This is a genomic window from Bacillus sp. DX3.1 (assembly GCF_030292155.1).
Taxonomy (GTDB): domain Bacteria; phylum Bacillota; class Bacilli; order Bacillales; family Bacillaceae_G; genus Bacillus_A.
Genome location: NZ_CP128153.1, coordinates 3,824,979 through 3,882,148 on the forward strand (window position 1 = coordinate 3,824,979; position 57,170 = coordinate 3,882,148).

64 protein-coding genes, 1 riboswitch and 1 other annotated feature (1 of these 66 only partly in view) are annotated in these 57,170 nt (G+C 37.4%); of the genes, 17 read left to right on the plus strand and 47 right to left on the minus strand.

What is annotated here, in order from left to right:
* Positions 1–9 precede the first annotated feature (9 nt).
* Together QRE67_RS19055 and QRE67_RS19060 are read right to left on the minus strand one after the other, a co-directional pair.
* The gene (locus QRE67_RS19055; protein ID WP_286121783.1) at positions 10–534 is read right to left on the minus strand and encodes a GrpB family protein; all 525 of its coding nucleotides are present in this window, start codon (positions 532–534) and stop codon (positions 10–12) included.
* 84 nt (positions 535–618) lie between these two features.
* The gene (locus QRE67_RS19060; RefSeq protein WP_286121784.1) at positions 619–882 is read right to left on the minus strand and encodes a YqkE family protein; all 264 of its coding nucleotides are present in this window, start codon (positions 880–882) and stop codon (positions 619–621) included.
* Positions 883–1,306: 424 nt separating this feature from the next.
* Here QRE67_RS19060 and QRE67_RS19065 point away from each other — a divergent pair, with 424 nt between their 5' ends.
* Positions 1,307–2,896, plus strand: coding sequence for a bifunctional metallophosphatase/5'-nucleotidase (locus tag QRE67_RS19065; protein WP_286121785.1), 1,590 nt, complete (start codon positions 1,307–1,309; stop codon positions 2,894–2,896).
* Between the two features lie 45 nt (positions 2,897–2,941).
* Here the strand turns inward: QRE67_RS19065 and QRE67_RS19070 are convergent, their stop codons facing one another.
* Positions 2,942–3,415, minus strand: a complete 474-nt coding sequence (locus QRE67_RS19070; RefSeq protein WP_286121786.1) for a ribbon-helix-helix domain-containing protein — start codon at positions 3,413–3,415, stop codon at positions 2,942–2,944.
* 131 nt (positions 3,416–3,546) lie between these two features.
* On the opposite strand from QRE67_RS19070, the gene QRE67_RS19075 reads away from it, so the two are divergent.
* Positions 3,547–4,548 carry an alpha/beta fold hydrolase gene (locus tag QRE67_RS19075; protein ID WP_286121787.1) on the plus strand — a complete coding sequence of 334 codons (1,002 nt, stop codon included), beginning with the start codon at positions 3,547–3,549 and terminating at the stop codon, positions 4,546–4,548.
* Between the two features lie 265 nt (positions 4,549–4,813).
* Here the strand turns inward: QRE67_RS19075 and QRE67_RS19080 are convergent, their stop codons facing one another.
* Together QRE67_RS19080 and QRE67_RS19085 are read right to left on the minus strand one after the other, a co-directional pair.
* Positions 4,814–5,755 carry a LacI family DNA-binding transcriptional regulator gene (locus QRE67_RS19080; protein WP_286121788.1) on the minus strand — a complete coding sequence of 314 codons (942 nt, stop codon included), beginning with the start codon at positions 5,753–5,755 and terminating at the stop codon, positions 4,814–4,816.
* Positions 5,756–5,991: 236 nt separating this feature from the next.
* Entirely contained in the window at positions 5,992–6,483 is a 492-nt protein-coding gene (locus QRE67_RS19085; RefSeq protein WP_286121790.1) for a GNAT family N-acetyltransferase, read from the minus strand.
* Positions 6,484–6,560: 77 nt separating this feature from the next.
* On the opposite strand from QRE67_RS19085, the gene QRE67_RS19090 reads away from it, so the two are divergent.
* Entirely contained in the window at positions 6,561–7,484 is a 924-nt protein-coding gene (locus QRE67_RS19090; RefSeq protein WP_286121791.1) for an alpha/beta hydrolase, read from the plus strand.
* 21 nt (positions 7,485–7,505) lie between these two features.
* Here QRE67_RS19090 and QRE67_RS19095 read toward each other — a convergent pair whose 3' ends face one another.
* Positions 7,506–7,748: a DUF2552 family protein gene (locus tag QRE67_RS19095; protein ID WP_286121792.1), complete on the minus strand. Its 243-nt coding sequence runs from the start codon at positions 7,746–7,748 to the stop codon at positions 7,506–7,508.
* A gap of 104 nt (positions 7,749–7,852) precedes the next feature.
* Between QRE67_RS19095 and QRE67_RS19100 the strand changes: the two genes are divergently transcribed.
* On the plus strand, positions 7,853–8,095 hold the full coding sequence (locus tag QRE67_RS19100) for a CDGSH iron-sulfur domain-containing protein (RefSeq protein WP_286121793.1): 243 nt from the start codon (positions 7,853–7,855) through the stop codon (positions 8,093–8,095).
* A gap of 38 nt (positions 8,096–8,133) precedes the next feature.
* On the opposite strand, the gene crcB (QRE67_RS19105) is transcribed toward QRE67_RS19100, so the two are convergent.
* Both crcB (QRE67_RS19105) and crcB (QRE67_RS19110) read right to left on the minus strand, forming a co-directional pair.
* The gene (gene crcB, locus QRE67_RS19105) at positions 8,134–8,487 is read right to left on the minus strand and encodes a fluoride efflux transporter CrcB (RefSeq protein ID WP_286121794.1); all 354 of its coding nucleotides are present in this window, start codon (positions 8,485–8,487) and stop codon (positions 8,134–8,136) included.
* Positions 8,484–8,888: a fluoride efflux transporter CrcB gene (gene crcB, locus QRE67_RS19110; protein WP_286121795.1), complete on the minus strand. Its 405-nt coding sequence runs from the start codon at positions 8,886–8,888 to the stop codon at positions 8,484–8,486. The genes crcB (QRE67_RS19105) and crcB (QRE67_RS19110) overlap by 4 nt, the downstream gene beginning before the upstream one ends.
* 198 nt (positions 8,889–9,086) lie before the next feature.
* Positions 9,087–9,230: riboswitch (FMN riboswitch) on the plus strand.
* A gap of 308 nt (positions 9,231–9,538) precedes the next feature.
* Here crcB (QRE67_RS19110) and ribD point away from each other — a divergent pair.
* Genes ribD through ribH form a run of 4 tightly spaced genes read left to right on the plus strand, consistent with a single transcriptional unit; the run spans position 9,539 to position 12,968 of the window.
* The gene (gene ribD / locus QRE67_RS19115; RefSeq protein ID WP_286121796.1) at positions 9,539–10,651 is read left to right on the plus strand and encodes a bifunctional diaminohydroxyphosphoribosylaminopyrimidine deaminase/5-amino-6-(5-phosphoribosylamino)uracil reductase RibD; all 1,113 of its coding nucleotides are present in this window, start codon (positions 9,539–9,541) and stop codon (positions 10,649–10,651) included.
* Entirely contained in the window at positions 10,633–11,277 is a 645-nt protein-coding gene (gene ribE / locus QRE67_RS19120) for a riboflavin synthase (protein ID WP_286121797.1), read from the plus strand. Before ribD ends, ribE begins: the two co-directional genes overlap by 19 nt.
* 12 nt (positions 11,278–11,289) lie before the next feature.
* Positions 11,290–12,483: a bifunctional 3,4-dihydroxy-2-butanone-4-phosphate synthase/GTP cyclohydrolase II gene (locus QRE67_RS19125; protein WP_286121798.1), complete on the plus strand. Its 1,194-nt coding sequence runs from the start codon at positions 11,290–11,292 to the stop codon at positions 12,481–12,483.
* 23 nt (positions 12,484–12,506) lie between these two features.
* Positions 12,507–12,968 carry a 6,7-dimethyl-8-ribityllumazine synthase gene (gene ribH, locus QRE67_RS19130; protein WP_286121799.1) on the plus strand — a complete coding sequence of 154 codons (462 nt, stop codon included), beginning with the start codon at positions 12,507–12,509 and terminating at the stop codon, positions 12,966–12,968.
* Positions 12,969–12,993: 25 nt separating this feature from the next.
* Here the strand turns inward: ribH and QRE67_RS19135 are convergent, their stop codons facing one another.
* From QRE67_RS19135 to QRE67_RS19170, 8 genes are all read right to left on the minus strand, one after another.
* Positions 12,994–13,314, minus strand: a complete 321-nt coding sequence (locus tag QRE67_RS19135) for a hypothetical protein (RefSeq protein WP_286121800.1) — start codon at positions 13,312–13,314, stop codon at positions 12,994–12,996.
* A gap of 466 nt (positions 13,315–13,780) precedes the next feature.
* Entirely contained in the window at positions 13,781–14,779 is a 999-nt protein-coding gene (gene bioB, locus QRE67_RS19140) for a biotin synthase BioB (protein WP_286121801.1), read from the minus strand.
* Positions 14,733–15,590, minus strand: a complete 858-nt coding sequence (gene bioC, locus QRE67_RS19145) for a malonyl-ACP O-methyltransferase BioC (protein WP_286121802.1) — start codon at positions 15,588–15,590, stop codon at positions 14,733–14,735. Before bioC ends, bioB begins: the two co-directional genes overlap by 47 nt.
* Complete coding sequence (locus QRE67_RS19150) at positions 15,580–16,296, minus strand: alpha/beta fold hydrolase (RefSeq protein ID WP_286121803.1); 717 nt, start codon at positions 16,294–16,296, stop codon at positions 15,580–15,582. Before QRE67_RS19150 ends, bioC begins: the two co-directional genes overlap by 11 nt.
* A complete protein-coding gene (bioF, locus tag QRE67_RS19155) occupies positions 16,293–17,480 on the minus strand; it encodes an 8-amino-7-oxononanoate synthase (protein ID WP_286121804.1) in 1,188 nt (395 codons plus the stop codon). Before bioF ends, QRE67_RS19150 begins: the two co-directional genes overlap by 4 nt.
* Positions 17,446–18,174, minus strand: coding sequence for a dethiobiotin synthase (bioD, locus tag QRE67_RS19160; RefSeq protein ID WP_286121805.1), 729 nt, complete (start codon positions 18,172–18,174; stop codon positions 17,446–17,448). Before bioD ends, bioF begins: the two co-directional genes overlap by 35 nt.
* Positions 18,174–19,571: an adenosylmethionine--8-amino-7-oxononanoate transaminase gene (gene bioA, locus QRE67_RS19165; protein ID WP_286121806.1), complete on the minus strand. Its 1,398-nt coding sequence runs from the start codon at positions 19,569–19,571 to the stop codon at positions 18,174–18,176. Before bioA ends, bioD begins: the two co-directional genes overlap by 1 nt.
* 113 nt (positions 19,572–19,684) lie before the next feature.
* Complete coding sequence (locus QRE67_RS19170) at positions 19,685–20,041, minus strand: hypothetical protein (protein WP_286121807.1); 357 nt, start codon at positions 20,039–20,041, stop codon at positions 19,685–19,687.
* 142 nt (positions 20,042–20,183) lie between these two features.
* Positions 20,184–20,404 (plus strand) — a binding site (T-box leader).
* A 244-nt stretch (positions 20,405–20,648) separates the two neighbouring features.
* Here QRE67_RS19170 and nhaC point away from each other — a divergent pair.
* On the plus strand, positions 20,649–22,022 hold the full coding sequence (gene nhaC / locus QRE67_RS19175) for a Na+/H+ antiporter NhaC (protein WP_286121808.1): 1,374 nt from the start codon (positions 20,649–20,651) through the stop codon (positions 22,020–22,022).
* Positions 22,023–22,101: 79 nt separating this feature from the next.
* Here nhaC and cpdB read toward each other — a convergent pair whose 3' ends face one another.
* Positions 22,102–24,366 carry a bifunctional 2',3'-cyclic-nucleotide 2'-phosphodiesterase/3'-nucleotidase gene (gene cpdB / locus QRE67_RS19180; RefSeq protein ID WP_286121809.1) on the minus strand — a complete coding sequence of 755 codons (2,265 nt, stop codon included), beginning with the start codon at positions 24,364–24,366 and terminating at the stop codon, positions 22,102–22,104.
* A 273-nt stretch (positions 24,367–24,639) separates the two neighbouring features.
* Here cpdB and QRE67_RS19185 point away from each other — a divergent pair, with 273 nt between their 5' ends.
* Together QRE67_RS19185 and QRE67_RS19190 are read left to right on the plus strand one after the other, a co-directional pair.
* Complete coding sequence (locus QRE67_RS19185) at positions 24,640–25,410, plus strand: GDSL-type esterase/lipase family protein (protein ID WP_286121810.1); 771 nt, start codon at positions 24,640–24,642, stop codon at positions 25,408–25,410.
* Between the two features lie 72 nt (positions 25,411–25,482).
* A complete protein-coding gene (locus QRE67_RS19190; protein ID WP_286121811.1) occupies positions 25,483–25,929 on the plus strand; it encodes a MarR family winged helix-turn-helix transcriptional regulator in 447 nt (148 codons plus the stop codon).
* Between the two features lie 23 nt (positions 25,930–25,952).
* On the opposite strand, the gene QRE67_RS19195 is transcribed toward QRE67_RS19190, so the two are convergent.
* From QRE67_RS19195 to argC, 7 genes are all read right to left on the minus strand, one after another.
* On the minus strand, positions 25,953–26,135 hold the full coding sequence (locus QRE67_RS19195) for a hypothetical protein (RefSeq protein WP_286121812.1): 183 nt from the start codon (positions 26,133–26,135) through the stop codon (positions 25,953–25,955).
* Positions 26,136–26,190: 55 nt separating this feature from the next.
* Positions 26,191–26,742 carry a DUF2062 domain-containing protein gene (locus tag QRE67_RS19200; RefSeq protein ID WP_286121813.1) on the minus strand — a complete coding sequence of 184 codons (552 nt, stop codon included), beginning with the start codon at positions 26,740–26,742 and terminating at the stop codon, positions 26,191–26,193.
* A gap of 100 nt (positions 26,743–26,842) precedes the next feature.
* On the minus strand, positions 26,843–27,793 hold the full coding sequence (argF, locus tag QRE67_RS19205) for an ornithine carbamoyltransferase (RefSeq protein WP_286121814.1): 951 nt from the start codon (positions 27,791–27,793) through the stop codon (positions 26,843–26,845).
* A 12-nt stretch (positions 27,794–27,805) separates the two neighbouring features.
* Complete coding sequence (argD, locus tag QRE67_RS19210; protein WP_286121815.1) at positions 27,806–28,966, minus strand: acetylornithine transaminase; 1,161 nt, start codon at positions 28,964–28,966, stop codon at positions 27,806–27,808.
* On the minus strand, positions 28,963–29,730 hold the full coding sequence (gene argB, locus QRE67_RS19215) for an acetylglutamate kinase (protein ID WP_286121816.1): 768 nt from the start codon (positions 29,728–29,730) through the stop codon (positions 28,963–28,965). Before argB ends, argD begins: the two co-directional genes overlap by 4 nt.
* 11 nt (positions 29,731–29,741) lie before the next feature.
* Positions 29,742–30,965, minus strand: a complete 1,224-nt coding sequence (gene argJ / locus QRE67_RS19220; protein WP_286121817.1) for a bifunctional glutamate N-acetyltransferase/amino-acid acetyltransferase ArgJ — start codon at positions 30,963–30,965, stop codon at positions 29,742–29,744.
* Between the two features lie 12 nt (positions 30,966–30,977).
* A complete protein-coding gene (gene argC / locus QRE67_RS19225; protein ID WP_286121818.1) occupies positions 30,978–32,015 on the minus strand; it encodes an N-acetyl-gamma-glutamyl-phosphate reductase in 1,038 nt (345 codons plus the stop codon).
* Positions 32,016–32,252: 237 nt separating this feature from the next.
* Between argC and QRE67_RS19230 the strand changes: the two genes are divergently transcribed.
* Positions 32,253–32,438 carry a YqzH family protein gene (locus QRE67_RS19230; protein ID WP_286121819.1) on the plus strand — a complete coding sequence of 62 codons (186 nt, stop codon included), beginning with the start codon at positions 32,253–32,255 and terminating at the stop codon, positions 32,436–32,438.
* 271 nt (positions 32,439–32,709) lie between these two features.
* On the opposite strand, the gene QRE67_RS19235 is transcribed toward QRE67_RS19230, so the two are convergent.
* On the minus strand, positions 32,710–33,504 hold the full coding sequence (locus QRE67_RS19235) for an SDR family oxidoreductase (RefSeq protein WP_286121820.1): 795 nt from the start codon (positions 33,502–33,504) through the stop codon (positions 32,710–32,712).
* Positions 33,505–33,513: 9 nt separating this feature from the next.
* Entirely contained in the window at positions 33,514–34,464 is a 951-nt protein-coding gene (locus QRE67_RS19240) for an MBL fold metallo-hydrolase (protein WP_286121821.1), read from the minus strand.
* A 182-nt stretch (positions 34,465–34,646) separates the two neighbouring features.
* Here QRE67_RS19240 and proI point away from each other — a divergent pair, with 182 nt between their 5' ends.
* The gene (proI, locus tag QRE67_RS19245) at positions 34,647–35,486 is read left to right on the plus strand and encodes a pyrroline-5-carboxylate reductase ProI (protein WP_286121822.1); all 840 of its coding nucleotides are present in this window, start codon (positions 34,647–34,649) and stop codon (positions 35,484–35,486) included.
* A 29-nt stretch (positions 35,487–35,515) separates the two neighbouring features.
* Here proI and sdaAA read toward each other — a convergent pair whose 3' ends face one another.
* From sdaAA to rnz, 4 genes are all read right to left on the minus strand, one after another.
* On the minus strand, positions 35,516–36,394 hold the full coding sequence (sdaAA, locus tag QRE67_RS19250; protein WP_286121823.1) for an L-serine ammonia-lyase, iron-sulfur-dependent, subunit alpha: 879 nt from the start codon (positions 36,392–36,394) through the stop codon (positions 35,516–35,518).
* Between the two features lie 18 nt (positions 36,395–36,412).
* Positions 36,413–37,072, minus strand: a complete 660-nt coding sequence (gene sdaAB / locus QRE67_RS19255; protein WP_286125327.1) for an L-serine ammonia-lyase, iron-sulfur-dependent subunit beta — start codon at positions 37,070–37,072, stop codon at positions 36,413–36,415.
* Positions 37,073–37,179: 107 nt separating this feature from the next.
* Entirely contained in the window at positions 37,180–38,223 is a 1,044-nt protein-coding gene (locus QRE67_RS19260; RefSeq protein WP_286121824.1) for a PTS sugar transporter subunit IIC, read from the minus strand.
* Between the two features lie 390 nt (positions 38,224–38,613).
* Positions 38,614–39,537 carry a ribonuclease Z gene (rnz, locus tag QRE67_RS19265; RefSeq protein WP_286121825.1) on the minus strand — a complete coding sequence of 308 codons (924 nt, stop codon included), beginning with the start codon at positions 39,535–39,537 and terminating at the stop codon, positions 38,614–38,616.
* 188 nt (positions 39,538–39,725) lie between these two features.
* Here rnz and QRE67_RS19270 point away from each other — a divergent pair, with 188 nt between their 5' ends.
* Positions 39,726–39,977, plus strand: a complete 252-nt coding sequence (locus QRE67_RS19270; RefSeq protein ID WP_286121826.1) for a DUF3932 family protein — start codon at positions 39,726–39,728, stop codon at positions 39,975–39,977.
* Positions 39,978–40,369: 392 nt separating this feature from the next.
* Positions 40,370–40,894 carry a YhcN/YlaJ family sporulation lipoprotein gene (locus QRE67_RS19275; RefSeq protein ID WP_286121827.1) on the plus strand — a complete coding sequence of 175 codons (525 nt, stop codon included), beginning with the start codon at positions 40,370–40,372 and terminating at the stop codon, positions 40,892–40,894.
* Between the two features lie 45 nt (positions 40,895–40,939).
* Here the strand turns inward: QRE67_RS19275 and QRE67_RS19280 are convergent, their stop codons facing one another.
* Complete coding sequence (locus QRE67_RS19280) at positions 40,940–42,178, minus strand: DNA polymerase IV (protein WP_286121828.1); 1,239 nt, start codon at positions 42,176–42,178, stop codon at positions 40,940–40,942.
* Between the two features lie 172 nt (positions 42,179–42,350).
* Between QRE67_RS19280 and QRE67_RS19285 the strand changes: the two genes are divergently transcribed.
* On the plus strand, positions 42,351–42,551 hold the full coding sequence (locus QRE67_RS19285; protein WP_286121829.1) for a hypothetical protein: 201 nt from the start codon (positions 42,351–42,353) through the stop codon (positions 42,549–42,551).
* A 62-nt stretch (positions 42,552–42,613) separates the two neighbouring features.
* Here QRE67_RS19285 and QRE67_RS19290 read toward each other — a convergent pair whose 3' ends face one another.
* Together QRE67_RS19290 and QRE67_RS19295 are read right to left on the minus strand one after the other, a co-directional pair.
* Positions 42,614–43,732 carry a tripeptidase T gene (locus QRE67_RS19290; RefSeq protein ID WP_286121830.1) on the minus strand — a complete coding sequence of 373 codons (1,119 nt, stop codon included), beginning with the start codon at positions 43,730–43,732 and terminating at the stop codon, positions 42,614–42,616.
* Between the two features lie 126 nt (positions 43,733–43,858).
* Positions 43,859–44,404, minus strand: coding sequence for a GNAT family N-acetyltransferase (locus QRE67_RS19295; protein WP_286121831.1), 546 nt, complete (start codon positions 44,402–44,404; stop codon positions 43,859–43,861).
* Positions 44,405–44,800: 396 nt separating this feature from the next.
* Here QRE67_RS19295 and prli42 point away from each other — a divergent pair, with 396 nt between their 5' ends.
* Positions 44,801–44,893 (plus strand): stressosome-associated protein Prli42, encoded by a 93-nt coding sequence (prli42, locus tag QRE67_RS19300; RefSeq protein WP_018780796.1) that lies wholly within the window; start codon positions 44,801–44,803, stop codon positions 44,891–44,893.
* A gap of 148 nt (positions 44,894–45,041) precedes the next feature.
* On the opposite strand, the gene QRE67_RS19305 is transcribed toward prli42, so the two are convergent.
* The 14 genes from QRE67_RS19305 to bfmBAA all read right to left on the minus strand — a co-directional run.
* Entirely contained in the window at positions 45,042–45,281 is a 240-nt protein-coding gene (locus tag QRE67_RS19305; RefSeq protein ID WP_286121832.1) for a DUF3894 domain-containing protein, read from the minus strand.
* Positions 45,282–45,461: 180 nt separating this feature from the next.
* Entirely contained in the window at positions 45,462–46,037 is a 576-nt protein-coding gene (locus QRE67_RS19310) for a L,D-transpeptidase (RefSeq protein ID WP_286121833.1), read from the minus strand.
* Between the two features lie 16 nt (positions 46,038–46,053).
* Complete coding sequence (locus QRE67_RS19315) at positions 46,054–47,022, minus strand: aromatic acid exporter family protein (protein WP_286121834.1); 969 nt, start codon at positions 47,020–47,022, stop codon at positions 46,054–46,056.
* 103 nt (positions 47,023–47,125) lie between these two features.
* Entirely contained in the window at positions 47,126–47,848 is a 723-nt protein-coding gene (locus QRE67_RS19320) for an amino acid ABC transporter ATP-binding protein (protein WP_286121835.1), read from the minus strand.
* The gene (locus QRE67_RS19325) at positions 47,841–48,500 is read right to left on the minus strand and encodes an amino acid ABC transporter permease (protein ID WP_286121836.1); all 660 of its coding nucleotides are present in this window, start codon (positions 48,498–48,500) and stop codon (positions 47,841–47,843) included. Before QRE67_RS19325 ends, QRE67_RS19320 begins: the two co-directional genes overlap by 8 nt.
* A 37-nt stretch (positions 48,501–48,537) precedes the next feature.
* A complete protein-coding gene (locus tag QRE67_RS19330) occupies positions 48,538–49,317 on the minus strand; it encodes a transporter substrate-binding domain-containing protein (protein WP_286121837.1) in 780 nt (259 codons plus the stop codon).
* Positions 49,318–49,578: 261 nt separating this feature from the next.
* A complete protein-coding gene (locus QRE67_RS19335; RefSeq protein ID WP_286125328.1) occupies positions 49,579–50,010 on the minus strand; it encodes a BrxA/BrxB family bacilliredoxin in 432 nt (143 codons plus the stop codon).
* A 135-nt stretch (positions 50,011–50,145) separates the two neighbouring features.
* Positions 50,146–50,553: a YjdF family protein gene (locus tag QRE67_RS19340; protein WP_286121838.1), complete on the minus strand. Its 408-nt coding sequence runs from the start codon at positions 50,551–50,553 to the stop codon at positions 50,146–50,148.
* A 132-nt stretch (positions 50,554–50,685) separates the two neighbouring features.
* Positions 50,686–51,147, minus strand: coding sequence for an NUDIX hydrolase (locus QRE67_RS19345; protein ID WP_286125329.1), 462 nt, complete (start codon positions 51,145–51,147; stop codon positions 50,686–50,688).
* 378 nt (positions 51,148–51,525) lie between these two features.
* A complete protein-coding gene (locus QRE67_RS19350; RefSeq protein ID WP_286121839.1) occupies positions 51,526–52,245 on the minus strand; it encodes a DUF421 domain-containing protein in 720 nt (239 codons plus the stop codon).
* 115 nt (positions 52,246–52,360) lie between these two features.
* Positions 52,361–53,539, minus strand: coding sequence for an FtsW/RodA/SpoVE family cell cycle protein (locus QRE67_RS19355; protein WP_286121840.1), 1,179 nt, complete (start codon positions 53,537–53,539; stop codon positions 52,361–52,363).
* 639 nt (positions 53,540–54,178) lie between these two features.
* The gene (locus QRE67_RS19360; protein ID WP_286121841.1) at positions 54,179–55,492 is read right to left on the minus strand and encodes a dihydrolipoamide acetyltransferase family protein; all 1,314 of its coding nucleotides are present in this window, start codon (positions 55,490–55,492) and stop codon (positions 54,179–54,181) included.
* Between the two features lie 15 nt (positions 55,493–55,507).
* Positions 55,508–56,491: a 3-methyl-2-oxobutanoate dehydrogenase subunit beta gene (bfmBAB, locus tag QRE67_RS19365; protein WP_286121842.1), complete on the minus strand. Its 984-nt coding sequence runs from the start codon at positions 56,489–56,491 to the stop codon at positions 55,508–55,510.
* A gap of 13 nt (positions 56,492–56,504) precedes the next feature.
* Positions 56,505–57,170: the 3' portion of a 3-methyl-2-oxobutanoate dehydrogenase subunit alpha gene (gene bfmBAA, locus QRE67_RS19370; protein WP_286121843.1), read on the minus strand. The gene runs 336 nt beyond the window's last position; 666 of the gene's 1,002 nt are visible here — the last part of the coding sequence; its start codon lies off the right edge, out of view; its stop codon occupies positions 56,505–56,507.

Here is a 57,170-nt window from a genome sequence, read left to right on the forward strand (position 1 = left end):
AACACGTGCTTACTCGCTCACGTTATTTCCCATCCACTCTTTTGCTTTTTCATCTATATTACGAACAAACTCATCTTTTCCCTCGACATATTGCTCCGCATTATATGCAAATCTCTCTGCCAGCTCTCGCTTTAACGTCGCATACGCTTCTGCTTCTTCACAGTGCGCCATCATGAAATCACGAAATGCTAAGTGACGTATGATTTCTGGATTTCCTGTTTCAAAGATATGTAAATGATACGATCGATTTTCTTCTGTTCCATGAATAAAAAAGCGGCGACCTGAAATACCGTTTTCCCCCTTTGGTGTGTACCCTAGCTCTCTAAAATATTCACTCCACTGATCTATTCGTTCAATCTGCTTTACTTCCATAATCATATCCACAATTGGCTTTGCCGCTAACCCAGGAACAGATGTACTACCGATATGATGTACTTTAACAGGTTCTGGCATTGCTTCTTTTAAGCGCTTTGCTTCTTGGTGAAACTTTTCTGTCCAATGATTTTCATACGGTACCACTTCAATTTTTCTCATCCCAATCCCCTTTTCTCTAACCTATTTATTCTTCAAAGCATTTAAAAAATCATCAAGAGATTTCTCCTGATGATTTTTTAACACTTATTTAAAGTCTTTCCAAGTAAGACTACTTTCACTTAACAGCTCTTCAAACGATTTATTTTTCTCACGTTCACGCTGCTCTTTGCGCTTTCTTTCTATTTCTTCCACTTCTTTTTGTTCTTCTCTCACTTGCAATTCTTTCTTCTTGCTCTTTAATTGATGCATTAACGCCTCATTCAGTTGATCACCAATCGTAATTGCATCTTTTTCTGTTTGATTTGTTTGTGTTTGTCTTTGCATTTGTCTTTGTTTCTTTTTCTTCATACTGCTCACCTTTTACTTTTTTCTCCATTATAGGGGAAATAGTAGACTCTCGACAATAAAAAAGTCAATAATCGATCTCCATTTTCTACTATTGCAAATTTGTACAAATGTAAAGAAAAGAATAATATTTTATTAATTTTTATAATAAATTGAATTTTAATGGAAATAATTCTATTAATCTATTAAAATAATGTCGTATGATATTAGATTCTATATAAATCCATTTTGATTTTTCGACATATAAGCCGCGGCTATGGATAACAAAAGGTCACCTGCACTCGTTTTCTCTCTTTGTTTTCACTATGTCTGGGTAGGAAAAGGATTTGACCGCTTCTATGCATGACCGAATGCTCTCTCCCACCTAAAAAGAAGGGTTTTATGTCGTTTTTTTAATTTGTATTTATATAAAAAGGGAGCGAAAGTTATGTGGAAAAAAGTAATTCCTGCAGTTGCTGTTTTTAGTACAATTACGTTTTCAACCGTATTCGCCGCACCTCCATCTCAGACACCTCATCAACAAGACCGTTATATTAACGTGCAAATGCTCGGTATTAACGATTTTCATGGCCAATTAGACACCGTAAAACAAATTAATAACAAAGAAGCAGGCGGCGCCGACTACTTAGCAGCCTATTTACGAGATCGTGAAAAACAAAATCCCAATACATTGCTTGTTCACGCCGGTGATGCCGTCGGAGCAAGTCCTCCGATTTCTGCACTATTACAAGATGAACCAACGATTGAATTTTTAAATGATTTAGGTTTTGATGTTGGAACTGTTGGAAACCATGAATTTGACGAAGGTATGGATGAATTACGCCGCCTTATCTATGGAGGTTATCATGAAAAAACTGGTGACTTTAAAGGAGCTAATTTCCCTTATGTCGCTGCCAATGTTTATAATAAATCAACTGGACGGTTATTTTTACCACCGTTTACAGTAAAAATGATTGACGGAGTTCCAGTAGGGTTTATCGGTGTTGTAACAACAGATACACCAAATATCGTTATGCCTTCTTTATTGAAAAATGTACAATTCACCGATGAAGTAGAAGCGATTAATAAGTCTGCAAAACAACTGAAAAGACTTGGCGTCAAATCCATTGTTGTACTTGCGCATAATGCGGGTATTACAGATGAAACTGGAGTAACAGAGGGGGATCTCGTTCGCTTAGCAGAAGGAACAGATTCTGAGGTAGATGTTATTTTCGGTGGTCATAGTCATACTTATGTGAACGGGACAATTCATAATAAACTCATCGTACAAGCAAATTCTTATGGAATGGCTTTTGCCGATGTTGATATGAAAATCGATCGTAAGACGAAAGATATCGTAGAGAAAAAAGCGGAAGTTGTTACAACATTCCATGAAGGAATAGAACCGGATCCACAAATTAAGAGTAAAGTAGAACAATATGCTGAAAAAATCGCACCGCTCATCAATGAAGTTGTAGGAACTGCAACGGCCCCATTAACTCGCAACCAAAATTCTGCTGGCGAATCAGCGCTTGGTAATTTAATTGCTGATGCACAGCGCAAAACAATGGATGGAAACATCGCTCTTATGAATCCAGGTGGTATTCGAAATGATTTAGATGCAGGAGATATTACATGGGGAGAATTATTTGCTATTCAACCATTTGGAAACCAATTAATGAAACTTACGCTAACTGGAAAAGATATTCGCGACATTTTAAACCAACAATGGCAAAAGGATAAAACAAGAATGCTTCAAATTTCTGGTATTCAATATACATGGGATAATAGTAAACCTACTGGTGAAAAAGTGAGCCATATCACACTAGGAAACGGTGAAGCTCTAGTAGATACTCATACTTATAGTGTTGTGGCAAATGCATTCCTTGCTTCTGGCGGTGATGGATTCACTTCCTTTACGAATGCTAAAAATACAGAAGTTGGCCCAACTGACCTTGATGCTTTCGTAGATTATGTAAAGCAATCAAAAGGCCCAATCGAAGCTACGATTGAGGGAAGGATTCAAAGGCTGAATTGATTATTCACACACCAAAAAAGAGAGAAGCTTCTTCACTTCTCTCTTTTATTTATCTTTTACATCATGTATCTCTGCATATTTTTGTATAAACTCTATTAAAGCTTCTTCCACAATTTTTGATTTATAAACACCTCTTGCCTGCGACAAAATGTCCAATTGCTCTAAAATTTCCGTACATATAGAGAAAGTACGCTTCTTTTTTTCACCACTTTTTTCCGTTTTCGCTATAAAGGGGGCCTCTCTTTTTCGGAGCAACTCATAAATGTTCTGCAGTTGTTCATAAATGAGTGCTTGATAATCCGTTTTTACATATTGAAGCGCGGTAGCTTCTTGAAGATATAAATGGCGCGGCTCTTCTCCTTCCCCAATAAATATTCGTTTCTTTTTCTCACCGTTATATTCGTATCCAATCATCCTTAGCTTTTTCGACAATGTATATGGGCTCATTTCGAGACGTTTAGCAATCATTGCAAGTGGTTCACGTTTATTTAAACGATCTATAATTTCTCCAATTGTCACTTCCTCCCCCCTTTCTGAGCTTACATACTTGAAATTAGATCGGCATGTTATGATACAATAATTTTTTAACAGTATATGCTGAAATTACAGCACTGTGCAGTGCACACCATTTAAGAAAAGGAGGTTTTTTTATGCTTTTCCGTAGTCGCACTCCTTCCTTTTACAACAAAGAGAAGAATCCAATTCCTAATAGCGTCACCACGATAGAAAACGTTACGATTAACAATCGTAAACAAGCTCTACTCATACGTGGTCAAGACGTGAATCAACCTATTTTATTATGCTGTCACGGCGGTCCTGGCATGGCACAAATTGGATTTATTCGTCATTTTCAGGAAACCTTAGAAAAACATTTTATCGTTGTAAATTGGGATCAGCGCGGAGCTGGCAAATCCTTTTCATGGCGTGATATAAACACACCATTCACAATTGAACAATTTGTTTCAGACGCTCATGAAATCATTCAATATCTACTTTCTCGGTTTAAAAAACAAAAATTATTTCTCGCTGGTCATTCTTGGGGAAGTATTATTGGTCTACAAATAGCAAATAAATATCCAAAGTACATAGAAGCATATATTGGAATCGGACAGATTGTACATATGAAACAAAACGAAGAATTGTTGTATCAACATTTAATTCATTCTGCAAAAAAACATGGACACGCACGAGCATTGACTTCTCTAACAAAACTAGGCAAGCCTCCGTTTTTAGATATGCGGCGTCTTATCATTCAAAGAAGATGGCTTGGTACATTTGGTGGTGCGGTTCAAAGTGGAACTTCGTTTTCTTTTATTCGAAAAGGGCTACTTTCTTCTGAATATACATGGCTAGATTGGTTAAAGTTTCTCGCAGGAAATATAAAATCAGGGACATTGTGGGAGGAAATGCTCACAGTGGATTTCTTTTCTACAATCTCAAATCTTTCCGTACCCGTTTATTTTTGTTCTGGCCGTTACGACTATCAAACACCTTATGCACTTGTACAGCAATATTGCGATATGATTCAAGCACCGATAAAAAAAATGATTTGGTTCCCAAACTCAGCTCATTCTCCAAATTTAGAAGAACATAAACTTTTTGCAAGCACTTTATGCTCTATAAAAAAAGAGTTAACCTTTTCACACGTGTAACAACCATTACTATATAAATCCATTTTGATTTTTCGACATATAGCCACGGCTATGGATAACAAAAGGTAACCTGCACTCGTTTTCTCTCTTTGTTTTCATTTAGCATGGGGTAGGAAAAGGATCTGACCGCTTCTATGCATGGCCGGATGCTCTCTCCCACCTAAAAAGAAGGGTTTTATTTCGGTTTTTTAATTTGTATTTATATACCTTTTACATTTCACGAAAAGCACTCTATAAAAAAAGGTGCGTTTCACAGACGCACCTTTTACTTTGTAGATTCACGCTCAATTAAGATAAAATCATTTTCCAGTTCCTCACGTCTTACTTGTTTCTTCTTTATTTTCTCCATCAGCTTCTGCACTGCAATTGTTCCTTGATTACCAATAGAACTTCCGATTGTTGTCAAAGAGGGAGTAATCCACTCACCTTGCAAGCTCCCTTTAAAACCAATCACTTGTAATTGCTTTGGTATATGAATGCCAAGAGATTTTGCCGCACGAATTGCCGCAATCGCAACAGCATCACTAGAAGCTACAATGCCTTCTATATAAGGATGCTTCCGTAATATTTCGATGATTTCTCTTTCTCTCTGTTCCTCATGAACTGTTATTTGTTCTTCCCGATAAGCAATTTGTTCATCCCAAACGGCATCTAAAAAACCCGATACGTGCTCTTCCATTCCATCATCTTCTGCCTCTTCTTGTATATAAGCTACAAAATGGCAACCTTTTTCTTTTAATAAAACAACAGCCTTTCTAGCACTTTCATAATACGTAGAGGCAACTTGCTGTTCTTCCATCTCCAGTACAATAAATGGAATAGAAAGCTCGTCTAGGTGTGCAGATACCTCTCTCGTCATAATGACTCCTGCAATATTATTTTGCAAAAGTATATCTATGTATCCACTTTTATTTTCTACGTTGCAAACAACAATTTGATAGCCCTCTTTATAGGCAGCTTCTTCTACCGAACGAAGCAAGGTTATATACGATGGATCTTGTAAATTTGATACAAGTATAGCAATCATTGTCGAAGATTTTTTAAACAATGCCTTCGCTACTGCGTTTGGCTTATACTGTAATTCTTCAATTGCTTGTTTTACTTGTTTTACTGTATCTTCATGTACGTATCCTTTTTCATTAATGACTCGTGAAACGGTTGCGACTGAAACACCTGCCAATTTTGCAACATCACGTATTGTTGCCACATCGTCACCCCTTAATATGGTAATAGCTTACAGTTTAAACCTAAAACAAAATCTGACATTCGTCAAGGTTATTATTTCATATTTCTGAAAATTGTTACATAAAAAAAGAAGCGCTTATTAAGCACTTCTCTCTCGTTTTACTTGTCTATCTTTCACTATAAATGTCTTTTTCAACATAGGCGGTGTAATCATTGTCGTTAAAATAATACTTCCTATTTATTTTTATTTCACCATATTTAACGATTAACTTTACATATCTTTAAATCTAATTGAATTTCATGTAAGATTTCGATATCATCATAGCCAACAAATGGAATTTCCGGTTTGATCAGCCGCGCTGCCCTCACCGCATCTACATATAAGTTTGTCATCACAAAACCACGCTTCTGATAAAAACGGAGTGCATTTGTATTGTCGTTTGTTGTAATAAGCCATATTTTTTTACACAACCGTTCCCTTGCTACTTCAATCACATTCTCTACAAGCTTCGTGCCAATTCCTTTCTTCTCATCTAAACTATCGAGTGAAACAATTTCACAATAATTATTTTTTATTTTATATGTGATAATTCCTATTATTCTGTTATTTACAATTGCAACAAAACCTGGTAATTGTTCTAAATGGTGTGCTTGTCCCCGTGAAACCATCAGCGTACTCCCCCAGTTTTCACACATAAAATGTGAAATCACTTCCCGCATTTCCACTGTTATTTTTTGCACTTGAATCATGCTTCATCTTCTCCCTTTTTATGCCATTATGATACAATAAAAGTGTATCATATGTAGAGTAACTTGGAGGCTGAAGTATGAAACGATTTTTCACAGCATTACTAACCATATTAGGAGCGTTAATTGGTATCGGCATTTTCTTTACCAATAAAGTGATGTACTTAAAGAAGAAATCAGAAGAAGAAATTTTAGAACGTGAAACAAAAAAACATTTTCGCGTAGAAGATTTTGAATCTATTCCAAAAGAAGAAGTCTTTATCCCTTCTCAATTCGGATACGACATTCACGGATACTACATTTCTGCAGGTAATTCTAATAAATTTATGATTTTTTGCCACGGTGTAACCGTGAATAAAATAAACTCTGTCAAATATGCCAATTTATTTTTGAACAGAGGATATAACGTGTTTATTTATGATCATCGTCGCCACGGTAAAACCGGTGGGAAAACGACAAGTTATGGCTACTATGAAAAGTATGATCTAAAAACTGTAGTCGATTGGTTAAAAGAACGTTTTGGAAAGAATATTACACTCGGTATTCACGGGGAATCTATGGGAGCTGCGACATTGTTACAATACGCAGGTATGGTAGAAGACGGCGCTGATTTTTACATTGCTGATTGTCCATTTTCCAACTTTTACGATCAGCTACATCATCGTTTAAAAGTCGAGTTCCACCTGCCAAAATGGCCGCTATTACCATTGGCAAACGCCCTGTTAAAAGTTCGTGATGGCTATACACTACGCGAGGTTTCTCCGATTGATTGTGTAAAAAATATAAAAAATCCAGTGCTCTTTATTCATAGTAAAGAAGATGACTACATTTTATGTGATATGACGAGAGCATTGTATGAAGCAAAAGAAAATAACAAAGAACTCTTTATTGCAGAGCATGGTGCACACGCTTGCTCTTATAACGAAAATAAACAAGAATATGAAGCTGCAGTTGATCAATTTTTAGGAACATATGTAAATAAAACAAAAAACAGGCTTGCGTAAGCCTGTTTTTTTCGTATCTTCCTATGCTAGAACGTCTGTAACTTGTTCCATATTTTCAGAAATCCATGTCACCGCTTCATCAAGCGTTTGAAATTCTGTCGTCTGAAATGTCACTTCATCTTGCAGGAGCCAAACGTCTTTTGCCTCTTGCTGCACTCCAGCAATCGACCAATGAAGTAAGCTATATGGATGATTATCATTTAAAAATGATACCCAAGTGCGTTCGTCCGCGATCGTTTGTAATGAACGTATTTGTTTATTCATGTTTCTTCACCTTACTATATCTCAATTATAAACGTTATTATAACACTCTCTTCTACCGTATACAAAGTTCCGTTTTCTTATTGTAAAGCGGTTCCTGTAATTATATGATAAACATAAGCGTTTGGGAAGGAGGGATAACGTTGGCAAAAGTACAAATTAAAGTAAATGATAACGGTTCGTTTCGCATTACAGGGGATGTGGAACTAATCGATTCACAAGGTAATGCTTTCCCGGCAAAACCAGCATTTTCTTTATGCCGCTGCGGCTTATCGCAAAACATGCCATATTGTGATGCTTCGCATAAAGGAAAATTTGAATCTGTTGTTCGAGCACCAAAAGGAGAATAATAGCGAAAGAAGCACGTACAAATCAATGTACGTGCTTCTTACATACTCCCTATATAAAATCCTAGGAATGCCGAGCCAATTCCCATGATATAGCTTATTACCAAATACAATACGGCCCTTTGTCCTTCACGTTTATGTATAAATTGTACGATTTCAAGTTTATATGTTGAAAAGGTTGTAAACGCCCCCATAAACCCGGTTCCACATAATAACAACCACATGCTACTAACCTCAGCCCCGTACAATAGACCGAGTAAAAATGAACCACATACGTTCACAAATAATGTTCCATATGGAAACAAACTTCCGTACTTTTTTTTCATTGCATTGCCAATGAAGAATCTAGCAATCGCTCCGAAAAAACCGCCCATTCCTACAAGTAAAATGTTCATAGCGTTCCTTCCTTATTCACGCTTCTTTCATACAACATATTTCCAAGATAAAATCCGAGTAAAGATAATAATAATCCGCCAACTACACTTGTACTTACATAGTAAAAAGCCATCATAAAAGCTTCATGCTGTAATAGTTTCATCGTCTCTACACTAAATGTCGAAAAGGTTGTAAAAGAACCGATAACTCCTGTTCCAATCGCACTTGTCATAACGAGTGAAACATGTTTCATACGAAACAAATACAGCGTTAAAAATGCTAATAAAAAACTACCAATCATATTCGCTGACCACGTCGCTAACGGAAAAGTATCTACAGATGTAGATCCCATCCATTGTCCTAATCCATAGCGAGCTAAAGCACCTATAATGCCTCCCATTCCTACTGCAATATATTTCATATTTCCACCTCAATTTACGTACATACTGAAATCTTTCCCATACTAGTATAGCAAAATTTATCCCGCTATTTGCGGGCAGTAATACCCCCACCACTGATTAAAGTTTCACTTTATTCCCCCTTCATTTTCACACAATTCTTCACATTCGAATATTTTTTACTAACATTTTTTCTTTTTTGTGCTATAATGTGAGCAAACAGCATCCTTCGGGGTCGGGTGAAATTCCCAACCGGCGGTGATGAAGTGCACACTTCTAAGTCCGTGACCCGTTTTCAACTCGAAAACGGTGGATCTAGTGAGATTCTAGAGCCGACAGTATAGTCTGGATGGGAGAAGGATATGTTTTCTAGTGCTTATATATCGAATACACTTTTATTTTAGCATACACATTTTTACTGATTCTTTTTGAATCTCTGTATATGTTTTTTTTCATATACCTATGTTTCTATGCTGAAATAAAAAGATACGACTAGCTTGTAAAAAATTTATATTTTGCTAGGTTTATTTCTGATGCGAAAATATAAATTACTGCTAGGTTTCTTAACTATACTCTCGTATTCGGACTATATTTCTAGAAATCACGTCTCCCAAACCCCAAGGATTTTATTATCCTTGGGGTTTTTTGATTTTTCTTAGGAGAGGTGAAACGTATGACTGATCAAGAATATATGACAATTGCTCTGCAATTAGCAAAAAGTACAGCTGGGCAAACAAGTCCAAATCCAATGGTCGGTGCTGTTGTTGTAAAAGATGGAAACATCGTTGGGATGGGCGCACACCTACGAGCAGGTGAAGAACACGCTGAAGTTCATGCTCTTCATATGGCAGGAGCCAAAGCAAAAGGCGCCACTGTATATGTAACGTTAGAGCCATGTAGTCATTTTGGAAAAACTCCACCTTGCTGCGATTTACTGATCGAAAAGCAAGTGAAACGAGTTGTAATTGCAGCACTAGATAGCAATCCACTCGTTTCAGGTAACGGTGCAAGCCGTTTACAAGACGCGGGCATCGCTGTAACAATTGGCGTCCTTGAGGAAGAAGCAATCGCATTAAACCGCTACTTTTTCCACTATATGAATACAAAGCAGCCATTTGTGACGTTAAAAACAGCGATGAGTCTAGATGGAAAAATAGCAACTGCTACTGGAGATAGCAAATGGATTACAGGTGAAGCTGCTCGCGCGGACGTTCATCAATATCGGCATGAACACGACGCGATTCTTGTTGGTGTAAACACTGTCATTACTGATAATCCGCAGTTAACAACACGCCTTCCAAACGGCGGAAAGCATCCAATTCGAATCATTTTAGATACACACTTACGAACTCCACGTTCCTCACATATCATCACAGATGGAGAGGCACCAACATGGATTATTGTTGGAAAAGACGTAGAAAAAGAAAAAATAGCAGCATACGAATCAACAATGGTATCTGTATTGCAAATGAAAACGAGCCATATTGAAATACGTGACCTCCTTTCCCTTCTTGGAGAGAAACACATCCTTTCACTCTTTGTTGAAGGTGGACAATCGGTTCATGCTAGCTTTTTAGAAGCAAAGTGCTTCAATGAACTCGTGACATATATAAGCCCGAAACTAATCGGTGGAAAAACAGCACCGACATGGTTTGGAGGCAATGGTTTTTTAAAACTGCAAGACGCACTTTCCTTGCAAATTCAAACGATGAAACAAATTGGTGACGATATAAAAATCGTTGCTACCGTACGAAATGAGGTGTCTGAATGTTTACAGGAATTGTAGAAGAGCTTGGAACCATTTCAAATATGCAGAAAAGCGGAGAATCGATGAAGCTGACAATTACCGCATCTTCGATTTTATCAGATGCCAACTTAGGCGACAGCATTGCTGTTAATGGAATATGTTTAACCATCACTTCCTTTACAGCACATTCTTTTACTGTTGATGTCATGCCAGAAACGATGAAATCTACGTCACTCCGAATGCTAAACCGCAGCTCTAAAGTGAATTTAGAACGTGCTATGGCAGCAAACGGTCGTTTTGGCGGGCATTTCGTCACTGGACATATCGATGGTATTGGAACCATTTTGAATAAAAAGCAACAGTACAATGCTGTTTATTACAAAATCGAAATACCAGACACATTGCTCCGCTATTGTTTACAAAAAGGATCGATTGCTGTTGACGGTACAAGCTTAACGATTTTTGATATTGATGATTCTTCTATTACAATTTCGCTCATTCCACACACACTAAGTGAATCTGTATTAGGCGGAAAAGTAGCTGGTGATATCGTGAACATAGAATGCGACATGATTGGAAAATATATCGAGCGTTTTGTGTCACAGCCTACAAGGCAAAACAACTCAGTGACAGAAGGCTTTTTACAAGAAAATGGATTTCTATAAGGAGGAAGCACAATGTTTCATCGTATTGAAGAAGCACTAGAAGATTTAAAACAAGGAAAAGTTGTTATTGTATGTGATGATGAACACCGAGAAAACGAAGGTGATTTCATCGCTTTAGCAGAGTATATTACGCCCGAAGCAATTAATTTTATGATTACACATGGCCGTGGTCTTGTCTGTGTACCCATTACAGAAGAATGTGCAAATCGATTACAGTTAGAGCCAATGGTTTCTCATAATACTGATTCTCATCATACTGCGTTTACAGTGAGCGTTGATCATATTTCTACAACAACCGGTATTAGTGCTTACGAACGTGCAACAACTGTACGTGAGCTATTAAATCCAAACTCGAAAGGAACAGATTTTAATCGCCCTGGCCATATCTTTCCGTTAATCGCAAAAGAAGGCGGCGTTCTTCGCCGTGCTGGACATACGGAAGCAGCTGTTGATTTAGCAAAACTGTGCGGAGCAGCACCAGCTGGGGTCATTTGTGAAATTATAAAAGAAGATGGCACGATGGCACGAGTTCCTGACTTATTACAAGTTGCAAAACAATTTGATATAAAAATGATTACAATTGAAGAGTTAATCGCTTACCGCCGTCATCACGAAACACTCGTAACACGCGAAGTTGAAATTACATTACCAACCGATTTTGGTACATTTCGCGCAATCGGTTACTCAAATTCACTGGATCAGAAAGAGCACATCGCTCTTATCAAGGGCGATGTTTCAACAGGTGAACCCATTCTCGTCCGCGTCCATTCTGAGTGCTTAACCGGCGATGTTTTCGGCTCTTGCCGCTGTGACTGTGGACCACAACTTCATGCCGCTCTCACCCAAATTGAGCGAGAAGGAAAAGGTGTTCTTCTTTATATGCGCCAAGAGGGCCGTGGTATTGGGCTGCTCAATAAACTACGCGCATACAAACTGCAAGAAGAAGGATTCGATACTGTTGAAGCAAATGAAAAATTAGGCTTTCCAGCAGATCTTCGTGATTACGGTATTGGCGCTCAAATATTACAAGATTTAGGTTTACAACAATTGCGATTATTAACAAATAACCCAAGAAAAATTGCAGGCTTGCAAGGTTACGCTTTAGAAGTCATCGAACGCGTCCCTTTGCAAATGCCAACAAAGGAAGAAAATAAAGCATATTTACAAACAAAATCAGAAAAGTTAGGTCACTTATTAAATTTATAATACATTAAGGGAGAGATAAAATTATGGTATTCGAAGGTCATTTAGTTGGTACAGGATTAAAAGTAGGGATTGTCGTTGGACGTTTTAATGAATTTATTACGAGTAAACTATTAGGCGGTGCATTAGACGGTTTAAAACGCCACGGTGTAGAAGAAGATAGCATTGATGTTGCATGGGTTCCAGGCGCATTTGAAATCCCATTAATCGCCAAAAAAATGGCAAACAGCGGAAAATATGATGCTGTCATTACACTTGGCACAGTGATCCGCGGTGCTACAACTCATTATGACTACGTTTGTAATGAAGTTGCAAAAGGTGTTGCTTCTCTATCACTACAAACGGACATCCCAGTTATTTTCGGCGTATTAACGACAGAAACAATTGAGCAAGCAATTGAACGTGCTGGTACAAAAGCTGGTAACAAAGGCTATGAATCCGCAGTTGCTGCCATTGAAATGGCACACTTATCAAAACAATGGGCATAAAAACAAAAGAGGCTTCGGCCTCTTTTTATTTTTTAACTTTTTTTCGTACGTCTTTTATTAATTCATTCATTGTTTTCCCTTCAGTTGCTATGCGAAGGTTTTGTGCCGTTCTCCAAACATTTTCCCGTTTCTTTTCTTCTTGCACAATATAAAGTTCTTGACGTACTTCTTTTAAGTCTTTTCCTTCCGTCTCAATGCCAAGGTGCTCAGCTTTGGTTCGAAAATGCTGTTCAATTCTTTGTTGCATTTCTTTCTGCTCTGGATTTTCAGCTGCCTTAACTGGATCAGCACTAATTGCCTTTAATAAAATAAGAAAAGTCATAATAGCTAATATATATTTGTGCATGTGAGATCCTCCAACCCGAAATAAATTACACCTTTACTATGTACAATTACAGGATGGAAAATTCGGCCACATAATTTATTTTTTTACTAAAAAGTCACTTATCTAAAGGCTCGAAGGTATTTTATTACATTTTATTTACAAAAAATAAAATGTAACAAAAGACATAAAAATAGCTACTCTTTCATGGAGTATCCATGAAAGAGTAGCTATTTTATATAAATCCATTTTGATTTTCCGATATATAAGCCGCGGCTATGGATAACAAAAGGTGACCTGATTCGTTTTCTCTCTTTGTTTTCACTTAGCATGGGGCAGGAAAAAGATCTGACCGCTTCTATGCATGGCCGGATCCTCTCTCCCACCTAAAAAGAAAGGTTTTATGTCGTTTTTTTAAATTTGTATTTACATAGTCTACATCTTACCTTGATTGCTCCAGTCTCACAAAGAAACTATTTTCTCTTATTTTTTACAGCGCACATTCTTCAATTTCAAATCCTAAATCTTCAATCATACCCCAGTCAGCTGTTGGTTCTTGTCCTTCGGTTGTTAAATAATCACCAACAAAGATAGAGTTTGCTGCAAACAGACCAAGTGGCTGCACGGAGCGTAAATTGATTTCGCGACCACCAGAAATACGAATTTCTTTTGATGGATTAACAAAGCGCATCATTGCTAGCACCTTCAAACATTCTACTGGCGTTAATTCTTTTTGCCCTTCTAACGGCGTACCTTTCACAGAAACAAGGAAGTTACATGGAATAGAATCCGCATCTAAACGTTGTAATTCAAGTGCAATTTCCACTCGCTGTTCAATTGTTTCTCCCATTCCAAAGATTGCACCCGAACATGGAGAAATACCAGCTTGCTTTGCTTTTTCTACTGTGTCAACGCGGTCATCATACGTATGTGTTGAACAAATACTATCATAATTATTCACATGTGTATTTAAGTTATGATTATAGCGATGAACACCCGCTTCTGCTAACCTTCCTGCTTGATCTTCATTTAAAAATCCGAGGCAGCAGCAAATTTTCAAATCTGTTGTATCGCGAATTTCTTTTACCGCACCAATGACATGATTTACCTCTTTATCAGTTGGGCGACGTCCAGAAGCAACAATACAATATGTACCTGCTTTTCGACGAACCGCTTCGTGTGCACCTTCAACAATTTTTTCTTGTGTTAACCATGCATACTTATCAATTGGTGCTTCTGATATGATAGACTGTGAGCAATATCCACAATCCTCTGGACATAATCCAGATTTCGTATTAATAATCATATTTAACTTTACTTTTTTACCAAAGTGATGGTGACGAATCATATATGCAGCATTCATAATTTCTAACACTTCTGTATCATCTGCCTGTAAAATCGCTACAGCTTCCTCTTTCGTAATGCTTCTTCCTTCTACAACTTCAGATGCAATTTGTTTCCAATCTGTTTTCGTTTGTACTTGTTTCATTTTTTCTCTTCCCCTCTTTTTCAATATACGCAAATAAAGCATGATACGTTGCTACAATTTCTCCTTCTTCCGTGAAATCTCTTTCGTATATACGAAGCATTGTCCGAAAGATAGAAGGGCTTTGACAATAGGACTCTGCATTACTATTCGTCGCTCCTACCTTCCGAATGGACTGTAGAAATCCGCGAACTGTAGCAAACCTTTCTATGTAACATGTTTCATCAACATGAACATCCCCTGTTACACTTTCACATACGCCTTGCAATTGTTTTCTCGTCAAAAAACGTTGTCCAACAGCCACGCTATTTTGCATACTTCGTTCTGCTTTGGCACGCTGAAATGATGTATGCAGCTCTTGAAACGTTTGATCCCCAAACGTCGAAAATAACAACAAGCCATTTTCGTATACATGACGATATAAATTTTTTACCGTTGTTTGCAAATCGTTTAACCATTGAAATGTCGCACTAGAGATAATGACATCAAATGTTTCACTTAATGTAAGTTTTTCAATGTCTTCACAGCGAAATGTAACTGATTTTACATGATTTCTCGTTTTGGCAACTGCAACCATACTTTCAGCAAAGTCAACCGCTGTAATTGTTGCGTTTGGAAAAGAAATTGCAAGCTGCTCAGTCACATAACCTGTGCCACACCCAAGTTCTAAAATACGGATAGACGACACACTGTCATACCGTTCTTTCATTGCAGAAAGTAATTGGTGTGCCAGCTTTTTTTGCACATTTGCATATTGATCATAGGATACAGCTGCTCCGTTAAATCGTTTTTGTAATAACGTTTTATTGATCATGTTGTATCCCCTTTACAAACTGATTGATTTCGTTTGCACAATATTCCGAATTTGTTACGCAAAGTGCGTGCCCGGCTTCTTGTATCACCTTAAGCGTTGCGTTCGTATTCTCTTGTATATAGTAAGCAGCAGAAAGTGGACATATCGTGTCGTTTTCTCCGTGAAGAAGTAATATAGGTGCCTTTATATGCTCCAGCTTCCTTCTCACGTCCACTTCTATTAAATAGTCGAGTCCAATTTGCAAAGAATCAATAGAATCTCCTTGAAACCCTTCCGCAATGCTCATAAACCATTCGCTTTCTTGTATCTCCTGTTCCGTAAACATACTCCTATAAAAACGTTTTAACGTGTTGTCCTTTTGCTTTGCCAAACTTCTTTTCATTCGCTCTACAAAAGGTCCTTTCCATCCGTTCTCATAATCCTCACTCACGGTAAACTTTGCTGTACCACCTATTAAAATCATTCCTTCTATCTGTACCTTATCACATACTTGGAGAGCAGCTAATGCACCGAGTGACCAGCCAATCAAGATCGCTTCCTGTCCCTTCGTGGCTGCTATCACTCGTTCTGCAAAATCACTAAGTTCTTTTACATCACGCCACTCAACAATCTGAACTGCATACTCTTGAAAATACGGGAGTAACGAATCCCAAACTTGCTCTTCCATTCCCCATCCAGAAATCAGAACAATTTGAGGCTGTTTCATATCATTACCTCCTCTTCTTTACCGATTCGAATAATCTGGTCAATAGCCCATTGTAAATCGGCTTTTGTATGCTGAGCTGTAACTGCAAATCGAATGCGTGAACTATCATATGGAACGGTTGGTGGCCGGATCGCAATCGCAGCAATTCCTGCTTCCTGCAATTTCTCACTAAAATGAATCACAGCTTCATTTGATGCAACAATAACTGGTACAATATGTGTCGTACTATCACCAATATTGAAACCAGCTTTTTGCAAAGCATTGCGAAAATACGTGCCATTTTCCAGAAGTCGTTGACGACGTTGTTCATCTTCTCTTACAATTTCAATTGCGCATTTAATTGCTCCAAGCGTACTTGGAGGCAAAGCCGTTGTAAAAATAAAGCTTCTCATCACATTCTTCATATAATCAATACAAATTTCATTACCTGCTAGATAAGCACCATAGCATCCTAACGCTTTACTAAACGTTCCCATATGAATGTCAATTTGTTCGGAAAGTCCTTGTTCAATATGAGCCAAACCTGCACCATACTTTCCGTATATACCTCCTGCATGCGCTTCATCAACCATTAGAAAAGCCCCGTATTTTTCTTTAAGCATAACTAAATCTTTTAGATGCGCGGTATCACCATCCATGCTAAAAACAGTGTCGGTTACAATTAATTTCCGCTTCGCTACAGGCGCTATCTGTAACAACTTTTCCAAATGTTCTAGATCATTATGACGATAACGTTTATGTTCCGCACCACTCAGGACGATTCCATCAACGATGCTTGCATGATTCAATTTATCGCTAAAAACGATGTCATGGCGGTTTACTAACGAAGAAATCGCACCAAGATTTGCTGTATATCCGCTACTTACAATCATCGCTTTTTCAGTTTCTTTCCACTCACATAAACACTGCTCAGCTTCTTCATATAATGGATAATTCCCAACAACGAGCCTTGAAGCCGTTGCTCCCACTCCATACTGTTGTGTCGCTTCGATTGCCGCCTCTTTTAATCGTTCATCCCCAGCTAAGCCTAAATAATTGTTAGAAGCTAAATTTAGCATACTTCGTCCGTTACGAACGAGCCAAGCTTCGTCTGACTGTTCTGTTACAAACAATCGTCGATGTTGTGATTTTTCCGTCAAACGATTCAATTTAGATTGAAAATGTGTTTTCCACGCTTGATTCATTGCGTAATAACTCCTCTAATTTTGAAATCACAATACTCTCCTCTGCTGCATATAGCAGCTCATCTCGAGTAAAACCTTCACGAAGAGCTGGCAATAAACCTAGAACGGGGATACCACTTAATTCCTCTATCATTTCTTTATTCTCTAGCACTCTCTCCTTTTCATGCTCTTTACAGCCAGATAAAATGACACCAGCAACAGATAAGCCATGCGCTTTTGCATAGGAGATTGTTAAAACGGTATGATTAACAGTCCCAAGTGTCGGACGGGCAACAATGATTAACGGCAACTGAAGTTGCTTAGCAAAATCAACTACAAGTGCATCTTCTGTATACGGAACAGCAAGGCCCCCTGCCCCTTCTACAAATAAACCATCAAATTCTTTTAACAGTTCATGGTAATGCGTTATAATTTGCTTTAATTGCACAACTCTTCCCGCTCGTTTCATCGCGAGTCTCGGCGCAAGAGGTTCTTCAATAGAATAGGGACAAATTCTCTCCTCCGCAGTCGTTACGCCCGATGCCGCTTTCAATCTAAACGCATCTCCTTCTGGATTAGAAGCAACATGTCCACTTTGCAACGGTTTATATACCCCGATGTTATAACCACGGTTTCTTAGCATTCCTACTAACGCTCCTGTAACAACTGTTTTTCCGACTTCAGTATCTGTTGCTGTTATAAAAAAGCCGCTCATTATTCTCCCTCCGTAACATCTGCAATTGCTTGATATAAAATGCGAATCATTTCATCAATCTCTTCTATCGTAGATGCTAGCGGCGGCATAAACACAATCGTGTTACCAAGCGGGCGTAAAATCATTCCCAATTCTCTAGATCGCTTACATACTTCCACTCCTACTCGCTCTGTCCAATCAAACGACTCTTTCGTTTCTTTATTTTTCACGAGTTCAATTCCAATCATCAGCCCACACTGACGAATATCCCCGACATGCTTGTATGCATAAAGTGCTTCCAATTGTTTTTCCACATATACCGCTTTATGCGAAACACCTTCTACAAGATTCGTTTTTTCATAAAGTTCTAAGTTTGCTATGGCCACTGCGCAGCCTAGTGGATTTCCTGTATAACTATGTCCATGGAAAAATGTTTTCTGTTCTTCACAATCACCTAAAAAAGCATCGTAAATTTCATCTGTCGTTACAGTAATTGCCACTGGTAAATATCCGCCTGTTAAGCCTTTTCCTGCTGTTAAAATATCAGGAGTAACACCTTCATGTTCACAAGCAAACATTTTTCCAGTACGGCCAAATCCTGTCGCCACTTCATCTGTAATAAATAGAACATTATATGTTGTACAAAGATCACGAAGTCCTTTTAAATAACCTTTTGGCATTGTAATCATGCCGCCTGCACCTTGCATTAACGGCTCAACAATAATTGCCGCAACCTCGTTATGTTTTTCTTTTAATAGCTCTTCCATTTCTTCCAAATGTTTTCGAACAATTTGTTCTTTATCATCTCCGTAAGGAGAACGGTATGTATATGGATATGGCATTTTTATCGCATCGAATAAGAGCGAACTGTACACTTGGTGAAACAAGTCAATTGCACCTACCGATACAGCACCAATTGTGTCACCATGATACGCTTCTTTTAATGTAATAAATTTTTGTTTCTCAGGTTTCCCCTTATGCTGCCAATATTGAAAAGCCATTTTTATCGCAATTTCGACAGCTGTAGAACCAGAATCCGAATAGAATACTTTTTTCAATCCCTCTGGAACAACTTCAATGACTTTTTCTGCAAGTAAAATCGATGGTACATTGGCAAGTCCCAGCATGGTAGAATGTGCAATTTTATTTAATTGTTCACGAATTGCATCATCTAATTCTGGTACATGATGTCCATGAACATTCAGCCAAATGGACGAGACACCATCCCAATAACCATTTCCATTTACGTCATATAATTTACGACCTTCTCCCCGCTCAATAATAACGGGATCTTCCGCTAAATAATCTTTCATTTGCGTAAACGGATGCCATACATACGCTTTGTTTTTCTCAGCCAACTCTTCATATGTATAAGTTGTTTCTTTACTTGTATTACTACTAACAGTCACGATTGTCACCCCTAATGTTAACTTTTATATAAATTAAGTTAACATTAAAATTAAAATACTGTCAATTCTTTTTGAACAATAATATTCTTAAAAAAGAACGACTTATCATAAGATAAGTCGTTCTACTCTCCATGTTGTATCTTTCCAATTTCCAAAATAATCTCTTCATCTTTTTTTCCTTCTGTATCAATTCCAAGCTTCTTTGCATAGTCTCTCAGTAATTCATGACGCTTCTCAAATCGAGCTGTATTTAACTCTTTCTGAAGTTCTTCCTCTGTTTTCCCTTCTATTGAAACACCAAGTTTATCAGCAGTTTCCTTCGTTCTCTTTTCTTCTCTTACTTTTTCTAATTCCTTTGTTTGTGTTTTCTGCTCTATCTTTTGTTTTGGCTGATCGGGAGATGATGCAAAAGCTGTATAAATTCCAGCACTACCAATGACTGCGAGTAACGTAGTAAAAAGAAACACTTTCTTCTTCATTGCCCCCTCCTTTCTCATTTCATTATAACGCACAAAATAAATATTAAAAGAATATTCCGTTATTATTTTTGCGATGGAAAATGATAAAATATATGTTGACATGTTAGATAAATATGTGATAAAAATTTAACTAACATCATATGAATCGGCGATGATAGGATTTAGTAGTATCTCGTTTTTTGATTTCAGAGAGCTGGTGGTCGGTGCGAACCAGTACAGAGCGAAGTATGAATTACCCCCTGGAGCTTCTTTTACGAAACAATCGGAGTAGTAAAAGACGGTTATGGACCGTTATTTCTGCAAAGTGGTGAAATGAAACTGTTTCACAATTTAGGGTGGTACCGCGATTTTCTCGTCCCTGCATTTATTGCAGGGGCGTTTTTATTTTATCGGGTTACATGTGCGTCCCTCTATTTTGTGCTACTTTCATTTTACAAGCTAGGGTGGTACCGCGAGCTATTCGTCCCTGCATTTATTGCAGGGGCGTTTTTTTATGGTGTTAAACAATTACCGTTAATTTGTCATAAAATTCTAAATTTTTAAAGGAAATATATAATATTGGCGAATTTTATATAAAAAAGAAACTTTTACACAGGGGGATTTAACAATGATTACAAAAATCGAATCTATTCTTTTAACACTTTTGATCTTTTTCTGTATTGGCTTTAGTGTAATTGCATTACAAGCATCACCGCACATTCCTATTTTATTTAGTATTATCGTATTACTTGCATTTGGATTCATAAAAAAAATATCTTGGTCTGATATGGAAACTGGAATGAAAAACAGTATTTCAGCTGGTATTCCATCCATTTTCATTTTTTTACTCGTTGGTGTATTAATTAGTGTTTGGATTGCAGCTGGGACAATTCCAACTTTAATGGTATACGGTTTCCAGCTTGTATCTCCAAAATTTTTCGTACCTACAGTCTTTGTTGTTTGTGCAATTGTTGGAACAAGTATTGGTAGTGCCTTTACAACAGCAGCAACAGTAGGACTTGCCTTTATGGGAATGGGTAGCGTTCTTGGCTACGACCCAGCTCTTGTTGCTGGTGCAATTGTTTCCGGTGCTTTCTTCGGAGATAAAATGTCTCCTTTATCTGATACAACAAACTTAGCACCTGCTGTAACAGGAGTGGATTTGTTTGAACATATTCGCAATATGCTTTGGACAACAATTCCCGCTTTCATTATCGCTTTTATCGCTTTTTTCATTCTAGGAAGCGGTGCTTCTGGGAATGTTGAATTCTCTGCCTTTACGAAAGTATTAGAAGAGAATACGATTATTTCGATTTTCACACTCATTCCTATTCTATTACTGTTCGTACTTGCTTTTAAAAGAGTACCAGCTGTTCCAACTTTACTTGCTGGAATTGTAGCTGGAATTATCATCTTATTTATTTTCAAACCAAGTACATCTCTTGCTGAATTAATGAAAGTGATGCAAGATGGATATGTATCTCAGACAGGTATAAAAGATATTGATAGTTTATTAACACGCGGTGGTTTACAAAGTATGATGATGTCAATTGCACTTATTTTTCTAGCTCTTTGTATGGGTGGATTATTACAAGGAATGGGCATTATCGCACAGCTTATGAACATCATTGCTAATTTTGTTAAAACGAGTGCACGTTTAATTATTTCTACTGCAGCAACAGCAATTGGTGTTAACTTCTTACTTGGTGAGCAATACTTATCCATTGTATTAACAGGGCAAGCATTTGCGAACAAATACGATGAAGTCGGACTAAAACGTCGCAATTTATCACGCGTGTTAGAAGATGCTGGTACAGTAATTAATCCGCTTGTACCATGGGGTGTAAGTGGTGTCTTTTTAGCAAGTGTACTAAACGTTCCAACAATTGAGTACGTCCCATACGCAATCTTCTGCCTGGCTTGTCCAGTTGTGACAATCATTGTTGGATTTACAGGCTTTGGCCTTTCATGGAAAAAAGAAAAATCAGTATCAATGTCTTAATATATATATAGAAAAAGGATGATTGCCTAATCTTGCTGGCAATCATCCTTTTTTGTTTTAAATTTATGTAAGTTTCACTTTATTGATTTGATTTTTTTCTTCTAAAGAGTACGAAAATACCTGCACCAATAAATGCAAGACCCGCTCCTATTGTAGAGAAAATATTTGCTCCTGTTTTCGGAAGGTCTCGTTCTACTGTATTTGTTTCCGTTTCCTGAACAACTTGTGCTGGTTTTGTTGTATCTTTATTTTCATCTTGTTTTTGTTCATTTCCATTGTCAGAAGTTGTTGGTTTTTCTTCATTGCTTCCGTTATCAGTCGGTGGTGTTGGCTTATCCCCGTCGTTTCCTTCACCAATCGGTGGTGTTGGTTTATTTTCACCATTCGGTTCATTCTTTTTCGTTAAGTCAATTGCATATTTAGCAAATTCATTTTCTGATGGACCAACATAAGAAATGTTTCCTTCTTTTGTAATATATTTTTGTGCATTCGGTGAAGAGTCGAATGTAACATTTAATTTTTCAGCAGTAATTGGTTTAAATGCCCAGTTTTGATCTGCTGTCGGATTCATAACTGGTGTTTGTTCCATATATTTCACAATGATTTGGCGCGTTTCATCTTGAGATTGATAAACAACTTCTCCCTTACTCACACCAGGGAATGATTGACTGCTACCTCGGTAATTATTTGTCGCGACAATAAATTCTTGATCGTCCGTTAACGGCTTCCCGTCATATGTTGCATTTACAATACGCTTCGCATTTTGGTTCACTACTTTTCCGTCTCTATCATACTTTGCTGGTTGCGTCACATCAATTTCGTATTTCACACCATCTAAAACATCAAAATTATATGTAGGATAGCCTAAATTCACTAACGGTTGTTCTTCTGCTGTCTTTGGATCAATTTGATTGAACTGACCTGCAGACATTTCTAGCCACTCTTTTACTTGTGCGCCATTTACTTTTACCGCATATAATGTGTTCGGATATACATATAAATCGGCAACGTTTTTAATCGCCAGTGTTCCTGCTGGAATGTCTGTGTAATATGTTGCTCCGTTTCTACCACCAGCTTTAAATGGTGCGCCAGCGGATAATACTGGTATCCCTTTATATTTCGCATATTGTGGATTTGCAAACACCTTTTCTACATACCACTTTTGAGCATTCGTAACGAGTTGAATCGATGGGTCATCTTGTACAAGTGAAAAATAACTATTAATCGGCGCTGTTGTCTTACCAACTGGTGTATTCACATATTTAATCGTTGCTTCGTGATCATCTTTCACTGCATCGACTAATTTTTGGTCAGACTGTACAAGCGCATTTCCTTTACCATCTGCAATCGGACGGACAGTTGGAACAGATTTCTCTTTTTGGACTTCCCATTTTCCATTTACTTGTTTCAGTTGCATATCAATTACACCTAGATTACTTCCGAATGCACCTGGCATAACAACTGGAACGCCATTAAATGTATCGGTTACAACCGTATGTGAATGCCCTGTTAATACTGCATCAATACCAGGAATTTCAGTTAAATAAAACGACGCATTTTCCATTCCAACATTATAGCCGCTTGTATCAACACCTGAATGAGCCAATGCAATAATAATATCCGCACCTTCAGCTTTCATTTTCGGTATCATTTTCTTCGCACTTTGCACAATATCTTTTGCTTTTACTTTTCCTTCTAAGTTCGCTTTATCCCAACTCATAATTTGCGGTGGTACAAAGCCCATTACACCGACTTTCACTTTATGTTTCTGACCAGCTTCATCTTCTACTTCTTTTTCAAATACATGGTATGGTTTAAAATAGTTTTGATCGTTTTCTTCATTGTTATCGTGATCATCTTTATATACGTTTGAGTTAATGACAGGAAATTCCGTTTTAGAAATCGCTTTATTTAAGTAATCTAGGCCATAGTTAAATTCATGATTCCCAAGAGAAATGACGTCATAATTCATTATATTCATTAAACGATATAGTGGATGCACATAATTGCCATTCAGCCCTTTTTGTGCCACGTAATCCCCAAGCGGCGTTCCTTGCAATGCATCCCCATCATCAAATAGCACCGAGTTTTTCGCTTCTTTACGCGCTTCATTTACAAGAGTCGCAGTTTGGACTAAACCGACTTTATTATCCATTTTCGTTTGATAATAGTCATAATTCATTAAGTTCACATGAATATCAGACGTTTCTAATATACGTAGTTTTACAGTACTTGCCTCTGCTTGTCCCTCTCCTTCTGCATGGGCAATCGTCGGCAATACTTGCGGCGCCATAACACCTAACGCAAGTGTTGCTCCTGCTAACACTTTCTTTGATTTCTTCACAAAAAATCCCCCTTATGAAGTGAAACCTTTATTCCCCTCTAATGAGCAGCTCTCGCAAGCAATATTCTCTTTTTTCGTCCCATTAAATTGGTATATCTTCACTTATCTGACATTATCATACCGAATAGGGTTTCATATCGTCAATAAATTTTGACACACTTCTACAAATTTTCCGTAAATTTTTCATGGAATTTTCATAAAGATATGATATAACCTTCCATTGCTTATATGGCTGAATATGATAAAATAACCAATTACAAGGAGGATAAATTTATGAAAAAAGTCACCTTAACTATACTTTGTCTCCTCCTTCTAATCATTTCTTATTCGTATTTCGAAAAGAACGATGAGACAAATAAGCAAAAAGAAAAACCCGTAGCATCAGCTCCTCGCTGGATTGATAAGCAAACAAACAATTCCTTTCATCATCTTGTATTAGGTGATTCTCTTGCAAAAGGATATGGCTCTACGCAAGGTGGATATGTACAAATCGCTTCTAATCAAATAGGAGAACAGCTTCATAAACCAATTACAGTGGAAAACCTTGGTGTGAATGGTTTAACAACGGATCGTCTTGTTCAAATGATTCATTCAGAGGAAGTGCAGCAAAAAATTAAAAATTCGAATTTGATTACAATTAGTATTGGCGGAAATAATGTGTTACGTTTAAATCGAAATGTCGGTGTCATTGACGGCATTAAAGTGCTAAACACAGAAAAAGGACGCTTTGAAAAAGATTTAAAAGAAATTGTAAATACAATTCGCTCTATTAATCCAAACGCTTTACTTGTTTTATCAGAGCTTTATAATCCTTTAAAACTCGATGATTCAATTGCTTCTTATGCAGATATGTTTTTAGATGGTTGGAATGATTCCGTTTATTCTATTTCCAAAGCCAATTCTCCATCTATCGTCTTACCCGTTCGGAAATTATTACCTAATGATAAAAAAGAATTACTGTACGATCAGGTACATCCAAATGACAAAGGTTATGAAATTATTGCTAATACGTTTACTAAACAAGTATTATCCTATAAATATTAATAAAAAAACGAACAATTCTATTTTTACACATTCTCATTTTTTGATACAATGAGAATGGAAGGGGGCCTTTATATGGCATCACGTGAGTGGGAACGTATTGTTGATCATCTTCTTTCGTTAGTGCCTCTTTTTTATCGCAAGTTTATGCTTCCTGGAGAATTTTCTTCTCAAAGGCACATGCCACCGTCACATACACAGGTGCTACTGTTATTACATGACCGTGGCACATTAGCAGTGTCAGAAATCGGAAAGCGACTAGCGATTTCACGGCCCAATATGACACCTCTCTTAAATAAACTTATTCAAGAGAAACTTATAGAGCGTCATTATAGCGAAAAAGATCGACGAGTCATTTTAATTTCTCTCACAACTGAAGGGAAATTGTTAGTAAGTCAATATCAGCAATTCATTTTAGACAAACTGAAAGAAAATTTCCAAACATTATCTGAAAGTGATCGAGAACAATTGATTCATTCGCTTCAAACGATTCAAAATTTAATATTAAAAACAAACGTGTAAAGCTGCTTCTTTTAGAAGCAGCTTTATGATTCATAATAGTTTCCATAATATACATTTGAATACGGCCATGTTGTTAAGTAAGGCTTTCGTTCCTGAGAAGATGGAACTGGTTGGACTGGCTGAACTGGTTCAAACTGTTGTCTTGTGTACGGAACAGGGTAATAGGTCATATACGGATATACCTGAGGTACATAATAAAAAAACATTCATTCCCCCCCTTTTTTTAAGCATATTCAAGGTCAAAAATGAATGTGACATTCTTTATATTTGTACAAGCGGTTCTCTAACACGCTTTTTTCTCTTTGTTAACCGCAACTTACGATTTTTTTCATATAAATAATACACGACAAAATAGGAAATAACCCCAAATACCACACCAAAAATCGTCATTCCAATTAATACATATACTTCACTCTGCAATAAGCTCTTTAACATCATGAATATATTACTGGAGAAAAGATCAGCTATCGTATATGGTTTATGATGAATTACCTTTACTTCAAAGGGATACAGGATTTTTCCAAGTGCATATGCAAATGGAAAAAGAAATACTGGAAGAAATGTCACTTTCCCGATAATATTTCCAATAACCGCAGCCGGAAACGATCCTTTTGCTATACGTACGATTGGGTAAAAAATAAGATAGACAAGCGACGCTGTATAAATCACAAGCATTTCCAAACCAAACCCAATAGCAAAACCCCTAGACACTGATTTAGCCCCGTCTGATGAACGCAGCAATTTATAATAGTTCAGCTTTACTGCTCGCCATATACGTTGAAAAAAAGAATATGTTTTTTTACTTGTTTGCACGATTATCATCTCTTTAATAAGAATTTTCCTACATTATAAAGGATATAAATAACAATCGCCAAATATACATCAGACATTTCGTCATAAAAACCTCCCCATATTAGGAAGGTTTTTTCACATTTTGCAATAAACTTACTAATAATGCTTTTTGTGCATGCAATCGATTACCAGCTTGCTCAAAGACAACAGACCCCGGACCATCTATAATAGTCCCCGTCACTTCTTCTTCACGATGAGCCGGTAAGCAATGTAAGAAACGATATGTTTTCTTTGCATGCTGAACGAGCTGCTCATTCACTTGAAACGGCTGAAATAACATATATTTCTCCTCATTATTTTCTTGCCCCATGCTCATCCAAACATCCGTATAGATAAAGTCAGCATCTTTTACTGCCTGCTCTGGATTATTCATGATTTCAATCGTTGCCCCTGTCTCACTTGCAATTTCTAATGCACGTTTCACAATACATTCACTCGGCTCATACCCTAGTGGAGTCGCTACTGTCATATGCATACCGACTTTTGCACTCGCTAACAATAACGAATGACAAACATTATTTCCATCACCAACGTAAGCAAGCTTGATTCCTTTAAACGTATGAACTTCTTCATAAATTGTCATCAAATCGGCCAATGCTTGGCATGGATGATGATCATCTGTTAGCCCATTAATAACTGGAATACTTGCCTCTTTTGCTAGCTCTTCTACATCGGCGTGTGAGAATGTACGGATCATAATTCCGTCAATATAGTGAGACAGTACTTTTGCCGTATCTGAAACACTTTCTCCTCTTCCAAGCTGCATTTCTTTTCCACTTAAAAACATTCCATGGCCACCGAGTTGCACCATCCCTGCTTCAAAAGAAACACGCGTACGAGTTGAATGTTTATCAAAAATCATCCCTAATATTTTCCCTTCTAATAAAGGTGAATGTTTATCCTTTTTTAAATGAATTGCAAATTCAATTAACGCTACTATTTCTTCTTGCGTCAGTTCTTCTAATGTTAAAAGATCCTTCGTTTGTAATTTCGGTACTTGTACAGTTGACATAGTATTTCCCCCTTACGATATCGGTAATTTTTGTGTACGAGCTACTCGCTTCATTATATGTACTGCTTCATCCATTTCTTCATTCGTTACAATCAGTGGCGGTAAAATTCGGAGAACATTTGCTCCTGCTTGTAAGACAAGAAGTCCTTCCTTCTCTAATTGTTCTATAATCGGTGTAACGTCACACGTACAAACAATTCCAATCATAAGTCCTTTTCCTCGAACTTCTGTGATCCACTCTACATCCTGTAATTCCATTTTTATTTTTTGTAATAAATATTCTCCCTTCTCTTTTACCTCTTGTAAAAAAGAAGGTTTTTTTATAATTTGTAATACTTCTTTTGCAGCTGCCATCGCAATAAAATTCCCACCAAACGTAGAACCGTGCGTACCTGTTGTAAAAGCAGTCACCAGTTCTTTTCCTCCAAGCATCGCTCCAACTGGGATACCATTTCCAAGTGCTTTTGCCACCGTAACAATATCCGGAGATGTTCCCGTCTGTTCATAAGCAAACATCGTTCCTGTTCTCGCCATTCCTGTTTGCACCTCATCGACAATATAAAGGGCGCCATATTGCTTACATAACTGCTCAATTTCTTGCAAAAAGGCAAGCTCTGCCGGTAAAACCCCGCCCTCTCCTTGCACAATTTCAACCATAAGTGCCGCCACTTCTTCATTCATTGCCTCTCGTAGCGCTTCTATATCATTAAATGGTACGTGTGAAAAAGATGGAAGAAGTGGCCCAAATCCTTCTTGAATTTTCGTTTGTCCAGTCGCACTCATCGTTCCAAATGTTCTCCCATGAAACGATTGTTGGAATGTTAAAACAAGAGACTTCCCTGTATACTTACGTGCTAACTTAAGTGCCGCTTCATTTGCCTCTGCACCGCTATTACAAAAGAACACATAACCTAATTCGCGCTCTTCTGTTAATAATCTAGCCACTTCCTCTTGGACTGTATGTGGAAACAGGTTTGATATATGCCATATCTCCTGCAATTGTTTTGTTGTCGCTTCTACGACCTTAGGATGACAATGCCCTAAATTACATACAGCAATGCCAGAAGTAAAATCCAAATATTGTTTTCCATTTCCATCCATAACTTTTGTTCCATTTCCTTTCACAATCTCGATGCCACGTCTGCCATATGTCGGAAATATATGACTCGTCATACTATATTCACCCCTTTTATTACTGTCGTTCCTCGCCACTCTCCCATTTCCTCTATAAAATGCTTTGTTCCATTTACAATACTGACATGATGGACTCCCATCTGTAATGATGTAAGAGCTGCCTGCACTTTCGGAATCATTCCGCCTGTAATTACACCTTGTTCAATAAGGTGAAGAAGCTCTGATTCACCAGCTTGCTTTACCAGCTTTCCTTCACATAGCACACCATCTACATCTGTAATAAAAAGTAGTTCTTTTGCTCCCATCGCAACAGCAATTCCCGCTGCAGCAGTATCTGCATTTACGTTATATAATTTACCATCACTCAGTCCAATCGGTGCGATAAGAGGAATATAATTGCGCTCTAGTAATGTTTTTAATAGTGAAGTCCCAACACATCTAACTTCCCCAACATACCCAAGTTTTGGTCCAAATGGTGTAACTTGAAGTAACTGCCCATCACATCCAGAGATGCCGACTGCATCCAAATGATGTTTTTGAAAGTTCAGCACCAATTTTTTATTTATACTGCCGCATAATACCATTTGAACGACTTCCATTACTTCTTTCGTCGTCACACGTAATCCATTCTTCTTTTCAATTGGAATATTGAATCGCTTTAGCGTCGCATCAATCTCAGGTCCGCCACCATGAACAACAATGACACGATACTTTTTCACCAATTGCTCTATACACCCGAAAAACACACTATCTAAACGATCTAACATACTACCGCCGCATTTTACTACGATACACTCTTTCATCTCTTCTCTCCTTACGTGCGATAACAAGCATTAATTTTCACATATTCATAGCTTAGATCGCAGCCCCAAGCTCTTCCCTTTTCTTCACCAAGGTGCAAATGTACATCAATGACGATTTCAGATTGCTTTAACTTTTGTTCCATCTCTTCTTCAGAAAACAATTGTGGCTCACTGCTTCGTAATACCCGGATGGATTGAATCATAATATCGACAGCATTTGGTTCAATCACTACACCACTTTGACCAATTGCACTAATAATCCGACCCCAATTTGCATCTTCACCATATATGGCTGCTTTTACAAGGCTTGAGCCAACAATTTGTTTCGCAATCATATTTCCCTCTTCTACCGTTCTTGCTCCGTAAACATTCACTTCGACTAATTTTGTAGCCCCTTCGCCATCCTTCGCAATTTGCTTTGCCAGATCCTCACAAACCTTTTGCAGCGCTGTCGTAAACTTTTCCCATTCCGGGTGATTTATATTTATAGAATTTGTTCCCGACAATCCACTCGCCATCACAATGACCATATCGTTTGTAGACGTATCTCCGTCCACTGTAATTTGGTTAAATGTATGATTTGTAATTTGCGATAATGCTTGCTGCAGTGCATCATGTTCTATATTTACGTCTGTTGTAATAAAACTAAGCATCGTAGCCATATTAGGATGAATCATGCCCGATCCTTTTGCCGCTCCAGCAATCGTAACTTCTTTCCCTTCAATCGTAAGCTGATAACAAGATTGTTTTGTAACAAGATCCGTTGTTAAAATCGCTTCATAAAATGTAGCTGCTTTCTCTTTTTCTTTCGTTGGTACGAGAGATGGAATACCAGTGCGAATTTCTTCCATCGGCAAAGGCACTCCAATTACACCTGTTGAAGCAATCGCTACATACTTCTCTGGGACATGGAACTGTTTTGCCGCTAACGTTCGCATTTCATATGCATCATGCAATCCTTGTACACCTGTGCAAGCATTGGCGTTGGCACTATTTACAACGATCGCCTGTAGCTTCCCTTCTATCCCAATACTCTCTTTTGTAACTTGCAAAGGAGCCGCTTGAAATTGATTTGTTGTATAAACAGCTCCGCAGCTAGCAGGGACTTCACAAACAATGGCTCCGATATCCTTTTTCTCTTTTCTTAATCCAGCGTGAATGCCAATCGCAGAAAAGCCTTTTGGCGTTACAATTGACCCGCTCTGCACTTTTATAATGAAATCTGTCCCAATCATTCTTCTTCCTCCTTATGGATAGAGCGGCATATACTGTAATCCTGCTGTTTCTTCCAGCCCCACTAATAGGTTTGCATTTTGCACAGCCTGCCCAGCAGCACCCTTCATCATATTGTCAATGACAGAAACAATTGTGATGCGCCCTGTTCGTTCATCATAAGCCACTCCAATATCACAATGATTTGATCCTCTTACCTCTTTTGGACTTGGAAATTCTCCCGCTTTACGAATACGAACAAATGGAGCATGACAATAACTCTCTTCATATAACTGATGCAACATTTGAGTATGAACACCTCGCTTTGCTTTTGCATAGAGAGTAACCATAATTCCTCTCGATATTGGAATTAAGTGTGTACTAAATGTAATCGGCATTGTATGTTCATTCCACTGCGCCAACATTTGTTCAATTTCTGGAATATGTTGATGTTCATTTACTTTATAAATGTGAAGATTGTCATATAACTCTGGAAAATGAGTCATCGTTGCCGGTGTTTTTCCCGCACCTGATACACCTGATTTTGCATCGATAATAAGCGAATCTTCCTCTACCATCCCGTTAAGCATCAATGGCGCAGCTGCTAGTAATGTTGCTGTTGCGTAACATCCTGGATTTGCAACCAGCTCAGCTCCTTTCACTGCATCCTTTTTCCATTCGCTTAATCCATATACAGCTCGCTGAAGTATCTCTTCACCAGCAGCTGGCTTTTTATACCACTTTTCATATGTAGAAGCGTTTAACATTCGAAAATCTCCTGATAAATCAACAACTTTTAGACCAGCCTTTAGTAGACTCGGGGTAATCGCTGTAGAAACCCCTGCAGGCGCCGCTAAAAATACAAGATCTGCTTCCTTTGCTATCACATCCACATTGATTTCTTGTAATGTATGAGCGAGAAAATTTCGCAAATGCGGATATGCATTTGCCATTTGCTCTCCTACTTGTGAAAAAGAGTGAAGGGATGCGATCGAAAAATGTGGATGATGTGTTAATAATCGGATTAATTCAATACCTCCATATCCTGTTGCTCCAATAATCGCAGCTTTCATAAGTTCCTCCTTATATCGATTCCTTAAATATAAGTATGATTATAATATTGTATATTTATAGAGTCAATTAAATATTTATAAATTTTAAAACTTTTAAAACGGGATAAAATATATAGTTTTTTTAACAAAACAATAATTACCAATGGATTTTTATGCAAAAACGATGTATAGTGGTATTTTCTCTATACTTCAAGTACAATAAAAACAATACATATATACATGTGAGTGAGGAAAAACATGAATGAAAAATTAATTGGGAAAATGATGATAAAAAGTTTTGGGCAATATCAATGTAAGCCTATTTCAGAAAAAGATTACGAAGTATTAATCCAAAGTATCCAAACAATGATTTCTACACATACTGACATCGATGTATACGAGGCAATTGAGGATATTGTTTATGAATATATTACTGGAACATAAAGTGGAACTTTAATCAGTGGGGGTTTCTCCATCCCCTACCTAACTTCTTTGCTTTCTGCAAAAATTTGAGGTGGGGGTATTACTGCCCACGAATAGCGGGATAAAGTGGAACTTTCAAAAATGGGGATTCTCTTCATCCCCATTTTTGATTAGGTGAACCAATCAGATTTTTTACGGACAGTTCACTCCCTATCTTCTATCTTTCTTTAAATCCGTTTTACTGCCTGTTAATACGGGATAAAAAAATAAGAGCTTTCCATGTGGAAAGCTCTTATTTTTTGCTTAATGATTTACCTGCTATACGTTCAAAAAGGCCTGGGAATAGTGCAAAAATTTTTGGTCCTACCCCCATCCATTTTGGCAAGTTCACTTCTCGCTTTTTCGTTTGCATTGCTTTGACAATTTGCTCCGCTACATACGTCGGCTTTAACATGTAACGGCCCATATTTTTTACATATGTACCTGATTGATCTGCAATTTCAAAAAAGTTTGTATCAATCGGACCTGGATTGATTGCTGTTACATAAATATTTGTATTCGTAAGCTCCATACGTAAACTATTCGTAAATCCTAACACAGCATGCTTTGTTGCTGCATATGCACTTGATTTTGGCGTTGCAATTTTCCCTGCTAGCGAAGCAATATTAATAATTTGTCCGCTATTTTTTTCAACCATATGAGGTAACACCACTTTTGTACAAGCGACTAAGCCAAAAACATTGACATGAAACATATCTTTCACTTCAGCCATAGATGCTTCCTCAAACGTTTTGAAAATACCAAATCCTGCATTATTTACCAATATATCAATCTGTCCAACATCCTGTAACACTTGTGCAAAAACAGTTTCTACTTCTGTTTCTTGACTTACATCTATCACATAATAATAACAAGACGTATTATATGTCGTTTTAATCTTTTGCGCTAGCGCTCGTAATTTTTCTTCGGTACGAGCCATTAATACGGGAATCGCTCCTTGCGCTGCAACTTGCATTGCAACTTGTTCTCCAATTCCACTAGAAGCCCCTGTAATAACGATTACTTTTTCTTGTAAACTTGCTGTCATTGCCGTCACCTACTTTGCATAATAAATCAACTGGGGCGATGATTCATCAATCATCACTTGTTGATTATATGCTAAATAGTCCAATTGTCCAACTGTTTCAGAAATCGTCAGTGGCAACTGTTTTTTATATAATACCGGAAATAATTTTACACATACCTCAAATGCGGTCATTGGCTTTTCTTTTAATAAATCCAACACTTTAAATGCTCGCGTTTCCTGCTTCTGTAATCTTTCATTTACAAGTGCTTTAACATCCACAATGTCATCACCATGACCTGATAAAATGCGTGAAATATTCATCATACCTAAACGCTTTAATGTTTCATTGTACTGTAGCAATGGGTGTGCACGCTCCGTTTGTCCTTCATACGGTGGCTCTAATATTGGATTAGAAGAAATATGACTGATTAATGCATCACCACCAATTAACAAACCATCACGCTCCCGATATAACGAAATATGAGTGGAAGCATGCCCAGGTGTTTCAATAACCGCGAATTCTGGTAATGAGTCGATGATGCCACCTTCTCGTACAGTATGTGTAAGTGAACGATTGCAGCTATACTTAAGTGTTCCCGTCAGTGATGCTCCATCTTGTAAGAAAGCCTCTGGAACACCAAACTGCAATGCTGTTTCTTTAAAAAATTGATGATAGCGTTTTAAAAATTGAGGATTTTGCGTAATCCAAGGCTCATTCCATGAGTGTCCAACAATGTTGGTTTTCTCAGGAAATATATTCAACAGTCCACAATGATCAGCATGGTGATGTGTAATCACAACTGTTTCAATATCTTCAATCGTGTATCCTAAAGTTTTTAATTGGGTTTCTAAAGCAATTCGTGACTCTTCTGTCTTTGTCCCTGTATCAATTAATGTTAATGAATCTTCCTCCACTAAAAACACATTGACTGTCTCAACTGCAAATGGAACAGGAATCTCCATTCGATGAATTGCCGCCATGTTCATGTCCCCCTCTATCTCTCCGTTTCAAAAAATGAATCTTTCTTCAGTTTACAACTTCCATAAAAATTTGTCATTATTTTCAGATAAAAAGAAGGTGTTTTCTATAAAAAAACGAATGTATGTAACTTTATAAGTTTCTCTCATATACATAATCTGATCAAAGATAGAGGAGGATCATCATGTCCATTCAAAACATTTCCTTTCTAGGTGCTGGTTCCATTGCCGAAGCGATTATCGCTGGCTTATTAGACGCTAACGTCATACAAAGCGAACAAATTACGGTAAGCAATCGATCTAATGAAACAAGGTTACAAGAGTTACATACTCAGTATGGTGTAAAAGGCACACATAATAAACAAGAACTGCTTGCACATGCAGATATCATCTTTCTTGCAATGAAACCGAAAGATGTAGCAGAAGCCATCGTACCTCTTCGTGACTATATATCAAGTAAACAACTTATCATTTCCTTATTAGCAGGGGTTTCTACTACATCTATTACGAACCTCCTACAAAAAGATGTTCCAATTATTCGTGCGATGCCAAATACATCTGCAGCTATTTTGAAATCAGCTACAGCAATTTCTCCATCTATGCACGCAACAGAGCAGCATATTCAAACTGCTAAATCTCTGTTTCAGACAATCGGTCTTGTTTCGGTTGTAGAAGAAGAACATATGCATGCTGTTACTGCACTATCAGGAAGTGGCCCTGCTTATGTATACTACGTCGTTGAAGCGATGGAAGAAGCAGCAAAACAAATTGGTTTAGAAGAATCTGTGGCCAAAGCACTTATTTTACAAACAATGATTGGTGCTGCAGAAATGTTAAAAGCTAATTCGAAACATCCTTCTATTTTACGAAAAGAAATCACGTCGCCAGGTGGAACAACTGAGGCTGGCATTGAAGTCTTGCAAAGTTTAGAATTCCAAAAAGCACTTGTATCATGTATAAAGCAAGCAACCAAACGATCTCATGAACTCGGTGAAACGTTAGAACAATTCGTAAATAGACATTAAAAAACCTTGCTCAAATGAGCAAGGTTCACTTAGTTATTTTGCTTACCAAAAATTTCTTCCTGTAGACGGCGCCCTGTCGGTGTTGCAGCAAGTCCACCCTCAGCTGTCTCGCGCAGTGCAACCGGCATTGTTTGCCCGATGCGGTACATCGCTTCAATTACTTCATCACAAGGAATCATACTTGTTACACCAGCTAGTGATAAATCCGCCGCAATCATAGCATTCGATGCTCCTGCCGCATTCCGTTTTACGCAAGGAACTTCTACAAGACCTGCAACAGGATCACATACTAAACCGAGCATATTTTTCAAGGCTATACTCATAGCAGTTGCTGCTTGCTCTGGCGTTCCCCCTGCCATTTCCACAGCTGCTGCAGCTGCCATACCACTTGCTGAGCCAACCTCAGCTTGGCAACCTCCAGCCGCACCGGAAATACAAGCATTATTGGCAACAACCATACCAAATGCGCCTGCAGTAAATAAAAACTCAATCATTTCTGCACGCGTTGGCTGTAATTTTCCCTTCAAAGCAAAGAGTACACCTGGCACAGTTCCGGCCGATCCAGCTGTTGGTGTTGCACAAATAATTCCCATTGCTGCATTTACTTCATTTGTCGCAACAGCCTTACTCACTGCATCCAAAATCGTGTGTCCAGATAACCCTTTTCCACTCTTCATATACGCTTGAACTTTTACCGCATCACCGCCAGTTAAGCCCGTCGGAGATTTCACGCCTTGAATACCACGTTCAACCGCTTGTTCCATTACAACTAAGTTTCTCTCCATGCCCGCAAGCACTTCTTCACGAGAAAGACTTCTTGTATCCATTTCACATTGAATCATAATTTCTGCAATTTTTACATTCTTTTCGTTAGCTTGTGCCACTAGTTCCGCTGCGTTCCGAAACATGATGTGTCCCCCCTGCAATTAATCCATAATGGTAACTTGACAAATATTTGATTGCCCTTTAATTTCCTCAATAACTTCATCTGCCAATAATTCATCCGTTTCAATAACCATAAGCGCTCTTCTTCCTTTTTCCTTACGCGATACACTCATTGTACTAATATTAATTTCGCGTTTCGCAAGTATGGAAGCTACAGATGCAATTGCTCCAAAGCGATCATTATTGACGATAAGAAGTGCCGGACTTGTTCCAGATAGTTGTAAATCAAAACCATTTAATTCCACAACTTCAATCTTGCCACCACCGATTGAACAAGCGACAACCTCGATTTCCTCTTCTCCTTTATACAAACGAATTCTCGCTGTATTTGGATGAGGTGCATTTGCTTCTTCCTCGATAAAATCCACTTCAATCCCGCGTTCTTTTGCAATTTCCAATGCACTTGGAATACGTGTATCATCTGTTTCAAATCCTAATATTCCCCCAACAAGCGCCACATCTGTACCATGACCACGATATGTTTTCGCAAATGAACCGTATAACGAGATTGTAATTCTTTCCGGTTCATGACGGAAAAGTTGGCGAGTAACCTGCCCCATTCTCGCTGCTCCTGCTGTATGTGAACTAGACGGACCAATCATAACTGGACCGATAATATCGAATACTGAACGATATTTCATCATGATTCCCCCCTACATCTTCATGCTATAAAATGAAATTTCTCCTACTGAGGGCAGCTATTTCCTCTCCCCTGTGTGCAGGATAAAATTAATTTACTACTATTCTATTAAGCTGCCGATCCTGTTGCTTTCCCACTCACACCACGAATTTGTGCCGCTGTTCGAATTGGATAATTTTTAAATAGAAGCGAACCGATATATCCTGAAACAATACCAGACACCATAATACACAAGAAACACAATGTCACTTTCATCGGGTCATTAAAACCATACATAACCATAAGTCCCGCGATTGGTGTCGCTGTTCCTGTTGCATTATTAATAAGATCAAACATTGAAATAATAACACCTGCTGTTGCACCGCCAATAAAGTTTGTAACATACACAGGAATTGGATTTGCTGAAATTAAATCTGCCTGCGTTAATGGCTCAATTGCAACGGCAATTGTCGTACGTTTATCACCAAACTTCATTCGTTTAAAGAATACATAGTTCATAAAGGATGAACTCGTCACCGACAACGCTCCAATTGCCATCGGTAAGCCTGTTAAACCAAGAAGTGCTGTTAACGCCATAGAGCTTAACGGTGCTGTCGCAACAACCGTGATGATACCACCTAAAATAATCCCCATTACAATTGGGTTTGTATCAGCTGCAGAGGTAATGACACCACCAATTTGCTTCAATGTCGCTGTTACGACTGGATCCATACCTTGTGCAATCAACCTTGTTAATGGTGCTGCAATTACGATACATGCGATTAAATCTAATCCTTCTGGTACACGCTTTTCAATTTGCTTTACTAAAAACGAAATAAGATAACCAGCAATAAATCCTGGTAGCAATCCAAATTTTAACACAGAAGCCCCTACAAGCATAGCATAAACTGGTGATACACCCATTGCTAATGCTACAAGAGTTGCCCCAGCAACTCCGCCTAAGCTACCCGCGGATTCCCCGACTTCTTTTAAAAACGGTATACCGATTAAATCCCCACCAACATATAGTTGAAACGCTTCAACTAAGAAACTCGCTACGGCTGCGTTTGCTAATGCTCCCATTGCTTTCATACCATTTGGTGCTTTGAAACTAAAGAGTGAAAAAAGACTGAGTACGAATAATAATAATAAGGTTCCTTTAATAATTTCCATGATGCCCTCTCTTCTTTTAGTCAATTTCGTTTCGTTACGAAAAATGGATAAAATGCATGCCTGTAACTCACAATGAATTGTAATACGCCCTCATTATAGCTCGTTTTTTATAAAACGCTTACTTTTATTAAATTTTTAAAATTGAAAATTCAAATCCCTTACTCTTCCCTTATAGTAACAATACAAGTGTTACTTATATAACAGTTTTTTGAAATAAAAAATATCCTTTATTGTTATCCTATCCAGTCCACTCTTTTCCCACATCTGTATCAGACTCATATAACCATACGATGATAACAGTTTCCTCTGTTCATAAAAATAAAAATTTTTTATCCTAAATAAAACAATGGCAATTGTACATTGTACTTTGCCATTGTTTTGTAAAAAAGTTTAACGATCTACATGAAAATGTCTCAAGTCCAGAGCCATTTCTGTATTCAAAAATAATGCTTGTGCTTCTTGTAAAAGCTCTTTATATGTTTCTCCCTGATAACGCGAACTAATATGTGTTAAAATTAACCTCTTCACATTTGCTTGCAATGCAATACGAGCCGCTTGCTCTGTTGTAGAGTGGAAGTAATCATGTGCTTGCTCTACATCTTCCGCCGCAAACGTGGCTTCATGAACAAGAACATCAGCATCTTGTGCAAGCTGTCTACTTGCTTCACAATAACGTGTATCACCTAAGATGGTAATGATTCTTCCTTTTTGTGGCGGACCGATAAAATCTTTGCCATGCAATACTCTTCCATCTTCTAACTCAACTGTTTCTCCATCTTTTAAGCGTTTAAAAATTGGTCCCGGCTTCACTCCTACTTCTAACAACTTATCAATAAGAAGGTGCCCTTGTATATCTTTCTCTACAACACGGTATCCAAAACATTCAATCCCATGTGATAATCGCTTCGTTTCCACATAAAATTGCTTGTCCTCAAATACGAGACCTTCTTCTGTAATTTCAACAATTTCAAGTGGATATTTAACATGCGTTGTACTAACTGACAACGCCACTTCAATAAATTGTTTAATTCCCTTCGGTCCGTACACTGTTAATGATGTTGTTCCACCTTGAAAGGAACGGCTTCCTAGTAAACCAGGTAATCCAAAAATATGATCGCCATGCAAGTGCGTAATAAATATTTTTTCAATGCGGCGCGGACGCACCGATGTATGTAAAATTTGATGTTGCGTTGCTTCACCGCAATCAAATAGCCACGTTTCACCTCGTTCTTCTAACAATTGTAAAGCAATAGATGAAACATTTCTTCCTTTTGAAGGAACGCCAGCACCTGTTCCTAAAAACACAAATTCCACTTTCTTTCCTCCAGCTCTTTATATTATCTATCCTTCATCTTACGGAATGTTATTTCAAATGGCAAATGAATTTTCACAAGCTACTCATCTAGATGACTATATAACACGAACATTAGAGTAAAAAACTTAACAATCATTCGTGTTTTGTAGTAAAATAATTTTATCATATATAAAGGGAGCTTAAAACTATGAAAGAAGTATTTCGCTTACAAACTGATTTATCCTCTTCATTTGATCGCTGGGTAAGTTCTTTCGTTTCTGACCATCCAGCACAATTACAATGGACTATTTTAAAAGAACTAATCCAGGAGTATACATCTTTGCATACAAACCAAACATTACCGGAATATATTTCTTCGTCCATCACATATTATGCACAGCGTATTTCTACACCAAACAATTCAGAAATTGTCATTTATGAAAATCCTCATCTATCCTAATGAAGTGAGCATGTAAAAAGATATCGAAAAAACGATACTTTTTTACATGTTCATCTTAATGTTAATTTAAATGAAATTCCTTAACCATTTCATTTTATTTCTTTGCAGCTTTTGTAGGAGCTTGATGCTTTACTTTTTTAATAAAGTGAAACTTTAATCAGTGGGGGTTTTCTTCATCCCCCACTGATTATTAGCCCTCACCAATCGGGCTTTTACGGGCAGTTTATCCCACACCTAACTTCTTTGCTTCTTACAGAACTTTGAGGTGGGGGATTACTGCCCGTTAATGCGGGATAAAATTCAATTCATTATAATTCCCTTCTTATTCACATGCATAATAAATTACCCAACTGGTCATTTTAAGAACGTAACATGATAAAGGAGGGATATCATTGAAAACGTTAAAGATTTTTACGATCGTTTCTTTGGCAATTATTTCACTATTTGGATGTGCAGGAAATCGAAATGATAAAGCGCTGGATAATCGTGGAAACAACGGAGTACGAAATGTTAGATATGAAGGCAACAACAATGATCTTCAAAGGGTTAGAAATAATACAGATGGTGTCAATAATAATGAAACACGTCTACACGTAGCAAATAAAGCAGCTGACCGAATTGTCGAATTAGACGAAGTGGACAAGGCCAATGTAATTGTCACAAACAGAAATGCCTATGTTGCAGTCGTTTTGCGCGATGGAGTAAAGGGCGACATCACAAAGCAATTAGAGAACAAAATTGCTGATCAAGTAAGAGCTACAGACCCAGATATTCGCAATGTATTTGTATCATCAAACCCTGATTTTGTAGATCGAATGAGAGACTATACAAGAAAAATTGAAAACGGTAAACCAGTAGAAGGTTTATTTGAAGAATTTACAGAAGGCGTTCGAAGAGTATTTCCTAACGCTCGCTAAAACTTTCCCCACTTCACCGCAAAGCGGTTTGGAGTGGGGATTTTGCTACATAAACTTATTTTCCAATTGCTGTTGAAAAGACTTTTCTTGTTTACGAAATAATTGACTTCCTCGCTGGACCATAGGTGTTCCATATTTATGATTAATTTGATCAATGACAGCTAACAACGGTTCTTCTTTCGCGTCTTCTTCAAATGAAAATAAATCTAGTTGCTTGATCGATTCTGTTTTCCACTCTAATTCAGCAGCAGTAACACCTAGTAACCGAATCGGATCACCATCCCAATGTTTCTTCCACAATCGCGAAGCAGCCTGAAAAATATCACACTCTTCCCAAATTGCATTTTTTAATTGTTTACTTCGCGTAACTGTGCGCCGATCATAATATTTGATCATAATTTGTATATTATATGTTACGAGCGCACGTTTTTGTAGCCGTTTACTAACAGATTGAGCTAATCGCTCTAGCATATCAAGCAATACTTTCTCTTCATCCATATCTTTTGAAAATGTCGTTGAATTTCCAATTGTTTTATATTGGCCCATTTGATTCGGGTCCACTTCTCGATTATCAATACCTTTTGCACGCTTTTGTAAATCAACGCCATGATTTCCGATTTTAGAACGAATCACATGCTCTTTACCATTGGCTAAATGGCCAATGGTATCTATATGAATTTCTTTTAATTTTTCAGCCGTTTTCTTACCAATTCCATGCATTGCCTCAACTGGGAGTGGCCAAAGTAATTCAGAAACATCACGCTTACGAAGTACTGTAATACCAAGTGGTTTTTTCATATCTGAGGCAGTCTTTGCGAGAAAAAGATTAGGAGCAATTCCAATGCTGCACGGGAGCTGTAATTCGGTTAATAACGTTTGTTGAATCATCTGAGCAATCTCAAGAGGTGAACCTAGTCCATAACAGTCTGTTATATCTAAATAACCCTCATCTATTGAAACAGGCTGTATCTTTTCAGTAAACCGGGAAAGAATTTGAAACATCGCAAATGATGCTACGCGGTACAATTCAAAGTTAGGGTGCTTTACAACCAATTCAGGACATAATCGCTTCGCTTCCCAAAGCGGCATCGTTGCACGCACACCCTTTTCCCTCGCCTCATAACTGCACGTCACAATAATCCCTTTCCGCTCTTTTTCATTCCCTGCAATGGCTAACGGTTTCCCTTTTAGCGACTCATCATGTGCGATTTCTACTGACGCATAAAAACAGTTCATATCCACATGTAAAATTACCCGACCGTTTTTTGGATACATTTCTCGCATTTAACTCACCCCCTGAAAGAACACTTGTTCTTAGTTGTATTATACCAAAAATTCGTTCTCAAAAACAACGGTGTTGGCCACTCTTTATCAAATACCGCCTTTTCAATCCTCTCTTTTCCCTGTATACTCAAAATGCATATGGATAATTATAGAAAAAAAGAAAGGAGAAAAAATGAAAAGCCAGACAAAACTAAATTATGCTGTTCTAATAGTCGTATTCATAATCGCTATAAACCATTTGCTACTCCCAATCTTCGGTATTAATTCCTCTGCACTTCTCCCTTACTTATTAAAGATTTCAACACTGTATATACTTCCGTGGATTTTTTTATACTGGTTCATTCGTTTAGTGAAAGCTATTGAATCTAAATGATCAATAAAAAAGAGCGCGTAAACCTTTTATGGCCTACACACTCTTTTTCCTATATAATGCAATTACTTCGCTACTTCTTCAATAATTGCAACAACCAATTCAGCTGTTTTTGCTAATTCTTCAACAGGAATTTTTTCATTTGTTGTATGAATTTCTTCATAACCAACTGCTAAGTTTACTGTTGGAATACCATGGCCCGCAATTACGTTCGCATCACTTCCGCCACCGCTTTGGTGAAGAGAAGGTGTACGACCAATTTTTTCAGCAGCACGTTTTGCCACTTCTACAACATGATCACCATCAGCAAATTTGAACCCAGGATACATTACTTTTACTTCTACATCTGCTTGTCCGCCCATTTCTTTTGCAGTCGTTTCAAATGCTTCTTTCATTTTGCGAACTTGCTCTTGCATTTTTTCATCTACTAAAGAACGAGCTTCTGCAAAGATTGTTACATGGTCACAAACGATATTTGTTTGTGTACCACCTTCAAAGCGACCAATATTTGCAGTTGTTTCAGAATCAATACGACCAAGTGGCATTTTTGCAATTGCTTTTGCTGCAATTGTAATTGCGGATACACCTTTTTCTGGCGCTACACCAGCGTGAGCTGTTTTACCGCGAATAATTGCATTCACTTTTGCTTGTGTTGGTGCTGCAACTACGATTTCGCCAACTTTTCCATTGCTATCTAAAGCATAGCCATATTTCGCTGTAATACGTTCACGGTCTAATGCTTTTGCACCAACAAGACCAGATTCTTCACCAACTGTAATAATAAATTCAATTTTTCCATGAGGAATATTTTTTTCTTTTAAAACGCGGATTGCTTCAAACATAGATGCTAATCCAGCTTTATCATCTGATCCTAAAATTGTAGTACCATCCGATACAATATAACCATCTTTAATAGAAGGCTTAATTCCTTTACCAGGAACTACTGTATCCATATGAGAAGTAAAATAGATTGTATCTACTCCTTCTTTCGTTGCTGGTAGAGTACAAATTAAGTTACCAGCACCATGTCCAGTCACACCCATTGTGTCATCTTCAAATACTTCAACACCTAAAGCAGTAAATTTCTCTGTTAACACTTTACAAATTTCCGCTTCATATTTCGTTTCAGAATCTACTTGCACCAGCTCCATAAATTCATTTACTAAACGTTCTTGATTAATCATAAGAATGCGCCTCCTGCACTGCGTTATGTATGTAACAACGTTAATTATAACAGAATTTCGCAAAAGTTTCGAAAGACAAGACAAAAAACAGATGGTTCACACATCTAGATAACCTTCTGTTTTCTTCTACTCATTTAAAAGCACCCAGCGCATATGGTCTTCCCAAATTCCATTCACCATTAGCATTTTCCGTGATACACCTTCATATTGAAAACCAATCTTCGTTACGACTTGTATCGACGCTAAATTACGAGGCATAATCGGCGCTTCTATCCGATGTAACTGAAATTCTTGAAAAGCAACATCAATTGCTTTTCTAAGCGCTTCTGTCGTATACCCTTTATTCAATTCCTCTTTGTCTAATTTATAACTAAGAACGCAAGACTGATAAATCCCACGTACAATTAAATTGAAAGAAATACAACCAATGATATTCGTATCATCGTCTTTTTTAAAAATCCATAATCGAATAATTTTCCCTTCTATAAACTCTTTTCTATCTTTTTGCAATCGTTTCTTTTGATAATCCATTGTAAAAAAATCATCTGGTCGGTATTCTTCCCACGCTTTTAAAAACTCGCGATTTTTGTCGTAATATTGAAGAACTTGTTCTGTATACGACTCATCGATTTCTCTCAATTGTAAACGTTCTGTTTCGTATATTTTCATCATCGTATCTCCATTCTTCATCTAGTAAAACTTTCATAAGAGGGGACTGCTCACGAGATTACATGTAGCATAAAGTGAAACTTTAATCAGTGGGGGTTTTCTTCATCCCCCACTGATTATTAGCCCTCACCTAACTTCTTTGCTTCCTGCCAAACTTTGAGGTGGGGTATTACTGCCCGCGAATAGCGGGATAAAAGGAAAAGATCATATGATTTAAACCGTTTTCTCAATCAAATTATATCCCCTTTACTTCACTCATACCTTTTTATATTCTCTCTTTATTCCGAATTTTCCTGTTGAATATTAGAGACCCTTCTCGAATTTTGTCTCATCTATGCCCTTGTCCACATTTCCATTTCTCGATACAATAGATAAGAAAGATTCGTAAGGAGGCCCATGATGAACAAAAAAGCTCAAAAAGTTATGATTTACGTTATGTTAATTTCCATGCTTGTAACAACATTACTTACTGGCGCAAGTATGTTTTGGTAAAAGGACGATGCCACTCGTCCTTTTTTTATTTTTCATACATGTTTAAACACGAACAGGCCATTTATTCCCCTAGATAGAGAATAAACAGCCTGTTAAAACACGATTATCTTCCTACATGATTAGTAGAGCTTTTCCATTGATAGATGTTTTATTTAATTAGGAGTACAAGAGCTACAATACTAAAAGAAAATCCCATTGCAAGTGCCATGACAAAACTAGTGTAATGCTTTTGCTGAAAAGCTCCTATTACAAAAGTAAAATTAAGAAGTGCAATAAATGCGATAGACAAGAGAAAAGAACATATATGAAAGGTTGCCAATATGAACGTTACAATGAATAGAAAGCCGATGAAAAATTGCATATAAGAAAGCCTTGGATTCAAATACATACAAGCAGCTCCTTTTTACATCATCTATGTATAACTTCATTAACGCATGTATATGTACACATGTCAAGACAAGTTAATGAAGCTGTTCAAAAAGTCCGGTAACGATAGCTATCGCATTTCTTCGTTACGTCGCCACTCCGTATCCTCCTGGCTTCCACGCCTCGAACTACTCGGCTCTCTTTATCCTCCTTTTTGAATAGGCACTAAAAGAGAAAGAAAAAGCCAACTTATATTGTTGACCTTTTCATAAGCAATTGCTCCTTTTTCTTTTGCAAGTTGTTGAAATGACTTTTTCGATTTTACAACCGATACTTTTGTTCCAATTGGAATGCGATCAAATAAATATTCCACATCTTGTTTTTTCATCCGAATACAGCCTTGTGAAATATATTTTCCAATTGAACTTGGCTGATTTGTACCATGAATACCATACTTACTACCATCTGTACCTCGCGCATTAAATCCCATCCACCTTGAACCAAGAGGATTTTTTGGTGAACCACCAGGAATATTTTTAGCAATATAATAGGGATTTTTCGCTTTCAAGATGATATCGAACGTACCCTCAGGTGTTAAATCATTCGTCTTCCCTGTTGCCACAGGAAATACCTTTTGAATTTTCCCATCATCAATATAAGCAAGCTTATTTGTCTGCTTATTCACAATAATAAACGGGTCTCCAGCACGCGGGTTATCGCCAAGAGGCCAAATCGGTGAAAGAGAAATACATAAGAGTAAGGACAGAAGATACGACATAGTCCATTCCTACCTTCTATATAAGTTCTTTTACGTTATCCTTCCCTTTAAACCGACTTTTAATGAGTAAATATTGTTCCATTTCATAAACAAGTTGAACAAGCTTCGCCCGCATTTCAAATTCTTCACGTGTCTCTGGAAGTGGCATTTCCCGAAAAATCTCTCTCATCTCCTGTAATTGTCTAAGCGAGATTAAACCTGTACTTTCGGGACGAATAGAGTTCCCAACATTTTCAATCACTTCTGCAATCATACCAGCTTGCTCATATGACCATGATAAGGACGCCGCAAGTGGCATGATTCGTTCTAAAATTTCAAATTGCTGCATACGCATATCAAAATATCGATAATAGTAGTCATCTTCACGCATAAATTGATTCTCAAGTTTTTTAAAAGATAATTCTTTTGCCTCTTTCAACATTTCCTCTGTTTCAATTAATTCTTTCCCACTCCAAGTACTATCACGATTTCGTAAATATACTGCCATCTCAAATAAAATGGTTTTAAAATTAGATTCTATTTTTTTCTGATACCCTCTTAATTTCTTTTCAGCACTTGGCATGTAGACGTTCACTAACAATGCCACACTAATTCCGATTGTTAAAATCGCTATTTCATTCCCAATCGCTGACCATGTAATATGCTTTAACGAATACAAATGCATCACAATAACTGAACTTGTAACGATACCTTCTTGAATTTTAAACATGACAGCTGTCGGGATAAATGTAAGAAGTAACAAACTAATGGCGAGCGGCGTATAACCGATTGTTTCAAAAATACAAAATGAGAAAGCCATCGATAAGACACAAGCCAAAAAGCGATGCAATGACGCTTGGAGCGATTTTCGCTTCGTATTTTGTACACACAAAATGACAAGAATTCCAGCAGAGCTATAAAATTCTAATCCTAAAAGCTGAGCGATAAAAACTGCTAAACCTGTTCCAACTGCTGTTTTAACTGTACGATATCCGATTTTAAACATGTAATAGCTCCTATATGTACAAACTTATTCTTACAATAAGTATAAAGAAAAGGATGACAGACTGTCATCCTTTTCCTCCTATTATTCACGTAACTTTTACATGTTACAATATTTTTTGTAAAAATTCTTGTGCCCGCTTGCTTTCTGGTGCCGTAAAAAATTGCTCTGGGTTTGCATCTTCAACGAGCTTTCCACCATCTAAGAAGAGTACACGATCTGCTACTTCTTTTGCAAAGCCCATCTCATGTGTGACAATTGCCATCGTCATACCCGTTGTTACTAACGATTTCATTACCTCTAGTACTTCTTTTACCATTTCTGGGTCAAGTGCAGACGTTGGTTCATCAAATAACATCACTTCTGGTTCCATCGCAAGTGCTCTAGCAATCGCTACACGCTGTTTTTGTCCGCCAGAAAGACGATTCGGATAAGCATCTTTTTTATCAAGTAACCCTACTTTTTCAAGAAGTTCTTTTGCTTTTTTCTCGCCTTCTTGTTTTTCTATCCCTTTAACATTTACTGGTGCATACGTAATATTTTCTAATACAGTCATATGAGGAAATAAGTGAAAGTGTTGAAACACCATCCCAACATGTTGACGCACATTCATAATATTTGTTTTTGGATTTGTCACTTCTTCATCATGAATCCAAATTTGACCACTTGTCGGTGTTTCTAATACATTCATACAACGTAAAAATGTTGATTTCCCTGATCCAGATGGTCCAACAATCGCTACAACCTCACCTTTTTTGATCGTTGTTGTAATTCCTTTTAATACTTCGTTTTGTCCAAATGATTTATGAAGGTTTTCTATTTTAATCACTTTTCTTCATTCTCCCTTCAATCGCTTTCCCGACAACTGTAAGAATAATCACTAGAATATAGTAAACAAGTCCGACAAATAGTAACGGTTCAAGATACTTAAATGTTTCACCGCCTACAATATATGCACGGCGCATTAAGTCTGTCGCACCAATTACTGTCACTACAGCCGATTCTTTCGTAAGTGTTGCAAATTCATTCACAAGCGCTGGTAATATATTTTTTAATGCCTGTGGTAAAATAATATTTCTCATCATTTTTCCATATGGAACACCTAACGCCATCGCAGCTTCTGTCTGTCCTTTATCAACAGCTTGAATACCTGCACGAATTACCTCTGACATATATGCACCCGAATTTAAACTAAATGCAAGTACTGCTGCTAAAAATGCTGGTATATCATATCCAATCATTTGCGGAACACCGAAATAAATAATCATTAATTGCAAGACAAGTGGCGTGCCACGAAATATCGACGTATATAAATCAGCAGCGATATTTAAAACTCTTACTCTAGCAATTTTGCAAAGTGCTAATAACGTTCCTAATACAAAACCAACTAAAGCAGATACTGCTACAATTTTCAGTGTAACTTCTAGGCCCTTTAATATATATGGTATCGACGGAGTAATTGCCGAAAAATCTAGGTTCATCTTTTGTCATTCCTCTCACAGAAAATAGAAAGGCAGCTTACTTTCCGCTGCCAAACCATTTCTTCACTAATTTATCCATTTCACCATTCTCTTGCATTTTCTTAATTACTTTATTAAATTCTGCTGTTTTATCACTATTTTTCGGAAGGGCAATTGCTGCTCCTACTTCTTCTGGAGCTTCCTTGATTTCAATCCCTTGTAAATCTTTCATTTTTTCTAAATAATTTTTAGCAACTGTATCTTCTAAAATAGCAGCGTCAAAACGCCCTGCTTGAATTTCTTGTACAACTTCTGGTATACGGTCACGACCTTCTGCTTGGAAGTTTACTTGTTTTTTAAATTCCTCTGCCTTCTCTTCTTGAATAGATCCCGTTTGTACCCCTACTTTTTTATCTTTCAAATCTTGTAATGACTTAATACCAGAATCCTTTTTTGAAACAATCATGTTTTTAGCAACAAAATAAATATCTGTAAAATCAGCATTTTCCTTACGATCTGGAGTTGGAGTCATACCCGCCATTACAAAATCAACTTTTCCTGAACTAAGAGATGCTAGTAATCCTCCAAAATCCATATCTTTCACTTTTATTTCATAGCCAAGCTCTTTTCCAATATACTTTGCAATATCTACATCAAAACCGATAATCGCATCACTTTTTGAAGCTTCCACATATTCATAAGGTTTATAGTCTGCTGAAGTCCCCATAACAAGTACTTTTTTATTTGTATTCGCTTCTTTTGTTTCTTCCTTACTACAAGCACTAAACATGCTTACGATTAAAATTAGTGCAAATGAAATCGATAATAACTTCTTCATGTTTCTTCCCCCTAATAATGTATATTTAAAAGTTTTATAGAATTTTTATTTGATATTCGTATTGTAGCAGTTTTTTTATTTTTATGCAATATTTAAAATAAAAATAAATTAAAAAATCCTAATTAACACCATCCATTATATATTTCTTGTATAAAAACATGCATAAAAATATATTTTTATGCATGTTAAAATTCATAATCTATGACTAAAAAAAGCGGTACATACACTTATACGTGTACGTACCGCTTTTTTATAATTATATTACAGTTCTTCACAATTCTCTTCAAAGTAAGATTGTAATTTTGAGATCACTTGCATCGGCTCATGACCTTCAATTTCATGGCGTTCTACCATCGTTACGATCTTTCCATCTTTTAATAACGCGAAAGACGGCGAGGATGGTGGATACCCCTCAAAATATTCACGTGCACGTGCTGTTGCCTCTTTATCTTGTCCTGCAAATACAGTTACAAGATGATCTGGTCGTTTATCATAATGTACGGAATGTGCTGCAGCTGGACGTGCAATTCCACCTGCACAACCGCATACTGAGTTTACCATCACAAGTGTTGTACCTTTTTGCTGTAATGATTCATCAACCGCTTCTGGGGTTGTTAATTCTGTATAGCCAGCGGATACGATTTCTTCACGCGCTTGACGGACAACATCATTCATAAAAAAGTTAAAGTTCATCAATGTTTTCCCTCCTCAAATCTATCTATTTGTATCTTACCAGTAACCGTTTCAGAAATACAAGTGAACTTACTTGTATTATCCCTAGTGTTGGCATACAAAACGTCCTAGAACAGAAGCTCTAAGACGTTTTTATTAATGTCCACGATGCTTTTGCTTCGCTTTTTGCACTTTCATCAAACGTTTTCTCTGTTTTTCTGCTTCACGATGCTCTTTAGATTGCGCTTGTTTTTCTTGTTTATGCACTTCGTACGATAAACTAATTGCCTCTTGAGCTTTCGTAAAACGTGTTGTTTTCATTTCTTTTGCCGCTTGGCGAATGATACGCTTTATACTTTTCGAACGTTTTTTCTCTTTGATGTCTACACCACATCTAGCAAAGCGATTAAAGTATGGTAATAACGTATCATTTACAAACAAAAGTATTTCTTCATCAGATGGTTCAGTACCAAACATGTACTGCGTTGCATACAGTTTCCCATTGTCTTCGTTTTCAATCACCCCTACAAAATACTGACCATCATGATAAACTGTCAATTTCATCGACAGCCCCTCCTTTAAAAACGATTCAGAAATACTGGACATCCCGGAGGGGAAGGTTACTGACATGAAATCATGCGTCCGGACTACCAACCGGAACTGTGTTTTTGCATTTCTATCACTATTATATAATATTTACGTATTTTTTACGATTTCGACATAGGCTTCAATCATTTTTTTATGTGATCCTACAATATACTTCGGTAACTCTGTAATTGGAAAGAATTTCAGCTCGACAGCCTCCTCTTTATTTACAGAAAACTTACCTTCATACTCGTCTGTATAATATGCCGTCGTGACAGATTGAAACTCATCACCATTTGCTAATTTTATAAAATAGTTAGCTCCAGAATATACATTGATGAGCTTCAAGTTTCTTACATGAATCCCCGCTTCTTCATACACTTCCCGACACGCTGTTTCTTCTGGGGATTCTCCAAGTTCCATTAAGCCACCAAGCAAGCCCCATTTCCCATACGGTTCCGTCCTTTGCTGCAATAAAACATGTCCATTTTCGTTCAATACAAGAACAACAGCACCGACTAAAATTAAAGGGCGATGACCAACTACTTTTCGTAACTCTTCTACATATCCCATCGAAACAAACCCTTCTTTTTGTATTTCGTTGTCCACACTATTGTATCATATGTATAAAATGGAAAAACGCGTATATATTTCATTTTTTTAACAGCACTCCAACAGAATCCCCCTTCCTCAAGCATGTGCAGGGCATGGCCTAGGTGATAGGGAAGGGATGAATGGTGGTCGTAGAAAGCACGAAGTTTTTATTTCCTTTTTTTGCAACATAGTTTATGCTAGTGATAAGAACAAAAACGAACGTACGTTCTTTTGCGACTGTAGGGCAAGGTTGTGTCCAAACAGTATAAACGACGCCTGTGGAGAGTATGTCAGACTGATTGGGTATCCAATCAGCAACGCTCTATGAAACAGGAAGCCCCTTCTTCAAACAGCTCGTTAGAGTGTTAAGGAGGAGTCATTCACCACTATATTAATTTGTTCATTCTCATCTATCGTTGCTAATTGAATAGAGTGAATCGGTACTTTCGTCGATAATTGTACTCTTACCCATTGTTCTGTTTTCCCTAATAAGGCTAGAGCATCCTTTTGAATCTCTCCATTCTTCACAAGAATAAATGTAACAGATGCTTGTGTTCCAGTTACTTTCATATCTAGCCGAGAAACTGTTTCATATTGTGGATACTGAAATGCGGAAACAACTCCACTTGCTTCCCATAATGCAAATTTTATCGTTTGAACATCAGTAATGTTTTGTAAACGCAGCTCTGAAAACAAATATTCTACCGTAATGCGGGCTTTCTTTAAATTATTAAAATCAACAGAACCATTATGTATAAGGATAATGGGTGCAGGCTCTAAAAAGCGTCTCCACCGATCCCATTTTAACATCAAAATAGAGCTTAGGATATGAAGAACTACAAGAACAAATGTTGTAATCATCGAGCCAAGCAAACCTACCTTTTCATCTGACAGTGCATTTGAAATATTTCCACCTAGCAATAAAACTAATACAACATCTAAAAAACGAAGCTGGGCAATAGAGCGTTGTCCCATTGCCTTGGCAACAATAATTAAAAAGATATATGCCAATACAGCACGAAATACCCACTCTACATTAGAAATATGATGTGCCCCTTCAAAAATATGCATATGCATGAAGCTCACTCCTCACAAACACTGTGTTCCTTTAGTTTGTGATTATGAAGGCTGTCTATGTATTAAAAAACTGATCCGTATAAGAACGAATCAGTTTTTTCTCTATCAATATGATTTAATTCACTGAAAACATATACTTTTTGTATGTCTTTCGTACCGATAATATAAGCCCCATTAACATCATATTAGAGAACAAGGAACTTCCTCCATATGATAAAAATGGAAGAGCAATTCCTTTTACTGGCATTAATCCAACAATCATACCGATATTTTGGAAGATTTGCAGGGTTAAAATACCGATTGCTCCCGCACATAATAATGTGCCAAACAGGTTATCTGCTGCATATCCAATGAGAATTGTACGATAAATAAGAAGTAGAAACATCAACACAATGAAAGCTGCTATTAAAAATCCGCCTTCTTCAGCAATCGTAGCGAAAATGAAATCCGTATGCTTTTCTGGAATATAGACGTTTCCATATCCTAAACCTTTTCCATTCATGCCTCCACTACCTACTGCTAAAATCGATTGCTGCGTTTGATATCCTTGATCAGCGTAATCAAAAGGTGCTAACCACCCTAAAATTCGTGATTGTTGATGTGGCTTTAACAAAGGAATCAATTTATCAAAAATAATACTTGGATATTGCAGAAATAGAAATATTAACGTAGACAAAATGGTTAATGGAACCACTGTACATATTGCAATCAGTTTCTTCTGAATGCCTGACATAAAAAGAATACATGCAATGGCTGAACCGTATAAGAAAACCATTCCTGTATCAGGTTGACTATATACAAACAACGCAGGCGGAATCGATACTAAAATGATTTTACCCACCAATATCAAATCCGTTTGAAATGTTCGTACCATATATTTTTCATTATGCTTCACTGCTAGACTAGCAACTAAAATAAGCAATGCAATTTTAAAGAACTCCGATGGCTGTATCGCCCCTAAAACAGGAAATCTAAACCATCTTTTTGCACCTAAGATTTCAGGTGTAAAATTTGAAACTGGCAATATTTTCAGTATGATAATAGAGGCAAAGCCAACAATATAAAATGGCCAAGCTAGTTTTTGCATTTGATCTAAATCAATACTTGCAACGAGCAGTAACAGTACAATGCCTATTAAATAGTTCACCCCTTGCTTCATAGCAAAGTTCGAATTTCCATATTGTCCTGTTTGCTGACTGCTATATATGGCAACTAAACTAGTTACACATAAAACACACAGGATTAAAATTAACTTCACATCTAAACTCTTTAGAAACTCGGTACTTCTCTTCATGATATGATATCCTCCTGAATCGTTGTTAAGCATAAATAAAAAACCAGGAGTCAACAACCTTCATGTTTTGACGACTGATTATACATAACGATATGTGCATACACACAAGCTACAAAATCTTTATATATATAAATACAAATTAAAAAACCGACATAAAACCCTTCTTTTTAGGTGGGAGAGAGCATCCGACCATGCATAGAAGCGGTCAGATCCTTTTCCTGCCCAGACACAGTGAAAACAAAGAGAGAAAACGAGTGCAGGTCACCTTTTGTTATCCATAGCCGCGGCTATATGTCGAAAAATCAAAATGGATTTATATAGAATAACTTTCTTACTTATACAATACAAGCTATTAAACTACAGTTACATCAGTAAAATTTTCCAAAAAAATATTCTTTACTTATTTTATCTCTATATACAAGATATCAGCAATGCATTTTCGTAAATTCATCATACATTGATATTCATTGTAAGATTAGCATTGAGAAATAAAGTGAAACTTTAATCAGTAGGGGTTTTACTGCCCGTTAATGCGGGATAAACTTTGAATTTCATGATTAAACAAAGAAGAAAAGGGATTATTTCATCGATAGAAGATTAATTGAGGAATATAAAAAGCTCGCAAACGCGAGCTTTTTATTAATATACAGACGTATTATTTTCTGATACATTTTCAAGAATTTCTTTTACACGACCTAAGAACTTACCACAAATCAAGCCGTCAAGTACGCGGTGATCAAGTGATAAGCATAAGTTAACCATATCACGTGCTCCGAACATACCGTTATCCATAATTACTGGACGTTTTACGATAGATTCAACTTGTAAAATAGCTGCTTGTGGGTGATTAATAATTCCCATAGACTGAACAGAACCAAATGATCCTGTGTTATTAATTGTGAATGTACCACCTTGCATTTCATCTGCTTTTAATGATTTCGTACGTACTTTTGTTGCAAGTTCCGTAATTTCACGAGCGATGCCTTTAATTGTTTTCTCATCGGCTTGTTTAATAACCGGTACAAATAATTCCGCTTCCGTTGCAACAGCGATAGAAAGGTTGATATCTTTCTTCTGAACGATTTTATCGCCAGCCCACATTGAATTAATTTGTGGATATTCTTTTAATGCTTGTGCAACTGCTTTTACGAAGAATGCAAAGAATGTTAAGTTAAAGCCTTCACGCTTTTTAAATTCACCTTTGATTGAATTACGGTATGTTACAAGATTCGTTACATCCACTTCAATCATCATCCAAGCGTGTGGTGCTTCATGTTTACTACGCAACATATTAGCAGCGATTGCTTTACGTACACCTGTAACTGGAATTTCGATATCTCCAGGCATTGTTGGTACTGATACTGGTTTTGCTGCTATTGGTGCTGGTGCAGCTGTTTTTGGCGCTTCTTGTGGTGTTGACGCTGGCGCAACAACTTCCGCTTTCTTAGCACCTGCTTGTGGAATATTTCCAGACTCCACTAATTTTAAAATATCTTTACGTGTAATACGGCCATTTGCTCCCGTACCTTCCACTAGATCTAAATCAATATTATGTTCACCCGCAAGCTTTAATACCGCTGGAGAAAAACGAAGTTTACCGTCAGTCGGTTGTTTAACTTTTGTTGCTTTTTCAGGTGCAACTGCTACTGATTCTGCATTTGTTGCTTCCCCTGTTTTCTCTTCCACTGCTGTTGCAGCTACTTCGTCTGCACCCTCTACTTGAATGACACAAACTACTTCTCCAACAGCAAGTGTATCGCCTTCACTAGCGATTAACTCCTTCACAATTCCTGTGAAAGAAGACGGTACTTCTGCATTAACTTTATCCGTCATTACTTCTGCAAGCGGATCGTATTTATTTACGTGATCGCCAACATTTACAAGCCATTTACTAATTGTACCTTCCGTTACACTTTCCCCAAGCTGAGGCATTGTAATATTTTCTACAGCCATGTATAGTCCCCCCGATTAAAATTCCGCAAGTTCACGCATTGCTTTTTCAACTTTATCTGGATTTACCATAAAGAATTTTTCCATTGTTGGTGCATATGGCATCGCTGGAACGTCTGGACCTGCAAGACGTGCAACTGGTGCATCAAGTTCAAATAAGCAGTTTTCTGCAATAATTGCCGCTACTTCACTTATGATGCTGCCCTCTTTATTGTCTTCCGTTACAAGAAGAACTTTACCTGTTTTTGAAGCCGCTTCAATAATCGCTTCTTTATCTAATGGATATACAGTACGTAAATCAAGAATGTGAGCCGAAATGCCATCTTGTGCTAATTTCTCAGCCGCTTGAAGAGCAAAGTGAACACATAATCCGTACGTGATAACAGTAATATCATCACCTTCACGTTTTACGTCTGCTTTTCCGATTGGTAATACATAATCATCTTCTGGCACTTCGCCTTTGATTAAGCGGTATGCACGTTTATGTTCAAAGAACAATACCGGATCTTCGTCACGAATTGCTGCTTTTAGTAAACCCTTCGCATCATATGGTGTAGAAGGAATGACAATTTTTAAACCTGGTTGGTTTGCAAACATTGCTTCTACAGACTGCGAATGATACAACGCACCGTGAACGCCGCCACCAAATGGTGCACGAATCGTGATTGGACAAGTCCAGTCATTATTTGAACGGTAACGAATTTTTGCTGCTTCAGAAACAATTTGGTTTACTGCTGGCATAATGAAATCAGCAAACTGTATTTCAGCAATTGGGCGCATACCGTACATTGCTGCACCGATTGCTACCCCAGCAATTGCAGATTCTGCAAGCGGTGTATCAAGTGCACGATCTTCACCAAACTGATCATATAAGCCGTGCGTTGCTTTAAATACGCCACCTTTTTTACCAACATCTTCTCCTAATACAAATACTTTCTCATCGCGTTCCATTTCCTCGCGCATTGCTAATGTAATTGCGTCAATATAAGACATTACAGCCATGAAACGTTCCCCCCTATTCTGCGTATACGTGCTTCAATGAATCTTCAGGTGCTGCATACGGAGCATTTTCTGCATATTCTGTTGCTTCGTTTACGATATGCATGATGTCATCTAACATTTGTTTTTCAGACTCCTCTGTTAACACGCCAACTTCTTTTAAGTAAGCAGCAAATGTAAAGATTGAATCTTGTTTCTTTGCTTCTTCTACTTCTTCTTTATCACGGTATACACGATCATCATCATCACTAGAGTGAGCCGTTAAACGGTATGATACCGCTTCAATTAACGTCGGGCCTTCTCCGCGACGTCCGCGATCTGCTGCTTCTTTTACAGCTTTATATACTTCAAGTGGATCATTGCCATCCACTGTGTATCCTGGCATACCGTAACCAATCGCACGGTCTGATACGTTTTTACATGCTAATTGCTTTTCAACTGGGATAGAAATTGCATACTTATTATTTTCACACATGAAGATAACAGGTAATTTATGCACACCAGCAAAGTTAGCACCTTCATGGAAGTCACCTTGGTTAGAAGAACCTTCACCAAATGTAACAAACGTTACTAAATCTTTCTTTTCCATCTTCCCTGCTAATGCAATACCTACTGCATGAGGTACTTGCGTTGTAACCGGTGATGAACCAGTCACAATACGGTTTTTCTTTTGACCGAAGTG

Excerpts from the sequence above, each read along its gene's own strand:
- QRE67_RS19335 (WP_286125328.1), bottom strand. The coding sequence starts at position 50,010 with ATGAACTTTAACTTTTTTATGAATGATGTTGTCCGTCAAGCGCGTGAA.
- ribH (WP_286121799.1), top strand. The coding sequence starts at position 12,507 with ATGGTATTCGAAGGTCATTTAGTTGGTACAGGATTAAAAGTAGGGATT.
- sdaAA (WP_286121823.1), bottom strand. The coding sequence starts at position 36,394 with ATGTTTCGGAACGCAGCGGAACTAGTGGCACAAGCTAACGAAAAGAAT.
- QRE67_RS19355 (WP_286121840.1), bottom strand. The coding sequence starts at position 53,539 with ATGAAGAGAAGTACCGAGTTTCTAAAGAGTTTAGATGTGAAGTTAATT.
- QRE67_RS19305 (WP_286121832.1), bottom strand. The coding sequence starts at position 45,281 with ATGTATTTGAATCCAAGGCTTTCTTATATGCAATTTTTCATCGGCTTT.
- QRE67_RS19260 (WP_286121824.1), bottom strand. The coding sequence starts at position 38,223 with ATGGAAATTATTAAAGGAACCTTATTATTATTATTCGTACTCAGTCTT.
- argJ (WP_286121817.1), bottom strand. The coding sequence starts at position 30,965 with ATGATTGGGACAGATTTCATTATAAAAGTGCAGAGCGGGTCAATTGTA.
- QRE67_RS19190 (WP_286121811.1), top strand. The coding sequence starts at position 25,483 with ATGGCATCACGTGAGTGGGAACGTATTGTTGATCATCTTCTTTCGTTA.
- bioD (WP_286121805.1), bottom strand. The coding sequence starts at position 18,174 with ATGAGCGGCTTTTTTATAACAGCAACAGATACTGAAGTCGGAAAAACA.
- QRE67_RS19075 (WP_286121787.1), top strand. The coding sequence starts at position 3,547 with ATGCTTTTCCGTAGTCGCACTCCTTCCTTTTACAACAAAGAGAAGAAT.
- bioB (WP_286121801.1), bottom strand. The coding sequence starts at position 14,779 with ATGAAACAAGTACAAACGAAAACAGATTGGAAACAAATTGCATCTGAA.
- QRE67_RS19340 (WP_286121838.1), bottom strand. The coding sequence starts at position 50,553 with ATGAAATTGACAGTTTATCATGATGGTCAGTATTTTGTAGGGGTGATT.
- QRE67_RS19350 (WP_286121839.1), bottom strand. The coding sequence starts at position 52,245 with ATGCATATGCATATTTTTGAAGGGGCACATCATATTTCTAATGTAGAG.
- nhaC (WP_286121808.1), top strand. The coding sequence starts at position 20,649 with ATGATTACAAAAATCGAATCTATTCTTTTAACACTTTTGATCTTTTTC.
- QRE67_RS19330 (WP_286121837.1), bottom strand. The coding sequence starts at position 49,317 with ATGAAGAAGTTATTATCGATTTCATTTGCACTAATTTTAATCGTAAGC.
- QRE67_RS19295 (WP_286121831.1), bottom strand. The coding sequence starts at position 44,404 with ATGATGAAAATATACGAAACAGAACGTTTACAATTGAGAGAAATCGAT.
- QRE67_RS19065 (WP_286121785.1), top strand. The coding sequence starts at position 1,307 with ATGTGGAAAAAAGTAATTCCTGCAGTTGCTGTTTTTAGTACAATTACG.
- QRE67_RS19280 (WP_286121828.1), bottom strand. The coding sequence starts at position 42,178 with ATGCGAGAAATGTATCCAAAAAACGGTCGGGTAATTTTACATGTGGAT.
- QRE67_RS19100 (WP_286121793.1), top strand. The coding sequence starts at position 7,853 with ATGATAAACATAAGCGTTTGGGAAGGAGGGATAACGTTGGCAAAAGTA.
- QRE67_RS19095 (WP_286121792.1), bottom strand. The coding sequence starts at position 7,748 with ATGAATAAACAAATACGTTCATTACAAACGATCGCGGACGAACGCACT.
- bioF (WP_286121804.1), bottom strand. The coding sequence starts at position 17,480 with ATGAATCAAGCGTGGAAAACACATTTTCAATCTAAATTGAATCGTTTG.
- bioC (WP_286121802.1), bottom strand. The coding sequence starts at position 15,590 with ATGATCAATAAAACGTTATTACAAAAACGATTTAACGGAGCAGCTGTA.
- argD (WP_286121815.1), bottom strand. The coding sequence starts at position 28,966 with ATGACGAGTCATATATTTCCGACATATGGCAGACGTGGCATCGAGATT.
- sdaAB (WP_286125327.1), bottom strand. The coding sequence starts at position 37,072 with ATGAAATATCGTTCAGTATTCGATATTATCGGTCCAGTTATGATTGGT.
- QRE67_RS19270 (WP_286121826.1), top strand. The coding sequence starts at position 39,726 with ATGAAAGAAGTATTTCGCTTACAAACTGATTTATCCTCTTCATTTGAT.
- QRE67_RS19325 (WP_286121836.1), bottom strand. The coding sequence starts at position 48,500 with ATGAACCTAGATTTTTCGGCAATTACTCCGTCGATACCATATATATTA.
- QRE67_RS19235 (WP_286121820.1), bottom strand. The coding sequence starts at position 33,504 with ATGACAGCAAGTTTACAAGAAAAAGTAATCGTTATTACAGGGGCTTCT.
- QRE67_RS19125 (WP_286121798.1), top strand. The coding sequence starts at position 11,290 with ATGTTTCATCGTATTGAAGAAGCACTAGAAGATTTAAAACAAGGAAAA.
- argB (WP_286121816.1), bottom strand. The coding sequence starts at position 29,730 with ATGAAAGAGTGTATCGTAGTAAAATGCGGCGGTAGTATGTTAGATCGT.
- ribD (WP_286121796.1), top strand. The coding sequence starts at position 9,539 with ATGACTGATCAAGAATATATGACAATTGCTCTGCAATTAGCAAAAAGT.
- QRE67_RS19285 (WP_286121829.1), top strand. The coding sequence starts at position 42,351 with ATGAAAAGCCAGACAAAACTAAATTATGCTGTTCTAATAGTCGTATTC.
- QRE67_RS19150 (WP_286121803.1), bottom strand. The coding sequence starts at position 16,296 with ATGAAACAGCCTCAAATTGTTCTGATTTCTGGATGGGGAATGGAAGAG.
- ribE (WP_286121797.1), top strand. The coding sequence starts at position 10,633 with ATGTTTACAGGAATTGTAGAAGAGCTTGGAACCATTTCAAATATGCAG.
- QRE67_RS19315 (WP_286121834.1), bottom strand. The coding sequence starts at position 47,022 with ATGTTTAAAATCGGATATCGTACAGTTAAAACAGCAGTTGGAACAGGT.
- argC (WP_286121818.1), bottom strand. The coding sequence starts at position 32,015 with ATGAAAGCTGCGATTATTGGAGCAACAGGATATGGAGGTATTGAATTA.
- bfmBAB (WP_286121842.1), bottom strand. The coding sequence starts at position 56,491 with ATGGCTGTAATGTCTTATATTGACGCAATTACATTAGCAATGCGCGAG.
- QRE67_RS19170 (WP_286121807.1), bottom strand. The coding sequence starts at position 20,041 with ATGAAGAAGAAAGTGTTTCTTTTTACTACGTTACTCGCAGTCATTGGT.
- QRE67_RS19360 (WP_286121841.1), bottom strand. The coding sequence starts at position 55,492 with ATGGCTGTAGAAAATATTACAATGCCTCAGCTTGGGGAAAGTGTAACG.
- QRE67_RS19345 (WP_286125329.1), bottom strand. The coding sequence starts at position 51,147 with ATGGGATATGTAGAAGAGTTACGAAAAGTAGTTGGTCATCGCCCTTTA.
- QRE67_RS19085 (WP_286121790.1), bottom strand. The coding sequence starts at position 6,483 with ATGATTCAAGTGCAAAAAATAACAGTGGAAATGCGGGAAGTGATTTCA.
- QRE67_RS19185 (WP_286121810.1), top strand. The coding sequence starts at position 24,640 with ATGAAAAAAGTCACCTTAACTATACTTTGTCTCCTCCTTCTAATCATT.
- QRE67_RS19230 (WP_286121819.1), top strand. The coding sequence starts at position 32,253 with ATGAATGAAAAATTAATTGGGAAAATGATGATAAAAAGTTTTGGGCAA.
- QRE67_RS19240 (WP_286121821.1), bottom strand. The coding sequence starts at position 34,464 with ATGGCGGCAATTCATCGAATGGAGATTCCTGTTCCATTTGCAGTTGAG.
- QRE67_RS19055 (WP_286121783.1), bottom strand. The coding sequence starts at position 534 with ATGAGAAAAATTGAAGTGGTACCGTATGAAAATCATTGGACAGAAAAG.
- QRE67_RS19195 (WP_286121812.1), bottom strand. The coding sequence starts at position 26,135 with ATGTTTTTTTATTATGTACCTCAGGTATATCCGTATATGACCTATTAC.
- argF (WP_286121814.1), bottom strand. The coding sequence starts at position 27,793 with ATGTCAACTGTACAAGTACCGAAATTACAAACGAAGGATCTTTTAACA.
- QRE67_RS19060 (WP_286121784.1), bottom strand. The coding sequence starts at position 882 with ATGAAGAAAAAGAAACAAAGACAAATGCAAAGACAAACACAAACAAAT.
- proI (WP_286121822.1), top strand. The coding sequence starts at position 34,647 with ATGTCCATTCAAAACATTTCCTTTCTAGGTGCTGGTTCCATTGCCGAA.
- QRE67_RS19310 (WP_286121833.1), bottom strand. The coding sequence starts at position 46,037 with ATGTCGTATCTTCTGTCCTTACTCTTATGTATTTCTCTTTCACCGATT.
- QRE67_RS19090 (WP_286121791.1), top strand. The coding sequence starts at position 6,561 with ATGAAACGATTTTTCACAGCATTACTAACCATATTAGGAGCGTTAATT.
- crcB (WP_286121795.1), bottom strand. The coding sequence starts at position 8,888 with ATGAAATATATTGCAGTAGGAATGGGAGGCATTATAGGTGCTTTAGCT.
- prli42 (WP_018780796.1), top strand. The coding sequence starts at position 44,801 with ATGAACAAAAAAGCTCAAAAAGTTATGATTTACGTTATGTTAATTTCC.
- crcB (WP_286121794.1), bottom strand. The coding sequence starts at position 8,487 with ATGAACATTTTACTTGTAGGAATGGGCGGTTTTTTCGGAGCGATTGCT.
- QRE67_RS19290 (WP_286121830.1), bottom strand. The coding sequence starts at position 43,732 with ATGATTAATCAAGAACGTTTAGTAAATGAATTTATGGAGCTGGTGCAA.
- QRE67_RS19135 (WP_286121800.1), bottom strand. The coding sequence starts at position 13,314 with ATGCACAAATATATATTAGCTATTATGACTTTTCTTATTTTATTAAAG.